Below are 57671 nucleotides of genomic sequence, written 5' to 3' on the forward strand. Positions count from 1 at the left end.
TCATCTATGTATGTTATACTAGCAATTACTCCATCATCTGAGGCAGTATAACCAGTAGTAACAAAACTATCTTTAATATCAGAAGATTCTGATAAGCTAAAAGGATATCTAGCATTAAGGCTTGTTATATCATTTTCATCACAACCTTCTATTCCTAAATTTTCGGGTACACTAATAATAGGATTTTCATTATCTATTGACACTAAAGTAGTGGAGTCTTCCTTTTGACATCCATTGGCATCAGTAACGGTAACCGTATACGTTCCTTCTATTAAGCCGCTAATATCTTCGGTAGTTGCTCCTGTATTCCACAAATAGGTATAAGGTGCTGTTCCTCCTGATACTGTTAAATCAATAGCTCCATCACTTCCTCCACAACTTAAATCACTTCCTAAAAGAGAAAGTGATAATGCTGATGGTTCGTTAATTGTCACTTCTGCTAAAGCTATACATCCATTGGCATCAGTAACTGTAACATTATGTGTTCCAATTCCTAAATTACTTACATCTTCTGTTGTGGCTCCAGTACTCCATAAATAGGTATAAGGAGCTTTACCTCCTGTTACTGTTAAATCGCCTATACCATCGTTTCCTCCATTACATTTTACATCTGTTCCTACAATAGCTGCTAAAGGTGTACTATCAATTGTAATGTTTTTTATTATTGAATTGGTATCTCCATCTTCATCTGTAACTATTAAGGTTACCGTTTTTGTTCCTGAACTGGTATAACTAACATGGTGAGGACCTTCTGTTGCTGCCACTGTGGGTGATGAGTCTGTTCCAAAACTCCACTCATAAGTAATGGTTCCATCTCCTCCTGTAGAAGTATTTGTAAAAGTTACACTTTGAAAGCCATTAACACCACAATCATATTCAAATGTAAAGTTTGGTGCTATAGGTGTTTGTACATCTATTGGTGGTAAGTTTTCACCAGAACATTTCGACTTTTGGGTAGCACAACCTGGACCTACAACACTACCTGGAGTTTGCCATGAAATATAAACATCTGTTAAGGTTAGTTCTTCACCACAAGTATAATTTACCAGTTCAAACATCTGATAAACTCCTGGACTAATTGATCCTGATATACCTATACTTATTTTGTCGGTACCAACATAAACATTTCCATCTTTATCAATCTTATCAGTACCATTCATTAAATAAAACTGTAAGTATAAATCTATTTTACTTGCAGCTTTAGAGATATCTACATATAAGTAAATATCTGCCAATGGATTTCCAACTGTACAAGTGGTTATTGGATCTCCATTAATATCTCCAATATAAACACTTCCAATTTCAACGTCTTGAGCGCCGCAACCAGAAATTTCACATGGAGCTTCCATATTAACTGTTGTCTGTGAAAATACTAGACCTCCACACAACAGCAAAACAATAAATATTAGTTTTTTTAAATGAGTCATTTTCATTCCCATACTCAAAATTTTAAGATTATTTCTTTGCTCTCTAAAATCATTTAGGTGACATCATACCAATCAAAGATTTAGTCTTTAATTAAAATCTACTTACGTACGGGGATAAACTAAAGGGATATAAACATCTGATATAGGAGAGGTAAAAGGGATAAATAAAAAGCACTATAATTTAGGGAAATATAAGTGTGCGAGGGTATTCAATAAAATTTAGTGAGGAAAAAAATAATATCTATTAGAGTGTAATATTATTTCTTGAAAGGTTAACGTTTTTGAGTATCAAAACTCATATACCAAATGTAATGCTTATTTTTAGTTTTAAAAAACGGAAATTATAAAAAGGGGGGTTTCCCTATATCCTTAAAGAAAAAAATATCTTCATTGCATTTTATAAGATTTCCTTTTAAATTAGGTAATTTTGTAGCATGATACAAAACGATACAATTATTGCATTAGCTACTCCTGCTGGGGTTGGCGCTATATCTGTAATTAGACTTTCAGGTGAAGATTCTATTAAAATAGTGAACTCTTTTTTTACTTCAATTCACAAAAATAAGTCATTGCTAAATCAAAAATCGCATACCTTACATTTAGGTCATATTGTAAATAATAATGTGATTTTAGATCAAGTTTTAGTATCTATTTTTAAAAATCCGCATTCGTATACGGGTGAAAATGTAGTTGAAATTTCGTGTCATGGTTCAAGTTTTATTCAGCAAGAAATTATACAACTATTTTTAAAGAATGGGTGTAGAATGGCTGATAATGGTGAGTTTACCATGCGTGCTTTTTTGAATGGTAAAATGGATTTATCGCAAGCGGAAGCTGTTGCAGATGTTATTGCTTCAAATTCTGCTGCTTCTCATCAAATGGCCATTCAACAGATGCGAGGTGGAATTACCAATGAACTAAAAGAGTTAAGAGCTCAACTACTAGATTTTGCTGCTTTAATAGAGCTAGAACTCGATTTTTCTGGTGAAGATGTTGAGTTTGCTGATAGAACTAGATTTAAAGAATTAGTTGCTAAAATTTCATCGGTATTAAAGCGATTAATTGATTCTTTTGCTTTTGGAAATGCCATGAAAAATGGAATTCCTGTAGCTATCATCGGAGAACCTAATGTTGGTAAATCTACACTACTAAATGCTCTGTTAAATGAAGAAAAAGCGATCGTTTCTGATATTGCAGGTACTACTCGTGATGCTATTGAAGATGAGTTAATTATTGAAGGGGTTGCTTTCCGTTTTATAGATACTGCTGGTATTCGAGAAACAGAAGATGTTGTTGAAAGTATCGGTATTAAAAAAGCTTATGAAAAGGCAGAAAATGCTCAGCTAATTATTTTCTTAATTGATTCTAACAAGTATGTACATTCTAAAGACTTATTTTTAGAAGAAATTGAAACTATAAAACAACGTTTTCCTAACAAACGTTTATTGGTTATAGCCAATAAAATAGATACGTTATCTTGTCATGACTCTTCTATTTTACAATCAGAGATTGAAAACTTAATTTTACTTTCTGCTAAGCAAAATATTGGAGTTGATGAGCTTAAAAATGAGCTTATCTCATTAGTAAACACAGGAGCTTTAAGTAATAACGAAACGATTGTTACAAATTCACGTCACTTTGAAGCGTTAAATCATGCCCTAGAAAGTATTAACTCTGTTAAAAATGGTATTGAATTAGGTATTTCTTCTGATTTATTTGCCATTGATATTCGAGAGTGCTTACGTCATTTAGGAAATATTACTGGTGAATATGATGTAGATAAAGATATTTTAGGTCACATTTTTGGAAACTTCTGTATCGGGAAGTAAAGTTTTAATTCCTAAGAAAAGATAACTATATAAAAGCAAAAAGACAGCTATAAAAGCTGTCTTTTCTTAACTAAACCCTTTCTTGTAATTAACTTCTCTTTTTTATCTATGTTTTTTTCATTGTTCTGTCTTTTATCTTAATTACTTAATGATAATTTTACTAGGGCTATTACTTTCTGTATCAGTAAATAGATTTTCTTTTCTTTAGTAATACTTTATTGTATAATACAAATTCTAAAAAACTAACACAATTAAAAATCAAAACGATAATTCAATTTAAAAGCCATACCCCAATTTTTACGAGTAAGATTTTGGTTGTAATTATCGGAAATTACTAAATAGATATAGGATAAGGGTTTGTACTCCCATTGCAAACGACTGTTTATATTAAAATTATCAAATTGAGTATTGTATTGAATATAAGTAGTCCAGTTCAATCGGTTCGAAAAGAATACTTCTCCTGTAAAACGAGCTAAATGAAAGGTTTCGCTTCCCAGTTCGTTTAAATCAATACCATTTCGTTCGTAACGCAGTTGCAAACGTGCCAATGGCATCAATTGGTATTGCGTGTTTAAACTAATACGTTTTTTTGTTCCGCTATAATAGCTTCCATAACTAACATTACCACTATATTGAAAAGTTTTGTTTTCGGCAGAAACATAACCAATTCCGGCATCAAAATATTTATAGGTATCGGCTACTATGAAGTTTCCGTTTCCTAACGGGTCAAAAGTATATTTTAAATTCACATGCTCAAAACGAACTCCACCATATAAAAACGACTGATTTTTAAAGATTAAATCGTTGTTGATTACAGTGGTAGACTGAGTAACATTTCCTTCTTCATCCCAATAAGTATTGTTCGATAAATTTAAATAACGATGATGATCAATAGATTTAGAGTTTTTATAGAATTTTGTTAAACTAATGCGTCCACTAGCCTGTGTATATCCTTCTCGAACCATAATTTCAGTAGCTGCATCAAAATTATACAACCGTGGTACAAAACCTACGTCGGTTATATAATTTCTTCCTACTTTTCTAAGACCTGCATATCCAGATACATTGATTTTGTTATACCATACTCCAGCATTGTAAAATTTATTATCACCAGAAACACCATCAGTAGCAGTGGTTGCAAAATTTGTGATTCCCGCCCAACGATTATTTTTTGATTGATAGTTCATATTAATTCCTGTGATTCTATTATAATCATCTTTAAAAGATAAACCATCAGTTTCTTGTCGGTTAATTAAAAATCCTGTTGCGGTAAAACTTTTCGATAATTTTTGTTGTACCACCAAAGCCCCATAATTCTGTGCTGGTATATCTCCTTCTTGCTTAGTAGCCACATTTAATACACCCAATCGCGTTTTTTTAGCTACATTTCCAGAGAGTTTTAATCCAAAAGATATTTCGCTATTAACTCCAATTCTTCTTGAATAAAAAGGATCTACGTTACTTACCCCTAAATTGGTAAACAAGTCGCTGTTTTCTAAAAAGAAATTACGTCGCTCAGGAAAAAATACAGAAAATCTACTTAAGTTGGTTACCTGTTGATCTACATCAATCTGTGAAAAATCAGGATTAATCGTTGCATCTAATTTTAAAGAAGAACTCACATTAAACTGTGCATCTACACTCGGTTTAAACATAGTATCATCGGTATGATTAGTAACATCTTTCGAATAATTCATCGTAATCGACGGAGTTACCGCAAATCGAGAAACACTATTTTCTTTTAAGTTTTCTACCTCAAACATTTTGGTAAAACGCAAATCGAATTGGGTATAATTTCGATCTATCGGTGTACTGGTAGTCCATTCATTTAATTTGATGTTTCTGGAATGAAACATTACCCCCCACTCAGAAGCTTCAGCTTTATATCCCAATGTTTTTAGGGGTATTTCTACTTCGTATATTTTTTGGTTTCCTTGAGTTGAAGTTCTGGCTTTCCAAATAGTATTCCAACTCGTATTCACCCGAAATCCATCACCATTTCTATACAATAATGCATCTATCAAGGCTCCGCCCATATTCACAATAAAAAAATATCCTGATTGTTGTTGATTATAAGGATCTAAAATAATGGCAAACGAATCACTTTCTGCTCCCGAAACACCAATATCATCTCGTTTTAGAGAACCTATTTGCACTTTTGGTGAAGTATCACTATACACCGCACTGATGTATAAGTTCTTTCCATTATGAAACATTTTTACCTCTGTTTGGTTAGGGGCTACTTCCCCATTATTTGGAATATAATTTAAAAAATTGTTTTCGGGAATTAGATTGTTCCAAACAGCTTCATTTAGTTGACCATCTAAGTCTATTTTGGTATTGTTAAAAACAATACGACCGCTTTCTAAATTGTTTTGTGATTTTAATGACAAAGTCGTTAATAAAACGACAGAAAGTAGTACAATTTGCTTCATATATTATTATTAAAAATTTGAATCTAGTGTTCTCTTAAACACCTCCACGAGCAAATCTATAAACAGCCTATACTCCTATTTTTAAAAGTAGACCAAGAGGTTCTTTATACCTTTATAAAATAGATTTTAAACGGATATCGTTTTTGTCGATAGTTTTTAAATATCTAGCGACAATATTTAGGATTTAAGCTACTTTTCCAACACATCTTTAGTAATATTGTATTTTAGCGTGCAGATGAGTAGTTTACAAAATACACCCGCCATTTTTAAGAATCCAATCGTCAATTACATCTTGTTTTGGCTTGGCGTATATACTTATTTTGTAGGTACTGTAAACATGAACTACTACAGTGGTTATGGCGAAGTATTGGGTCATTATATCATTTATATTGGCTGTCAGATTATTGTTGCTTATACCTGTTTGTATGTTTTAATTCCTAGATTTCTAACACCTAAAAAGAATGTACCATTCGTATTAAGCTTGTTGCTTTTATTAGCATTCGTATTTGTCATTTTTGTAGGATATCACGAATATTATCATCTACCTAAATATGCAAAACCAAGTCAACTTCCATATGATTCTCGTAGTTTTTTTTGGAAAAAAATATTAGACTTTCGCATCTTCATAGGAAAATCGACCATTATACTTACTCCAACTGCTTTACTTGTAATTGCAAAGTTTTATAAAGAAAAACAAACCTATTTACAGCTAAACGAACAGAAAAAAGCTACAGAACTTTCTGCTTTAAAACACCAATTGAATCCACATTTTTTATTCAATACCTTGAACAATTTATATGCTTTGGCAATTAATAAATCAGACGAAACTCCTGAAGTCATTGCTAAACTTTCAGAAATGTTAGATTATATGTTATATGGGTGTAACAATAAATACGTACCCTTATTCAAAGAAATTGATTTAATAGAGAATTACTTGGCGTTGGAAAAAGTACGCTATGGAAATAGAGTAGAAATTAGTTTTAACAAAGATATTCAACCCGAAGCTAAAATAGCTCCTTTAATTCTCTTAACCTTTATTGAAAATGCTTTTAAACATGGGGTTTCTCAAGAATTAAAAAGAGCATTCATTCATATTACTATTACTGTTGAAAGAAACTTAATATTATTTACCATTGAAAACTCCATTGCTAAAAACACCTCAAATGTTTCCAAAAAAGTCATCGGACTCAACAATGTAAAAAAACAGTTAGAATTACTGTATTTAGACACCTATTCTTTAAAAATAAAAGAAGAAAACCAAAGTTTTAATGTAGATTTAAAATTGCCTATAAAATGACCTACAAATGTTTAATTGTTGATGATGAAGAACTAGCAAGAGGATTGATACAAACGCATCTGTCTCAATTAGACGATTTTGAAATTGTAGCTTCTTGTGCTAGCGCTATTGATGCCAGCAAAATATTGCAAGAAGAACACATCGACTTGTTGTTTTTAGATATTGAAATGCCTGTTTTAAAAGGTACCGACTTTTTTAAACACCTTGTACACAAACCAAAAGTTATTTTTACCACAGCTTATAGAGATTACGCTATTGAAGGTTTTGAATTAAATGCTGTTGATTATATTTTAAAGCCTATTACTTTTCAACGTTTTTTTAATGCAGTGGAAAAGTTTAGAGCTCTGCAAAGAGGAAGTATGGTTCCTGCTACTGCACCAAAAAACAAAGAGACCTATATATATATTAGAAAAGATCGAAAACAAGTAAAAGTATATCTAGATACTATTTTATATGTAGAAAGTTTAAAGGATTATGTAAAAATTCATTTGGCAGAAGAAAAACATTTGACCAAATCAAGTATTTCTGCTTTTGAAGAAAAGTTAGACCTACGTTTTGTAAGAATTCACAGATCATACATTATCAATAAAGACAAAATTACTGCTTATACCAAGAATGATGTAGAAATCGGAAAAATAGAAATACCAATTGGAGAAAGCTACAAAGACATAACACTCTCTAAACTAAACCATTAACAACAAAAAAAACATCTCCCTCATTTTCTCAATCTCAATTATCTGAAGACATTGATTTTACTGAATAAATTATTTTCTGTATCGCAAATAGATTGGAAAATGTCTAACTAAAAAAAAGACAGCTTTAAAGCTGTCTTTTTCTTAAATAAACCTCATGATTTGTTTAAATCATGGATTTATTACAATAAGTAACTTTTTCAAAATCTCTAATATTTATTGAAATAACAGGCACATCGGGAAACATCATTTTTAACTCTGCTACTATCTTTTTTGATAATCTGCTTTTCTGAGTGACACTTCTACCCTCCATCATGTTAGCAAACACATGAATAAAATCGTTTGTTGTGTTTCCTACATTGTAATATTTATAAGGATTAATTCTTACTTTAATATCACCTTCATCAAAAAGTTCTGTAGTTTCTGCTGTATCATAAACTTTTTGCATAATGTCTTTTGGTGACTTGAGTGAAATAATATTTTCTGAACAGTCTATAATAAAATGTGGCATAATTGTGTGTGTATTTATATTTTATGAATGATTTATTATCACCCATTGTTTTAGAATTTTTATTTGATATGGAATGCTTATTATTAATCTACACCAAAGTTGAAGAGAATTTTTAAATTTGCAAAATGCTATTTTTCGATAACATCAATCGATAAAACCGATTAATATGGAATTAAGACAATTACGATATTTTTTAAAAGCAAAGGAACTGCTTAACTTTACAGCAGCTGCTGCTGAATTATACATTAGCCAAAGTACCTTATCGCAACAAATAAAACAATTAGAGATTGAGCTAGGAGTTCCGTTATTCAACCGTATTGGGAAGAGGGTAAAACTAACTGAAGCTGGAGAATTGTTTTATGAATACGCACTTCAAAGTGTTAATAGTGCTAATAACGGATTTGACTTATTGAAAGACTTAAAAAACTTAGATACTGGTGAGCTAAAAATTGGAGCTACTTACGGAATGAAGCATATCATAACAGGATCGATAACTCAATTTTTGTCATTATATCCAAAAATAGTAATTCATGTAATTTATGGTACATCAAAAGAATTGATAGAAAAACTTGACAACTTTGAGCTAGACTTCGTCTTATCTTTTCAGGAATTTGAAGTCAACAAAAATCATAAATACCAATTCCTATTTGACTCAGAAATGGTTTTAATTGGTGCTTCCGATTCAGAATTAAACAACCTTAAAAAAGTAAAAATGGAAAATTTAGTACAGTTTCCATTAGCTTTACCTGCTAAAGGATTTAGCACTCGACAATATATAGATTCAATAATCAAAAAGAAAAACCTAGAATTAAACATTTCACTAGAAGTTAACGATATACCTATGCTTTTAGATTTGGTTAAAACTGGTAAGTTTTTTACTGTATTAGCAAAGACTACTGTTCAGAATTTTAACTCTTTAATTTCTGTCCCTATTATTCAGCCTCAAATGGTAAGAAAAGGAATGATTATATCTATTAAAGATATTTATGAAAAAAAAGCAGCTAAAGAGTTTTATAAAATTATAAATGACTCTCTTGTTTAATCTATACTGGTTTTCTATAACTCCAAACCACCAAAGTACTTATTATTAAAACATGTACTAATATATTAATAATCAACAAACAAACATCCAGAAATCAAAACTCTTTAAGCATTAGAAATAAATAAACTAATCTGAATATCTTTTATAAGTATTTTTACAGTATGGATTCACTTACACAAATTGTTCTTGGAGCCGCTGTAGGAGAGGCTGTATTAGGAAAAAAAGTTGGTAACAAAGCAATGCTTTATGGAGCTATTGCAGGTACTATCCCTGATTTAGATGTGTATATCGGAAAATTGTTTGATACTATTACAGCTCTAGAAATACACAGAGGTTTTACACACTCTATATTTTTTGCAATTGTTTTTGGATGGATTTTTGGATGGCTCATTTCCTTATATGAAAAAAATGCCTCCACTAAAGAATGGGCATTACTCATGTTTTGGGGTTTTATAACACATCCTATTTTAGATGCACATACCACCTGGGGTACTCAACTTTTTTGGCCTCTAGATATACGATTGGCTTTCAAAAATATTTTTGTGATTGATCCTCTTTACACGCTTCCTTTTTTAGCCTTTTTATTGATGGCTATGTTTCAATCAAAAGCTTCTAAAAAAAGAAGAAAATACAATAACTTGGGACTTATCGTAAGTAGTTCTTATATGCTCCTGACTATCATAATTAAAGGAATTACCTATACTAAATTCGAACAAGCACTAGACAGTCAAGGAATTGTATACAGCGAAATTGAAACCAAACCTACTCCTCTCAATGCTATTTTATGGTCAGCTAATGTAGAAACTGAAGATGCTTACCTTATTGGTTATTATTCTCTTTTTGATACTAAGTCGATTGAATTTTATTCTTATCCAAAAAATCATCACTTACTGGGAAAATATAATAATGATAATAAAGTGAAACGGCTTATTAAGATAACTAAAGGTTGGTACACTATTTCAGAGAAAAGCAATACACTATACTTAAACGATTTACGATTTGGTTTATTAAGTGTAACTCCTAACTTTCAACAATTTGCTTTTAGTTTTAAAATAACAAAAGAACATAACATTATTACCGTAGAGGAAGTTCCTAGAAATAGAGAGAAAGCCAAACAATTACTAAAAGATCTTTGGGTTAGAATTCAAGGGAATTAATTGAGAAATCGTTGTATATGTGGTAAAACCATTTTAGTTACTATTGGAGTAAATAACCTTATTAGACATTCAAAAGCATTAACAAAGAAAAAGGTTTTACTTAAGAAAGTATCTAAAACTTCTTCTTAAACACAATTTTATTGTTTTATATAAATAAGACTAAAAAATTAACTTAAATCAATTTTTTTTTAACAGTTTATTCCCGAGTTTTGTTATCGAAAAAAAAAATAAAATCTTACCTATGAAACGTTATTTAAAACAATTAAGTTTTATTCTTCTATCATGTTGCCTTTTTATTTCATGTTCTAGTGATGAGCATACCGAAGAGCAAAACTATTTAAACATTCCCGATGCACAATTTGAGACCAAACTAATCAATCTGGATATAGATTCAGATGGTATTGTCAACCAACAACTATTAAAAAGTGACGCATTAGGAGTTACCAGTCTTAATTTAAATACATCCAATGATGATATAATTACAGACCTAACAGGTATTGAAGGATTTATTAACCTAAAAAGATTACATGCCACAGGAAACAATTTAACCACTATAGACTTGAGGTTGAATAAACAATTAGATACTTTGGTACTTGCTGGGAATTCCCTTAAAAATATTGATTTGAGTAACAATACGAAATTAATCAAGTTAGACCTTGATGTAAATGAATTGAGTATTATTACTGGGTTAAAAAATGCTACTAATCTAAAATGGTTAAGTCTATACTATAATTCATTAGAAACGTTAAGCATTGATAATCCCAATTTAGAAACCTTAAATGTTAGAGATAACTTCCTAATGTCTTTAGATGTTAAAAAAGCAATAAGCTTAAAAACCATTTTAGCACAAAATAATAAGCTTTTAGAAGTAGATTTTACCGCTAATAAAGCTTTAGAAGTTTTAGCTTTATCTGATAACAAGCTTAAAAATATCGACTTGGAATCTAACAGTAATATTGAAGTATTGTATTGTTCCAGTAACTTACTTACATCACTCGATGTAAGCGGATTGGTAAATTTGAATCGCTTAACTGTTAATGCAAACCCTAGCTTATTCTGCATTAAGATACATAATGGTCAAAATATCCCTATATTTTTTAAATCTGATTATCAAGAATTTAACACAATCTGTGATTAATAAAATTTTACTATGATAATATCATCTTAATTATTTAACCTTAATTACTTTCACTAAAAACAATAATTCCCAGATAATATCACTTAGTTTTTTTTCTTAATTTTATATCTCAAAAAGATTATATAAAAGGCATGAGCAACAAACCCAAAAAACAAACTGATAAACAACCTTCTGCTGAGCCTCCTTACAAACTATTAAGTTTAAGAACTGGTAAACCAAAAGATTGGGCTGCAGGTATTCCTGGAGTTACCAATGCTATAAAAAGCTTAATCAACGATAAGGCATTGGTTAGAGGTGGAAAAGCGTTGTTTAAAATGAATCAGTTTGATGGTTTTGATTGTCCTAGTTGTGGTTGGCCTGATCCTGATGATGACCGCTCTTCTATTGCCGAATACTGTGAAAATGGTGCAAAAGCTATCGCTGAAGAAGCTACCAGTAAAAGAATTACCGCTGATTTTTTTAAACAAAATTCTGTTTATGAGCTTTCTCAATTAACTGATTATGAAATTGGACATTTAGGTCGACTTTCTGAACCTATGTACTTACCTAAAAATGGTACACATTACGAACCTATTAGTTGGGATAACGCTTTTAGTAAAATTGCAGAACACTTAAACAAATTAGAATCTCCAGATAATGCAGCTTTTTATACTTCGGGTAGAACAAGTAATGAAGCCTCTTTCTCCTATCAACTTTTTGTTCGTGAATTTGGCACTAACAACTTTCCTGATTGTTCAAATATGTGTCATGAAACTTCAGGATTTACACTAGCTGCAACAACAGGTGTTGGTAAAGGTACAGCGACTTTAAATGACTTTTATGATACCGATATTATTATGATTATCGGACAAAATCCTGGAACCAACTCGCCAAGAATGTTGAGTGCCCTAGAAAAAGGGAAAAAGAGCGGCGCTAAAATTATAGCCGTTAACCCTCTTCCTGAAGCTGGTTTAATGGGATTTAGAGATCCTCAAAAAATAAGTGGTATTTTAGGTAAAGGGATACAACTTGCCGACTCATACCTTCCTGTAAAAATTAATGGTGATTTAGCACTATTAAAAGCAATAGAGCAGTTACTCTTACTCTTTGAAAAAGAAGCTCCAGGTAAGGTTTTTGATCAAGAATTTATCAAAAATAAAACGGTAGGTTATGACGAGTTAATCAAGCTAATAGAAAACTATGATATTGATGAACTGGCAAAAGCTTCTGGTGTTTCATTAGAAGATATCCGTAAAGCTGCTAAAATGTTAGCTTATAAAAATAGAATTATCATTTGTTGGGGAATGGGACTTACACAGCAACCCAATGGTGTAGATATTATAAAAGAGGTTTTAAATTTATTATTCCTAAAAGGAAGTATTGGTAAACCTGGAGCAGGTTCATGTCCTGTACGCGGTCATAGCAATGTTCAAGGGAATAGAACGATGCTTATCAATAATCATCCTTCAAAAGAACAATTAGATAAATTAGAGGAGGTTTTTGGATTTAATCCTCCAAGAAATAACGGGTATGATGTTGTAGGTACCATAAAAGCAATGAATGAAGGAAAAATTAAAGTTCATTTTAGTATGGGTGGTAATTTCTTATCAGCTACTCCTGACACCACCTATACCGCAAACGGAATGAGACAATTAGATTTATCTGTTTGTGTTTCTACCAAACTAAACAGAACTCACCTTATTCATGGTAAAGAAGCATTAATTTTACCAACCATTTCTCGTAGTGAAACTGATATAATAAACGGAGAATTACAATATGTGAGTACCGAAAATGCTATGGGGATTGTTGAGTGGTCAAAAGGAATGCTAAAACCAATTTCTGACAAACTTATCAACGAAACGCATATTGTTTGTCGAATGGCAAAAGCGACTTTAGGAGACAGAAGTGTAGTTGATTGGGATCGTTATATGGATAGTTATGATGCAGTAAGAGATGATATTGAAAAATGTATTCCTGGTTTTGAGAACTATAATGTTCGTGTAAAACAAAAAGGTGGATTTTACTTACCCAATGGTGCTCGTGAAGGAAACTTTCAAACAAAAGAATTTGGAGATCGTGTTCCGTTTTCTATTACATCATTGCCTCAAAATACCCTTGCTGATGATGAGTATTTAATGGCTACTGTAAGAACACACGATCAATTTAACACTACTATTTATGGCTTAAACGATCGCTATCGCGGTATTCATAATGAGCGTCGTGTAATTTTTATGAATAAAAAGGATATCAAAAAAGCCGGTTTTAAAGCTGGTGACAAAGTAGATTTATACAACTATGACAATAACACAGAGCGTGTTGCTCCTTTGTTTATTATTGTTGAATATCCTATTCCTGAGAAAAACACAGTTACTTATTTTCCTGAAACTAATGTGTTAGTTTCTATTCATAATACAGTAAAGGGAAGTAATATGCCTGCTTCAAAACATATTAAAATCAAAATCAAAAAACACAATCCGGATGCATACGATAAAATAGACGGTGTTCTTTACAAAAAGAGAACCAATTAAAAAGCTGTTTCTACTCGTATAATTTTAATTTATTTTGTAGTTGTTGAATGGTTCTGTGCATAGCATCCATTCTATCTAACATATTATTAATTACGTCAATACCTTGCATGTTGACTTCTAAATCATAATACAATCTGATTATTTTTTCTAAAGTAGGCAACTGTTCTATATATACATATCTATCTGAATCTTTTACCACAAATTCTATAAGCTGAAAAGATTCAATACTTTCAATAAATTGTTCATCCAAATTATGATGAACAATAACTTTTTGTACACTTATTAGTTCTTTATCGCTCATGTCTATTTCATTTTAGAAAGTTTTGTAAATAAATCACGCTGTTCATCTGTTAGATTCTTTGGAATATTCACTTTATAAGTCACATATAAATCACCAAACTGACCTTCTTTTTTATACTTCGGAAATCCTTTTCCTTTCAATCGAACCTTAGTTCCATTCTGAGTTCCTGATTTTACTTTAAGTTTTACCTTATCTACAAAAGTATCAATCACAGCTTCTCCACCTAAAACCGCCGTATATAAATCAATAGCTTGTTCGGTATATAAATTAGCTCCATCTCGCTTAAAGCGGGCATCAGGAATAATTTCGAAAGTGATGTATAAATCTCCTTTAGGTCCTCCATTCAACCCTTCACCTCCGTGTCCTTTTATTTTAATGGTTTGCCCATTTTCTACTCCTGCAGGAATCGTAATTCGTATCTTTTTACCGTTTATAGTAAGCACTTGTTTTTGTGAAGTATATACATCTTTTAAGTTTAATTGTAAAGAGGCATTAAAATCTTGTCCTCTAAATTGTGTTGAACGTCTACCAGTTCTTCCTCCTCCAAAAGCTGCATTAAAAAAATCAGAAAAATCAGTTCCTTCAAAACCAGAAGAAGAATATTGCTGATAAGAACCTCCGCTACCAAATCCACTTTGGTACCCTCGTTGTTTTTTGACTTCTTCATACGCTTCTGCATGTTGCCAGTTCTCTCCGTACTCATCGTATTTTTTTCGATTTTCAGGATTACTCAATACTTCATTCGCTTCGTTTATTTGCTGAAATTTTTTTTTCGCTTCCTCATCATTCGGATTTGTATCTGGGTGATACTTTCTCGCTAGTTTACGATAGGCTTTTTTTATAGCATCTTGTGAAGCTTTTTTGTCTACCCCTAAAATTTTATAATAATCTACAAACTCCATAGTACTGATAGCTAGTGTAAAACACTTGAAAATATACAAAATATTATCGTGTTAAGCTAATTATAACCTCCACTTAATTTATTCTTATTTTTGCATTTTTAATGAAGATTCATGACGATAGAAGATTTAATCGGAACCTACAACATTATTAGTAGCAACCAAGACGAAAATAGTAACACTTATAAAGGAACACTTTCTTTGACTCTTGACGAAAACAACAGAATAGTTGCCAAATGGTTAATTAACAACGAACAGGAACAATTTGGAACTGGTTTCTTTAAAAATAATATTTTAGCTATCAATTTTAACTACACTGGTGATGATAACACTATCTACAAAGGTGTAGCTGTATATTCTTGTCTTTCCAAAAATATTTTAGACGGATTTTGGTCTGAAAAATATGGAAACCCTTTATTTCTAGGAGAAGAACGTTGCTTTAGAATACAAGAACAACCCGAATTAATCAATTAACATTATGCAGTGTCCATGTAACCCTAGCAAAAAGTATTCTGATTGCTGTCAAAAAGCACATCAAAACATTCATTCAGTTACCTCAGCTGAAGCTTTAATGCGTTCAAGATACAGTGCTTTTGTACTAGCAAATATTGATTACCTACAAAAAAGTCACCATAGTAGTACCAGACCTTCTAAGCGAGAAAAGAAAGAAATTTTAGCTTGGACAAAAACTGTTAATTGGATAAAGCTAGAAGTGCTACACGCAACAGAAACTACTGTTGAATTCAAAGCTTTTTTTATGGAAAATGGGAATATCGATGTGATTCACGAAAACTCTGTTTTTTGTAAAGAAAATGACCATTGGGTATATCTTGGTCAAAAATAAGACTGTCAAAAACAATGTCATCCCGAATGAAGTATGAGGAGGAACCTCTTACAAATGAGTAACAAATATTCAAAAGATTTCTCCCTTAGGTCGAAATGACACTCTAGACAGTCTTATTAATATTACACCAAGAATTCAAATAAATTAGGTTTATCATTTAGGTATTCACCATAAAAGTTTCGCTGTTTCATTCGATGAATCAATGGTTGTAAGTCTTCTTTTTTCTCTAGTTCTATACCTACAACTGCAGGACCATTTTCTCTATTGGTTTTTTTAGAGTATTCAAAAAAAGTAATATCATCATTTTCTCCCAATACCTCAGCTACAAATTCTTTTAAAGCTCCTGCACGCTGAGGAAAACGAATGATAAAATAGTGTTTCAATTTACTGTACAACAATGCTCGTTCTTTTATTTCGGCCGTACGAGTGATATCGTTATTACTTCCGCTAATAACGCACACAACATTTTTATCTTCCAGTTCTTCTTTGTAAAAATCAAGAGCACTTATAGTCAAAGCTCCAGCAGGTTCAACCACTATTGCTTCTTTATTGTACATCTCTAAAATGGTTTGACATACTTTTCCTTCAGGAACCGTAATCATATCCGATAAATTCTCTCGACAGATTTTGTAAGTCAACTCCCCTACTTGCTGTACTGCCGCTCCATCAACAAACTTATCTATGTTTTCTAATACAACGTTCTTATTTTCTTCTAACGATTTTTTCATAGAAGGTGCTCCTGCTGGCTCTACTCCTATAATCTTTGTTTTAGGAGATAACAATTTAAAAACACTTGATAAACCAGAAGCCAATCCACCACCACCTACAGGTACAAAAACATAATCTATAGGTTGTTGTGCTTGTTCTAAAACCTCCATGCCTACTGTAGCTTGCCCTTCAATAATTTTTTCGTCATCAAACGGATGTACAAATGTTTTTTGCAAACTATCCGATAAGAGTTTTGCTGCCTTATAAGCATCATCAAACGTATCACCTATCAATCGAATGTCTACAAAATCACCCCCAAACATTTTTACTTGTTCTACCTTTTGTTTTGGTGTTGGTGCAGGCATATAAATAGTTCCATAGATTTCTTTTTTTCTGCATGCTAAGGCAACTCCTTGGGCATGATTTCCTGCACTGGCACACACAATTCCATTAACTAATTCCTCCTCTGTTAATGAGCTTATTTTATTATAAGCACCTCTAATCTTGTACGAACGGACTTGCTGTAAATCTTCCCTTTTTAAAAAGATGTTTGCGTTAAATTGTCTAGATAAATTGAAGTTTTCTTGCAGTGGAGTAACTGCCACAACCTCTTTTAAAGTTGTGGCAGCTTGTTGTATTGCTGTTAATTTAGGAAAATAAGTTTCTTTTTGAACTTCCATACGATTATGCTAAAACAGGTTCTTCTTGACTGACATTGGTTTTGATAACCTTCATAGCCGTCATTGCTTCTCGCAATTCTGCTCCTACTTTTTCAATAGGATGATTACGAATTGCTTTATTCACTTTAATTAATTCAAGATTATCTACTTCGTTGGTAGCACTGTACTCTTTTCCAATAACATCAGTATTTACCGATTTCATAAAATCAGTCAATAATGGTTTAGCAGCATGATCAAATAAGTAACATCCATATTCAGCAGTATCAGAAATAATACGGTTCATTTCAAACAACTTCTTACGTGCTACAGTATTGGCGATCAATGGTAATTCGTGTAACGATTCATAGTATGCCGATGCTGAAATAATTCCCGATTTCACCATCGTTTCAAATGCTAATTCTACCCCAGCTTTTACAAAAGCAACTAATAGAGTTCCTTTATCAAAATAGGCTTGTTCTGAAATTTCTTCAGAAGTAGCAGTTGTTTTCTCAAATTGTGTTTCTCCAGTAGCCGCTCTCCATGTTAATAGATTTACATCATCGTTTGCCCAGTCTTCCATCATGGTTTTTGAAAAATGTCCTGACATGATATCATCCATGTGTTTGTTAAATAATGGAGCTAACACTTCTTTTAATTCTTCGGAAAGTTGATAGGCTTTAACCTTTGCTGGATTTGATAAACGATCCATCATATTGGTAATCCCACCATGTTTTAATGCCTCGGTAATCGTTTCCCACCCATATTGAATTAATTTAGAAGCATACGCTGGCTCTACTCCTTCTTCAACCATTTTATTGAATGATAAAATAGATCCCGTTTGTAACACTCCACATAAGATGGTTTGCTCTCCCATTAAGTCTGATTTTACCTCAGCAACAAACGATGATTCTAACACTCCTGCTTTATGTCCTCCTGTAGCATAAGCATAGGCTTTTGCTTGTGCCAATCCTTTACTCTCTGGATCGTTTTCTGGATGTACCGCAATTAATGTAGGTACACCAAATCCTCTCAAGTATTCTTCTCTTACTTCTGTTCCTGGGCACTTTGGCGCTACCATAATTACGGTTAAATCCTTACGTACCTGCATGCCTTCTTCAACAATATTAAATCCGTGAGAATAGGATAAAGTCGCTCCTGATTTCATTAATGGCATTACTGCATTTACTACCTGTGTGTGCTGTTTATCGGGTGTTAAATTACAAACCAAATCAGCAGTTGGAATCAATTCTTCATAGGTACCTACTTCAAAACCGTGTTCTGTTGCATTTTTGTACGATTGGCGTCGCTCTTTAATAGCTGCTTCTCGTAATGCATATGAAATATCTAATCCTGAATCGCGCATGTTTAACCCTTGATTCAATCCTTGTGCTCCACATCCTACAATTACCACTTTTTTACCTTCTAATGCTGTAGTTCCTTCTGAAAATTCTTCAGCATTCATGAATCTACATTTTCCTAACTGTTCTAATTGCTCTCTAAGTGATAATTGGTTGAAATAATTTTTCATTTCTATTGTATTTGTGTTGTTTGTTTATGCTTTTATTAATTGTAATAGTTTTGATACTGGCATTTCATCTTTCGTAATAGCTATTCTACCAGACCGAACAAATTGCATGATACCATGCTTATCTAAAATGTGATATAGTTCTTCTACTTCTTCTTTGGTACCAGATTTTTCAAGAACAAAAAAGTTTTTGTTTATATTAATTACCCTTGATTTACTTTGATTGATGATGGTTTGAATTTCATCATTTTGAATCAGTAAGTCTGTACTTAATTTAAACAAGCAGGACTCTTGGTAAACTGTTGCTTCATCCGTATGATAAAAAGCTTTGATTACCTCTACTTGCTTTTCAATCTGACCAATGATTTTTTTAACTTGTTCCTCAGTAACCTTCACTAAAAGCGTAAATCTAGACACACTTTTAATTTCAGATTTTGATACGTTAACACTCTCTATATTCAAGTGTCTACGTAGGAATATTGCTGATATTCTATTTAACAATCCAACATTATTTTCTGTATAAATTGAAATTGTATAGGTGTTTTTTGTATTCATATTTTCTTATTTTAATCGAACATCAGATACCGATGCTCCTGTTGGAATCATTGGAAATACATTATCTTCCTTTTCTACACAAACTTCTAGGAAATAGGCTTCTTTAGATTGCATCATTTCTTGAACAGCTGTTGCCAATTCTTCTCTTTTGGTAACTCTATTAGCTGCCATATGATATCCTTTAGCAATTGCTACAAAATCAGGGTTTGTCATTACTGTAGAAGCATATCGTTTGTCAAAAAACAACTGCTGCCATTGTCGTACCATTCCTAAAAATTCATTGTTGAGTACCACAATTTTAACCGCTGCTTTGGTTTGTAAAATTGTTCCTAGTTCTTGTATAGTCATTTGGTAACCTCCGTCACCAATCACAGCTACTACTTCTCGCTCTGGAGCTCCCATTTTAGCACCAATCGCAGCAGGTAAGGCAAATCCCATAGTTCCTAATCCACCAGAAGTAATATTACTTTTTGTTTGGTTGAATTCCGCATAACGACTTGCTACCATTTGATGTTGACCCACGTCGGTAACTACAATGGCTTTTCCTTCAGAGGTTTCATTTATTTGCTTGATAACCTCTCCCATTGTTAAACCTTCTTTGGTTGGAAACAAATCATTTTTTATCACGTTATCAAACTCGACTGCATCGAGATTTCTAAATTCTTGTAACCACTCTTTGTGTGAATTAGCTTTTAAAAGAGATAGTGCTGCCGTTAAGGTTTCTTTTACATTTCCTAAAACAGCTACATCTGTCTTTACATTTTTGTCAACTTCCGCAGGGTCTATTTCAAAATGCACCACTTTAGCTTGTTTCGCATAACGGTTCAAATCTCCTGTAACACGATCGTCAAAACGCATTCCGATAGCGATTAATACATCACATTCATTGGTAAGTTTATTCGGACTATAATTTCCATGCATTCCAACCATACCTACATGTAGAGGGTGTTTAGTTGGTAAAGCTGATAAACCTAACAATGTACTTGCCGATGGAATTCCTGCTTTCTCTATAAATGTTTTAAATTCTTCTTCAGCTTCTCCAAGTATTACTCCTTGTCCCCAAACTACAAATGGTCTTTCCGCATTGTTAATCAGTTCAACAGCTGCTTCAACACTTTGTATGTTCATACTCGGAACAGGTTGATAACTTCGTACCGATGTACATTTTTTATATTCAAAATCAAACTCTTCAAACTGCGCATTTTTAGTAATATCAACCAAAACAGGTCCTGGTCTTCCTGAACGAGCGATATAAAATGCTTTTGCCATTACTTCGGGTATCTCACTCGCTTTCGTTATTTGATAATTCCACTTAGTTACGGGAGTTGAAATTCCCACAATATCTGTTTCTTGAAATGCATCAGAACCTAATAAATGTGCTCCTACTTGTCCTGTAATGCATACCATTGGAGTAGAATCTATTTGCGCATCGGCTATCCCTGTAATTAAGTTGGTTGCTCCTGGACCTGAAGTTGCTATCGCTACTCCTACTTTACCTGTAGCTCTAGCGTAGCCTTGTGCCGCATGTGTGGCTCCTTGTTCGTGACGTGTTAAGACATGATGCAATTTATCTTGATATTTATACAACTCATCATATACAGGCATAATAGCTCCTCCTGGATACCCATACAATAAATCGACTCCTTCTGCTAATAAACATTTTACTACAGCTTCTGCACCTGTAATGGTTACTTTCTGTTTTTTTTCTAGTTCTGTTTGTTGTTTCGTTTTTGTTTCCATAGTAAAAGTGTTAAAATTCGTCGGTTACACACCCATTAGATGCTGATGCTACTGTTTTTGCATATTTATATAGCACTCCTCTTTTTACTTTTAAAGGTGGAGCTGTCCATTCTTGTTTTCTTTTGGCTAATTCTTCTTCAGAAACTTCTAGATTAATCGTATTAGTTTCTGCATTAATGGTTATGGTATCTCCATCTTTTACCAAAGCGATTACACCACCTTCTTGGGCTTCTGGTGTAATGTGACCTACTACAAATCCGTGCGTTCCCCCAGAAAAGCGTCCATCGGTAATTAGCGCAACCTCTTTACCTAATCCTGCTCCCATAATAGCAGCTGTTGGTTTTAGCATTTCTGGCATTCCAGGACCTCCTTTAGGACCTTCATAGCGAATTACCACTACGTCCCCTTTTTCTACTTTTCCGTCTCGTATCCCGTCATTTGCCTCATATTCTCCTTCAAAAACTTTTGCCTTTCCTGAAAAATACAATCCTTCCTTTCCTGTTATTTTCGCTACAGAACCTTCTTTTGCCAAATTTCCGTAAAGCATTCGTAGATGTCCTGTAGCTTTGATAGGTTGTTCTGTCGGCTTAATTACTTCCTGCCCTTCCGTTAAACTTGGAACCGCTGCTAAATTTTCCTCCAATGTTTTTCCTGTTACAGTCAAACAATCTCCATGTAACAACCCTTTTTCTAGTAAATATTTTAAAACTGCTGGTGTACCTCCTACTTTGTGTACATCTTCCATTAAGTATTTTCCACTAGGTTTTAAATCGGCTAAAAATGGTGTTTCATCAGAAATACGTTGAAAGTCTTCTAAAGTAAACTGCACATCTGCTGCTTTTGCTATAGCTAAAAAGTGTAAAACTGCATTGGTAGAACCTCCCATAACTGTTACCAATCGTACTGCATTTTCCAACGATTTTTTAGTAACGATGTCTGATGGTTTGATGTCTTTTTCAAGTAATACCCGTAACGCTTCCCCTGCATTGACACATTCTTGCTCTTTGTCATCGCTAATCGCAGGGTTAGATGAATTGTAAGGTAAACTCATACCCAAAGCTTCAATTGCTGACGCCATAGTATTTGCGGTGTACATTCCTCCACAAGCTCCTGCCCCCGGACATGCTTTTTCTATGACACTTTGATATTCTTTTTTTGTAATCGTTCCGGCAACTTTCTCTCCCCAAGCTTCAAAAGCTGATACCACATCTAACTTTTTCCCTTCATGACACCCAGACGCAATAGTTCCCCCGTATACTAAAACTGAAGGACGGTTTAAACGCAACATCGCCATTAGTGCTCCTGGCATGTTTTTATCACATCCAACCACGGTTACCAAACCGTCATATGACATCGCTTGTACCACCGTTTCCATAGAGTCGGCAATCACATCACGAGAAGGTAAAGAATAACGCATCCCTGGTGTTCCCATAGAAATTCCGTCGGAAACGCCTATGGTATTAAATATCAACCCTACTAAATCTGCATTTTCAGTTCCTTCTTTTACCAATTTTGCTAAATCGTTTAAGTGCATGTTACACGGATTTCCTTCGTACCCCGTACTTGCAATTCCAACCAACGGTTTTTCTAAATCTGATTTAGACAACCCTATGGCATGCAACATGGCTTGTGCTGCCGGTTGCGTATCATCTTGCGTTACTTGTTTACTAAATTTGTTTAGTTCCATGTTAGCTTGCTTTTCGTTTTTGACGTAAGCCTAATACTTCGTCTTTGTATAATTTCATTAGTTTGTGTCCGTGTGATTTTTCCCATGATAGGGGAAATTGATAATCGTCTAGCGACTGTAATCCAACTACTTCGGCTGCAGTTCCTGTAAAAAAGCAAGCGTCTGCATTTTTTAATTCTTCTAGCGTAAAATGCCTTTCTTCAACAGAAATTCCTTCTTCTTTACATAAATCGATAACCGTAGCACGGGTAATTCCTGCCATAATGTGACCTCTTGGTGGCGTGTATAACTTCCCTTCTTTCTGCATAAAAACATTTGCCCCAGAACATTCAGCCACATTACCGTTCATATCTAATAACAATGCTTCGTCACAACCATTGTTCTTTGCTTCGTTAGTTGATAGTATTGAGTTAGTATAGTGACCTGTTACTTTAGCTTCTACAAAACATGATTTTGGATTCGGCCGTTGGAACGAAGACGTTTTTACACGTAGTAATTTATCTCCCATATATTTTCCCCATTCCCAGCATTGAATAACTAAGTTGGTTTCTTTAGAAGTCAACAAACTCATATCGGCTCCAGTAGTGACTAGCGGACGGATGTAAGCATCTTTCAAACCATTACGCTCTAATAATTCGTAAGTGATTTCGGTTAATTCTTCTTCTGAATAATCCAATTGAATATTCATTACTTCTGCTCCATACTTTAGCCTTTTGTAATGCTCATACGACTTAAAGACTTTAGTTCCTTCCGTTGTATTATAAGCTCTGATACCTTCGAAAACTCCGTTCCCGTAATGTAAACTTTGGCTATACAAATTAGCGCTAGCATCTTTCGCTTTGATAAACTGTCCGTTGTAAAAAATTACTGTTTCCTCGTTATAGTACATTTTTAGTTGTTTTTACTGTTCAAAATTATTTTTCGCTTTTTACTTTACTTTCTTGTTTTTTAAGGCTTCGATGATTTTCACCGACTCTTAAAAACACACAAAAACCTTAAAACCAAACACTTAAAACCAAACCATTATGATATTCACGGTATAAAAAAAGCCTGTATCTTGAGTTAGATACAGGCTTCCTTATAGGCAATAACTATCTGTATCAACTCGGTGGAGAGCTAATAATGACAATAATAATTACCACGATGTTAAAAATTTGATTCATGTTTTTTGCAACTAAAAAAGGCTTCCTAAAATTTAGGAAGCCTTCTTAATTAATTTATATGTTAAATATTAAATACCGCTTCCCTATCCTTGTGAAATAATCACAATGACAATAATAATAGAAATGATATTTAAAACTTGTTTTTTCATTTGATGTCACAAATATTTGAAATTATTTTTTAGTTATCCTAATATTTTTTTGATTTTTTGATTTCTTCTTTCAAAAACACAGCCCTTAACCTACTGTTTTACTTATGATTATATGAATTTTTATTTTTTATTTAGCATTTATCAAAATTTATTTTATAGATTTGTAGCATTATGCAAACGAATAAAATATACAACAATATACCCAGTTTATCAGTGCGGTCTTTCAACCGACGCTAGTCTTTCCTTGCACAAAACTGAGTATTGTATAATTTTATTTTCATCCTTTTGATTTCTATAATCTACATTTTTATATCGTTACTAACTCTTGTTATTGTTTTCAATAACGCAGTTATTGTACGACCTATTTTTATCCGACGTCGCCCGTAAGGGTGCTATTTCTTTTGGGAACCTAGGTGCGTCCGGTTCTTCTTTTCAAACCACCGATTTTTAACAAAATGTTTATCTAAAATCAATTTCAATGAGAGTTGTTATTGCTGATCAATCGCATAGTAAGTATGCCGAAATTATTTGTCAAACTATTGACGAAGCTGCTCTGGTTAGAGGCACAGGAATTGCCAAAAGAAAACCAGAATACATCATTACAAAACTAGAAAATGGTAACGCTGTTATTGCCTTAGATGGCGATCAATTTGCTGGTTTTTGTTATATCGAAGCCTGGAGTCATGGCAAATTTGTAGCCAATTCTGGGTTGATTGTTCACCCAAATTATAGAGGTATTGGTTTAGCCAAACAAATTAAGAAAGTAGTTTTTGGGCATTCTAAAGCTAAATTTCCTAATGCTAAAATATTTAGTATTACTACTGGTTTGGCGGTTATGAAACTGAATAGCGAACTAGGCTATAAACCTGTAACCTTTTCTGAACTCACAGAAGATCAGTCTTTTTGGAATGGATGTCAGACCTGTAAAAATTACGATGTGCTACAACGTACTCAACAAAAAATGTGTTTATGTACTGGCATGTTATACGATCCTAACAAAAAAACTCAAAACATAAAAGTTAAAGAGAAAGTCTTTCAAAGACTAAAAAGAATTAAGGAAACCATCTTCCTAAAAAAAGACAAAAAATGAAAAAATTAGTAATTGCTTATAGTGGCGGATTAGATACTTCGTACTGTGCGGTAAGCTTATCAAAACAAGGATATGAAGTTCATGCTGTTAGCGTGAATACTGGTGGATTTTCTTCCGAAGAAATTAAAAAAATTGAAGAAAATGCCTACACGATGGGTGTGGCTACCTATAAAAACATTAATGCGGTAACTGATTATTACAGCAAAGTAATTAAGTATTTAATTTTTGGTAACGTGTTAAAAAACAACACGTATCCACTTTCTGTAAGTGCTGAAAGAATTATACAAGCCATAGAAATAGTAAACTACGCTAAAAGTATTGATGCTAACTATATCGCTCATGGTAGTACAGGTGCTGGAAACGATCAGGTGAGGTTTGATATGATTTTTCAAATCATTGCTCCTGAAATTGAAATCATCACACCTATAAGAGATTTACAACTTTCAAGACAGGAAGAAATTGAGTACTTAAAAAATAACGGTATTGATTTGTCATGGGAAAAAGCTAAATATTCTGTAAACAAAGGTTTATGGGGAACCAGTGTCGGAGGTGAAGAAACGTTAACCTCAGAACATCCGTTACCAGAACACGCCTATCCTTCTCAAGTAACAAAAGCAGTACCTGAACAAGTAAAACTTTCGTTTGTAAAAGGGGAACTAGTAGCCATTAATGATGATGAAAAAGCTCCTGTACAAAATATAGAGCAATTGAATGCCCTAGCTTCAAAATTCGGAATTGGTAGAGATATTCACGTAGGCGACACTATTGTTGGAATAAAAGGAAGAGTTGGTTTTGAAGCTGCTGCTGCGTTAATCACAATTAAAGCGCATCATTTGTTAGAAAAGCACACCTTAACTAAATGGCAATTGCAACACAAAGAATACTTGGCTAGCTTTTATGGTATGCATTTACATGAAGGTCAGTATTTAGATCCTGTGATGAGAGATATGGAAACTTTTTTAGAGAGTAGTCAGTCAAAAGTTACTGGGGGTGTTTTTGTCACCCTTAAGCCATATCATTTTACACTAGATGGAATTGATTCTCCACATGATTTAATGAATGTCAAATTTGGTAGCTACGGTGAACTAAACAAAGGATGGACCGCTGAAGATGCTAAAGGTTTTATCAAAATCTTAGGAAACCAGAATAAAATATATCAACAGGTTAATCAATAGACAGTAAACAGTGAGTGATTAACAATAAACAGATTGCCACGCTCCGCTCGCAATGACAAAAACGTCATCATAAGGAGTGATAACGACGTGATGATCTAATGAATGAAAACTCATTCTACTATTTAAAACAACAAACAATATGATACAAGTAGGAATCATCGGAGGTGCTGGTTATACAGCAGGAGAACTAATCAGGCTTTTATTACAACACCCAAAAGCTGCTATTGATTTTGTGTATAGCACTTCTAATGCCGGTAATAAAATAGCGAATGTCCATCAGGATTTGGTGGGGAGTATCGATTTAACATTCACCAATAAAATCAATGCTTCAGTAGATGTATTATTCTTATGCTTAGGGCACGGAAATTCTAAACAGTTTTTAGAAACACATACCTTTTCTAATCATACAAAAATTATTGATTTAGGAAATGATTTCAGACTAAAAGCAGATAGTAATTTTCAAGGAAAAGAGTTTGTGTATGGTTTACCTGAGTTTCAAAAAGAAGCAATACAAAACGCTTCTTATATTACCAATCCAGGTTGTTTTGCTACGGCTATTCAATTAGGGCTATTACCTTTAGCTGATGCTGATTTGTTACAGAATGATATACATGTTAATGCAGTTACTGGTGCTACTGGTGCAGGAACTTCATTATCTACTACCACACATTTTACGTGGAGAGATAACAATTTTTCGTACTACAAGCCTTTTACACATCAGCATTTAGGAGAAGTCAATCAGACCTTGCATATACTTCAATCAAATTTTGAATCAGAGGTATTGTTTCTTCCTAACAGAGGAGATTTTTCCAGAGGTATTTATGCAACGCTATACACAGATTTTGAAGGAAGTTTAGAAGAAGCACAACAACTATATTCAAACTACTATAAAGATGCTGTTTTTACACACGTAGCTGATAATGAACTACACTTAAAACAGGTAGTAAACACCAATAAGTGTTTAATTCATTTGCATAAACACGGAGATAAACTTTTAATAACAAGCATTATAGATAATTTATTAAAAGGAGCTTCAGGACAAGCAGTTCAAAACATGAACCTGATGTTTGGTTTTCAGGAAGACACAGGATTACAACTAAAAGCAACTTATTTTTAAAATAAAAGATATGAAAATAGCAATTATAGGAACAGGTAACTTAGGAAAATCAATCGCTAAAGGATTGACACAAAACAATTCGTTTTCTCAACTTTTCTTAACCAAGAGAAACATTGAAGAACTTAATGAATTTAAAGAGGTACCCAACGTTTTCATTAGTTCTAATAACAAGGAAGCAATCACAGCATCTGATGTATTAATTTTTGCTGTACAACCAACACATTTAGAAGCTCTTTTAAAAGAAACTGCTCCCCTATTATCAGACAATCATATACTAATTTCCACTATTACTGGATTTTCTATTGAAAAAATGGAAAGTCTTATTGGATCTGATGCCATTATTATGAGAGCTATGCCTAATACGGCTATTGCTGTAGGTAAATCTATGACCTGTATTTGTAGTAATACTCAAGGAAAAGCACACCTGCAAACGGCTACGACTATTTTCAATCAATTAGGCACTTCAATGATTATTCCTGAAAGTCAAATGCAAGCAGCCACCGTAATATGTGCTAGTGGAATTGCTTTTTGGATGCGCTTAATACGGGCAACTACACAAGCCGCTATTCAGTTAGGTTTCGATGCAAAAGAAGCACAAGAACTCGCTATGCATACTAGTGAAGGTGCTGCCAACCTACTCATAGCTACAGGAAATCATCCTGAAGAAGAAATCGATAAAGTTACCACTCCAAAAGGCTGTACCATTGAAGGTTTGAATGAAATGGAACACAAAGGGTTAAGTGCAGCATTAATACAAGGAATGGTAGCCTCTTTTAACAAAATTAATACCATAAAAAAAGAAAACTAATGAGTTTATTTAATGTATATCCTCTATTTGATATAACCCCAGTAACCGCCAACGATGTATATGTATACGACGATAAAGGCGCAGAATATTTAGATCTATATGGCGGTCACGCTGTTATATCTATAGGCCACTCACACCCTGCCTATGTTAAAAATATTAGTGAACAAGTAAGCAAACTAGGCTTTTATAGCAACGCGATTCAGAATCCGTTACAGGTTGAATTGGCTGACCAACTAGAAAACATTTCTGGTTGTAAAGACTATCAGTTATTCTTGTGTAACTCAGGAGCTGAAGCCAATGAAAATGCTTTAAAACTAGCCTCTTTTCACACTGGTAAGCAAAAAGTAATTGCCTTTAAAAACTCTTTTCACGGACGTACTTCTGCTGCGGTAGCAGCTACAGACAATCCTAAGATTGTAGCGCCTATCAATGCACAACAAGAGGTTATCTTTTTAGAGTTTGAAGATTTGGAAGGTGTTAAAAAGGCTTTACAAAACAATGATGTTTGCGCTATTATTATTGAGACCATTCAGGGGATTGGCGGATTAGACGAAGCTTCAACAGCTTTTTATAAAGGTTTAGAAAACTTGTGCCAACAATATAACATCGTACTTATTGCTGATGAAATTCAGTGTGGTTTTGGTAGAACAGGTGATTTCTTTGCTTTTCAAAAGCATGGAATTACTCCGCATATCATTTCTATGGCAAAAGGAATGGGGAACGGATTTCCTGTGGGTGGAATTTTAATTCATCCAAGTATTGAGGCTTCTTACGGTTTACTAGGAACTACCTTTGGTGGTAATCACTTAGCTTGTGCCGCTTCCTTAGCTGTTCTTAAAACCATCCAAAAAGAACAATTGATGGGAAACGCACAGCAAATTGCTGAGTATTTTGTGGAGCAAGCAGCTTCAATTCCACAACTAAAAGCTGTAAAAGGAAGAGGTCTTATGTTAGGATTAGAATTCAGCTTTCCTATTGCTGACCTAAGAAAGAATCTAATATTTAAACATCACATTTTTACAGGAAGCGCTAAGAATCCGAACTTATTAAGAATTCTTCCACCATTAACCATTCAAAAGCAACATATCGATGTGTTTTTTGATGCTTTAAAAAAGGAACTGTCATGAAAAAATACACCAGCTTAAACGATATTGAAAACCTTTCAGAAACTATTCAAAAGGCAATTCAATTAAAAGAAAACCCCTATCAGTTTGCTGATTTAGGGCAACATAAAACCTTAGTCATGCTGTTCTTTAATGCTAGTTTACGTACAAGATTAAGTACCGAAAAAGCGGCTAAAAACTTAGGTATGGAAGTAAGTGTGTTAAACATTACCAACGCTTGGAATATGGAGTTTGAAGACGGTACGGTGATGAATTTAAATACATCTGAGCATATTAAAGAAGCTGCCATGGTAATTTCTAAGTATGCTGATATCATTGCGGTAAGAGCTTTTCCGACGTTGAAAGACAAAGAAAAAGATACCTCTGAAATTGTGCTCAACAGTTTTGTAAAATATGCTACGGTGCCTGTTATCAATATGGAAAGCGCTACTGACCACCCGTTACAAGCGTTGGCAGATGCGATTACCATCACCGAAACTAAAATAGTTAGTAAACCTAAAGTTGTGTTGTCTTGGGCTCCACACCCAAAAGCATTACCACATTCGGTTGCCAATGCTTTTGTACACCTCATGCACAACATGGAGGTAGAATTTGTTATAACGCATCCCGAAGGGTATGAGTTAGATTCTGAAATTACAAAAGAGTTTCCTATCGAATACGATCAAGAGAAAGCTTTTGAAAATGCCGACTTTATCTATGCTAAAAACTGGAGTTCTTTTAATGAGTATGGTAAAATATTGAACGAAGATCCTAACTGGATGATTACTCAGGAAAAAATAGGCGCTGCTAAATTTATGCACTGCTTACCTATTAGAAGAAATGTGGTAGCAGAAGATGCGGTTTTAGATGGTCAGAACTCTCTTGTGATTGAACAAGCCAATAACAGAACTTTTGCTACGCAAATAGTATTAAAAGAGATTTTAAATTATTTAAGTTGAATTTAAATTTTGACTTGTCAGTTCTAGTGTCGACCAGAGGGAGATGTATCGAGAGCTACTTGAAAACGTCTCGATACAATTTTTCTTCCTTACAGTACGAAAAATAACTCGACGTGACATTTAATTAAAAGATAATTAACAAAATGGTAAAAGGTAACCTTAATAAGATAACCACGTCGTCCATTTCGACTTTGCTCAATGACTTCCTCGTTATGACGTCATTGCGAGCGAAGCGTGGCAATCTCTTTGTAAATACCGATTACTAAAAACTTAAAAAATGAAAACCATAAAGATTGTTAAAATAGGCGGAAACATCATTAATGATGAAAAAGCCTTGAACAACTTCTTAGCTGATTTCGCTCAGTTAAAAGGTCCAAAAGTGTTAGTTCATGGTGGTGGAAAATTAGCTTCAGAATTGGCTAAACAGTTGAATATTCCTGTGACGATGATTGATGGCAGACGTGTAACCGATACGCAAACTTTAGATTTGATTACTATGGTATATGCAGGTAAAATCAACAAGCAAATTGTTGCGCAGTTACAAGCGCACAACGCCAACGCTATAGGCTTTACAGGAGCGGACGGAAATACTATTGTATCAACTAAACGTCCTGCTGAACCTATAGATTACGGATTTGCAGGCGATGTTATTACCGTAAATCCGCAAATACTAACCGTATTAATTAATAACGAAGTAATTCCTGTATTTTGTGCCATTACGCACGATGCTAACGGACAGTTATTGAACACAAATGCAGACACCATAGCCTCGGAAATTGCTATAGGTCTCTCTGCTCATTTTAGTACAGAACTATATTACTGTTTTGAAAAATCAGGAGTGCTAAGTGATATAGCCGATGACAACTCTATTATCGAACAAATCACTTCAGAATCCTACGCGCAATTAAAAGCTGATGGAGTCATCTTTGAAGGAATGCTTCCTAAACTAGACAATTGCTTTCACGCCCTAAAAAATAACGTTCACAAAGTTCATATAGGTAGTACAACTATGCTATTTAACTCAAAAAACAAACATACCTCGTTACAATTATGACAATACAAGAACTTACAATAAAGGCCATCAATCTATTAAAAAACCTTATAGAAACACCTTCTTTTTCTTCGGAAGAAGATGCTACTGCCCTATTGCTAGAAAACTGGTTTAAAGAGTTTGATATTCCATACACTAGAACTCAGAACAACGTGTGGTCAGTAAATAAACATTTTGATGCTAACAAACCTACGTTATTACTCAACTCCCATCACGATACGGTAAAACCTAATAACGGCTATACCAAAGATCCGTTTAAAGCTATTGTAGAAGATGGCAAACTCTACGGGTTAGGAAGTAATGATGCTGGTGGATGTTTAGTTTCGTTATTGGCGACCTACACCCATTTCTACCAAAAAGAAAACTTGACTTACAACCTTGTTTTTGCAGGAACTGCTGAAGAAGAAAGTAGTGGTCCTAACGGTTTAAACGAATTACTGAAAAACTTACCAAACATTGATGTAGCTATTGTAGGGGAACCTACTTTAATGAATTTAGCTATTACTGAAAAAGGTTTGGTCGTTTTTGATGCTGAGGTAAAAGGAACCCCAAGTCATGCGGCACATCCGAATCACGATAATGCTATTTATAACAGTATTGAAGTATTGCAGTGGTTTAAAGATGTTGAATTTGAAAAAACCTCGGAAACCTTGGGAGACGTAAAACTCACAGTAACACAAATCAATGCAGGGAAACAACACAATGCTGTTCCTTCCGAAGTAAAATTAGTGGTCGATGTTCGTGTAAACGATCAATATACCAATCAGGAAATCAGTGACTTTTTACAGGAACACGCACCTTGTAAGATACAACCAAGAAGTTTGAATTTGAATTCATCTTCAATACCAAAAGAACATCCATTAGTACAAGCAGGGTTGGCTTTAGGAAGACAAACATATGGTTCTCCTACCCTATCTGACCAAGCAGTATTGAGCTGTCCATCGTTAAAATTAGGCCCTGGAGACAGCACACGTTCACACACCGCTGATGAATTTATTTATCTTCAAGAAATTGAGGAAGGTATTAAACTATATATTAAGCTATTAGAGAAAGTATTCTAGAAGAATAAAGAGTATAGAAAAGAGATAAAGACATCTTTTTCTAAAACAACCGTCATTCCGAACGAGGTACGAGGAGGAATCTCAACAAAATGAGTTACCAATAGCTTTAAGACCTCTCACATACGTTCGAGGTGACATAAAATAAACCGTCATAACGAGGAGCGATAGCGACGTGGTTATCTTTCCAAAAGAAGTACTAATAACAAACAGATTGCCACGCTTTAGCCTGTCTTGAGCGACAGTCGAAAGGCTCGCAATGACATATTAAAAACATAAAAAAATGAAACTTTGGGACAAAGGTTTATCCATCGATAAAAAAATAGAACATTTCACTGTTGGAAACGATAGAGAAATAGATTTACACATTGCACCGCATGACTTACAAGCTTCTTTAGCACATGCTAAAATGTTAGCCTCCATCGGTATTATTACTTCGGAAGAGTTAGCACAAGTAAATGCTGGAATTGCTACGCTACAACAACAAGTTGCAAACGATACCTTTATAATTGATGCTCAATTTGAAGATGTGCATTCTAAAATTGAGTTCGAATTGACCAACATGTGCGGTGAAGTTGGTAAGAAAATTCATACAGCACGTTCAAGAAACGATCAGGTTTTAGTAGCGTTGCAATTGTATTATAAAGACAACTTACAGTTGATTTCAGATAAAACAAAAACGCTGTTTAATACATTATTACAGCTAGCAGAGCAATACAAAACCAAGCTATTACCAGGCTATACTCACTTACAAGTTGCAATGCCTTCTTCGTTTGGATTATGGTTTTCTGCTTATGCTGAATTGTTAATTGACGATTTACACATGGTTAATGCAGCGCTAAAAACAGTAGATCAAAATCCGTTAGGTTCTGCCGCAGGATATGGTAGTTCTTTTCCAATCAATAGAGAATTCACCACAAAAGAACTAGGTTTTGAAACCTTAAAATACAATGTGGTTGCTGCACAAATGAGTAGAGGAAAAAGTGAGCGTACCCTTACCATGGCGTTAGGTAGCGTGAGTAATACACTAGCTCGTTTTGCGATGGATATCTGCCTATATATGAGTCAAAACTATGACTTTATTTCTTTTCCTGATGAATTAACCACAGGTAGTAGCATTATGCCGCATAAAAAGAATCCTGATGTGTTTGAATTGATTAGGGGAAAGTGTAATAAAATTCAAGCTTTGTATACTGAAACTTTGCTAATCACTAACAATTTACCTAGTGGATATCATAGAGATTATCAGTTATTAAAAGAAAATATCATCAATGCCTTTGAAGAGTTAAAAGATGTGCTAGATATTTTTGATTACGCTATTCAGCAAGTTATTGTAAAAGATATTGACTTACAGGATGAAAAATACAAATATCTATTCACAGTAGACAATATCAATACGCTTGTTGAAAACGGAATGAGTTTTAGAGAAGCCTACCAAAAAATTGGTGGTGAAGTAAATAACGGAACGTATACACCCGATACCTCAAAAAAACACACGCATATAGGAAGTATTCATTATTTGTGCTTGGAAAAAATACGAGAAAAACTAAACAGTTTTTAAATTCATTTTTTTTTTGGGAGTAAGGTTTCATAGAATCTTACTCCTAAACAATTCCTCTACTTCTTTTTGACTAAATTTACATCAAAATAATATTTCGCTACTATCATAGAATGACACACCCTTTACGACAACACATTGAAGAAATTATTTCTCTTACCGATGAAGAATTTGAGTATATCTTAAGCTTTTTCAAGTCTATAAAAAAACGTAAACATCAATATTTAGTACAAGAAGGCGAAATTGCAAATAAAGAATATTGGGTAATTAAAGGTTGTGTAAAGAGCTATTTTATTGAAGATAGTGGTAAAGAACATATTTTACAGTTTGCAATGGAAAATTGGTGGATTACCGATTATGAATCGTTTGTAAAACAACAACCCTCTAAAACAGCTATTGATTGTATTGAGGATTGTGAGCTACTATACATTACTTACGAAAACCGTGATAAACTAACTGCCAAGATGCACAAAATGGAACGCTTTTGGGCTAAAAAGAGTAAAATGGGGAGAATAGCCCTGCAAAACAGAATTGTTTCTCTTTTACAAAATTCTGCCAAAGAGCGATATGATCAACTATTAGATCAATACCCTACCCTTTTTCAACGAGTTCCTAAAAAAATGATTGCTGCCTATTTAGGAGTATCTAGAGAAACTCTCAGCAGACTTAATTCGTAATTCTTCTCCTTTTATTTATCTCCTTTGTGTGACCTACATCACTTTAAAGAAGTGACATAGCTCCTATGTAAAATTGTACCCTCGTCGCAACTTTGTAGCATAATTTTAAAACATATTATTATGCCTTACGTAAACATTAAAGTTACTGATGAACAGGTAACTCAAGAACAAAAACGTCTACTTATTGAAGGAACTACACAGCTTTTAGTGGATGTACTTCAAAAAAATCCTGCAACTACTCATATAGTTATTGAAGAAATTCCTTTAGGTAATTGGGGACATAATGGTAAACAATATACAGGAACAAAAAAATAAAAACATGAAAAACAAAACAGTAATTATCACGGGAGCATCAACAGGAATTGGTAAAGAAATTGCGAAGCTTTTTATAGAGAAAGGTTCTAACGTAGTTATGAATTCTTCTAACCAAGAGAACTTATTAAATACTTTTCAGGAACTAGGTTCTCCTGCAAATGCAACATATCTTATTGGAGATATTAGTAAACAAGAAACTAGTCATAAACTGGTAACATTAGCTCTGGAAAAATTTGGCTCTATAGATGTATTGATTAATAATGCTGGAATATTTTCTCCTAAGCCTTTTTTAGAGGTTAAAGAAAATGATTTAGAATTGTATTGGAATGTAAACTTAAAAGGAACCTACTTTGCTTCACAGGCTGCTATTCCAAACATGGTAGCTCAAAAAAGTGGCGCGATAATAAACATAGGAACTGTTTTAGTTGATCATGCCATTGCTGGTTTTCCCGCAACAGCTCCTTTAATGAGCAAAGGTGCAATTCATACCTTGACTAGACAATTAGCCGCAGAGTTTGGTAAAGACAATATTAAAGTTAACACCATAGCTCCAGGGATTATTAGAAGTCCATTACAAGGAAAAATAGGTATTGAAAATGCCGATAGTTTAGCTGGTTTACACTTATTAAACAGAATTGGAGAAACTAATGATATTGCTGAAGCTGCTTATTATTTAGCTTTTTCAAATTTTGTCACAGGAGAAACTATTAATGTGGCTGGAGGTCATACTGTTGGTCATGCCATCTAAAACGAAAATCATGTATATAGAGAACATAACAGCAATAGAACATTTAATTACCAATTACTTTGAAGGTATTTTTTATGGAGATATTAAAAAACTTCAAGCTTGTTTTCACAACAATACTCCTATTTACGGAGATATTAAAGGAGTGGACTATTTTAAAAATGCTGATGCCTATATTGAAGGTGTTGCTAACAGACAAAGCCCAAATGATCTAAAAGAAATCTTTAACATGAAAATTGTAGGAATTGATATTATGGGAAACATTGCTATGGTAAAACTACATGTACCTATGTTAGGTTATAATTATTACGACTACTTATCTTTAACAAAAGTAGATGATGATTGGAAAATTGTAGCTAAGATTTTTACTCATGTAGCGTAATCATATACCAAAATCGGTTTAAGTTTTAACTTGAACCGTTTTTTATTTTGGTAAAAACCATTTACATTTATTTTTTTTATGAAATAAGCTAAATTCAACATACCTAATGAATAAGATACAAATCTCAATTGTAATTGGATTGATTTTTTTCTTCCAACAATCTATAGTGAGTCAAACCAAAAATGACAATCAATTTTTACAAAAAGTTGGTACCATAGATAGTATTTATTCGAAAACACTAAAAGAATACAGAAAATTTTATGTTCAACTACCAGGAGATTACAACTCTAAAAAAAAGTATCCGGTTGCTTACATTTTAGATGGTGAAGTATTTCTTCCTACTGTTAATGATGTACAAAGGTATTATAGTGGTGGTTTTACTCCTGAAATGATTCTAATTGGTATTTCAAATGCCAACAATAGAACTAGAGACTTAACCACTTCAAAAATTGATAAAAAATACGGTATGCCTTTTACTGAAGAAAATGGAGAAGCTCATAATTTTAATAAATTTATAGGTAGTGAATTAATTCCTTTTGTAGAAAGTAAATACCCAGTCACCCAATTCAGAACATTAATTGGTCATTCTTATGGAGGTTTGTTTGTTATGTACACACTACTTAAAACTCCATATCTTTTCACCAATTATCTTGCTATTGATCCTAGTCTAGATTGGGACAACCAGAAATTATTATCTGATGCTCAACAAATATTTTCTAAAAGCACTTATAAGGGTAAATCTTTATTTATGTCTTTGAATGGACAATTACATCCACAAAACCCAGATATTAATATAGATAATGTAATGCAAGATACCTCTGAATCAACATCATTTCCCAGAGCTAATATTGCTTTTTCAAATATGGTAAAAGATCATAGCAAAAATGGGCTTGCGTACAAATGGATTTTCTATCCTAATGACATACACGGTACTATACCTTTTCCATCTATTATGGATGGTTTGATTTTCAATTTTAAATGGTATCAAATGGAAAATACAGACAAATTTAACTCTCCAGATACTTCCAAGGAAGAATTATTCAAGTTTGTTAATTACCGTGCAAAAAAACTTGAAACTTATTTTGGGTATGTAGTCCCTCCATATCCAGAAGATCTTTTTGATGCCCTAGGTCATATGAGTATGGACATGGGAAACTTGAAAAAAGCTAAAATGTTTTTTGAATTTGCTATAAAGTTTTATCCTAATAATGCTAAACCTTATAATTCTATGGTTGATTTCTATGAAAAAAGTAATGATTATACTAATGCATTAAAATTTGCTGCTAAAGCATTTGAAATTAATCCTGATGATTACTATGCACAAAGAATAAACAATATAAAAGAAAAGATTAAAAAGGGTTAGACTTAATTATTAACTACTAAATTGTATTTGTTAAACTCCTAACCACTTAGTAAACTCAGCCGTTTTATTTTGACTGGTTTTTAAAAGAAAAAAGACTACTTATTTTTATAAGTAGCCTTTCTTTGCAAAAAATAACTAATTGATTAAATAATGGTACTTTGACCCATATGTACATTTTGAAAGTTGATATTACTATCTTCTTGATTATAGATGTAATCTGCAATAAAATCGCCAACTTTACTGGTTGAAAATGCGTTTTCTGGATTAATATCTTGAGTTGTGATTCCTAATTCTAGTGATTTTTCTACTGCAGCTTCTACTACTTGAGCTTCTTGTAACAAACCTAAATGTTTTAATAACATAGCAGCTGATAAAATAGAAGCTAAAGGATTCGCAATATCTTTACCTTTTGCTTGTGGAAAAGAACCGTGTATAGGTTCAAACAAAGCATTTTCTTTTCCAACAGAAGCAGACGCTAATAAACCAATAGAACCACCTATAACACTGGCTTCATCTGATAGAATATCTCCAAAAAGGTTTTCTGTTAAAATTACATCAAACTGTTTCGGATTTAAAATTAACTGCATTGCGGCATTGTCTACAAATAAAAAGTCTACTTCAACATCAGGGTAGTCACTTGCCATGGCCGTAACTGTTTTACGCCACAACCTTGAGGTTTCTAACACGTTAGCTTTATCAACCAAAGTTAGTTTTTTACGTCTTTTCTGTGCTGATTGAAATGCTAAATGTGCCATTCGTTCAATCTCTTCAACTGTATAAGAACAACCATCAAAAGCATGTTTTCCATCATCACTTAGTTCTTTAATACCAAAGTAAATTCCGCCTGTTAATTCTCTATAAATATCGATATCTGTTCCTTCAATTCTTTCTTTCTTTAAAGGTGAATTATGAATCAACGTATCATATGCTTTTACTGGACGCACATTACAAAACAAGCCTAACTCCTTTCGTAAACGCAATAAGCCTTGTTCTGGACGTACTTTTGCTGTAGGATCATTATCGTATTTTGGATCTCCAATAGCTCCAAATAATATAGCATCACTAGTTTTACATAGTTCAATAGTTTCTTCTGGTAATGGGTTTCCTGTTTGATCAATAGCGCAAGCTCCCATCAATGTTTCTTTAAATAAAAAAGTATGATCGAATACATTACCAACTGCTTTTAGCACTTTTTTTGCCTGCTCGGTTACTTCAGGTCCTATTCCATCTCCTGGAATTACGGTTATATTGTACTTCATATGATTTCTTTTTATACCATTTTTGCTTCAAAAGCTTTTATTTCATTTTGTTTACTGATTAAAAAATCAATATCGTCATAACCATTTAACAAGCATAATTTTTTATATGAATTGATTTCAAAATCTACATTTCCAATGGGAGTTTTTAATACTTGATTTTCTAAATCAATGATTATCGCTGTATCGGGTACATCGGTAACTTTTTTAAGAAGCTGTGCTAAAAAATCTTTTGGAACTTGTATTGGTAAAATACCATTATTCAAGGCGTTTCCTTTAAAAATATCAGCAAAAAAACTGCTGATAACTACCTTGAAACCATAACCTGCTAACGCCCATGCTGCATGTTCTCTACTAGAACCACAACCAAAATTATCACCAGCGATTAAGATACTTCCACTATAATTCGTATTGTTTAATACAAAATCTTCATTTATACTTCCATCCTTTTTATAACGCCAATCTCTAAACACATTATCACCAAAACCATTCTTGTCTGTCGATTTTAAAAAGCGTGCAGGTATAATTTGATCTGTATCAATATTTTCTGTAGGTAATGGTATGGCTGTATCTATCAGTTTTACAAACTTTTCCATCTTAATTTAAATGTTTAGTAATGTCTATTATTTTCCCTTCAATAGCTGTGGCTGCTGCAACTAACGGACTTGCTAAAATGGTACGTGCTCCTTGCCCTTGACGCCCTTCAAAATTTCTATTGGATGTAGAAACACAGTATTCTTTTGCTGGAATTTTATCGTCGTTCATTGCTAAACAAGCAGAACATCCTGGTTGACGTAATTGAAAACCTGCTTCTTCAAAAATGGTTTGTAATCCTTCTTGTTTAATTTGTTTTGCTACTTGTTGTGACCCAGGTACTAACCATGCATGCACATTAGGTGCTTTTTGCTTTCCTTTTACATAATTGGCAGCGACTCTAAAATCTTCAATTCGAGAATTTGTACAACTACCAATGAAAACATAATTAATCGGTTTATTTATTAAAGATGCTCCTTTTTGAAAATCCATATATTGCAATGACTTTTCAAAGGAAGCATCATTTAAAAGGGGAATATTTTCAGAAATTTTAATCCCCATTCCTGGGTTGGTTCCATAAGTTACCATCGGTTCAATATCTTCTGCATCAAACGAATATTCTTTATCAAATACTGCATTTTTATCCGTTTTCAACGTTTTCCAATAGGTTTCTTTCTTCTCAAGCTCTTCTCCTTTTGGAGCAAACTCACGTCCTTTTACGTATTCAAAAGTTGTTTCATCTGGGGCAATCATACCTCCTCTAGCTCCCATTTCAATACTCATATTACAAACGGTCATACGACCTTCCATAGACATTTCTTCAAACACATTTCCTGCATATTCACAGAAATATCCAGTCCCTGAATTTGTCCCTAATTTGGCAATAATATATAAGATTACATCTTTTGGTAATACTCCATTCTTCAGCTTTCCGTTCACATTTACTCGTAAGCTTTTAGGTTTTTCTAATAACAAGCATTGACTTGCAAATACCTGTGCTACCTGACTTGTACCAATACCAAAAGCTATCGTTCCGAAAGCTCCATGTGTTGAGGTATGACTATCTCCACAAACCATAGTCATTCCTGGTTGTGTAATTCCTAATTCTGGAGCCATTACATGTACTATTCCGTTATAACGATGTCCTAATCCGTATAAGGTGATATTGTTTTCTTCACAGTTTTTTGTCAACTGCTCTAATTGGTTTCGTGACAATTCGTCTTTTATAGGTAAATGTTGATTTACGGTTGGCGTATTGTGGTCGGCTGTCGCTACTGTTTTATCAGGTCTAGCAATTGGAATATTACGCTCTTTCAATTCATTAAATGCCTGCGGACTTGTTACTTCATGAATTAAATGCTTGTCGATATATAGAATCTGTGGGCCGTCTTTAATAGTGTCAACCACGTGTGCATCCCATACTTTGTCAAATAATGTCTTTCCCATTAGGCTATGGCTACTTTTGATATCTTATTAACTTGTTTCATAATTTGGTGAATATCTTCATCAATCACTTCTTTTTGTCTATCCGCAAACTGTAAGAAGGTTTTATAGGCAGTATCTAATTGAATTTTGGTTAATTCATATCCAATTTTTTTTGCTCGATACGCCAAAGCTGCTCTTCCGCTTCGCGCTGTTAACACGATAGCACTTTCATTAACACCAACATCAGCCGGATTGATGATTTCGTAAGTTTCACGGTTTTTAATAACTCCGTCTTGGTGAATTCCTGAACTATGTGCAAAAGCATTAGCTCCTACAATAGCTTTATTTGGTTGTACAGGCATTCCCATTTTTTCACGAACCATCATACTTGTATCGTATAACAACTTGGTATTAATATCCGTTTGAAGGTTCAAATATGGGTGCTGCTTTAAAATCATGACCACTTCTTCTAAAGCTGTGTTTCCAGCACGCTCACCTATTCCGTTAACGGTACATTCTATTTGACGCGCGCCATTTATGGCTCCTGCAATAGAATTAGCGGTAGCCAATCCTAAATCGTTATGACAGTGACAAGAAATAATCACATTTTCAATACCTTTTACGTGTTCTCTTAGGTACTTTATTTTTGCTCCGTACTCTTCTGGCAAGCAATACCCTGTAGTATCAGGAATATTCAATACTGTTGCTCCTGATTGGATAACCTCTTCGCAAACTTTTGCTAAAAAAGCATTATCGGTTCTACCTGCATCTTCTGCATAAAACTCTACATCGTCTACAAAATTCTTGGCATACGAAACGGCTTCTTTTGCTCGTCTAATTACTTCGTCTTTTGAAGCATTAAATTTATATTGAATATGAGAATCACTGGTACCAATACCTGTATGGATTCTAGGTTTCTTTGCTAATTTCAAGGCTTCAGCAGCTACCTCGATATCTTTTTTTACAGCTCTTGTCAAACCGCAAACTGAAGCGTTTTTAACCAATTTGGCTATTTCTTGTACTGAAGTAAAATCACCTGGACTCGACACAGGAAAACCTGCTTCAATTACATCAACTCCTAAAAAATCGAGCCTTTCGGCAATAATTAGTTTTTGTTGAGTATCTAATTTACATCCTGGGACTTGTTCTCCGTCTCTTAATGTAGTATCAAAAATTTGAATTTTATCGCTTTGCATAAATCTGACTATGATTATCAAAATAAAATCCAAATGTATATATTGGCTTTTCTAACGAACTCTTTTTAAAGAGGTTAGTTACGATACCAAAACAACAAGAAATAAAAATAAAATACTGAAAAACAAAAAGTTATGCGTAAACAAATTACATTCGTCAACCAACAAAATGACACATTATTTGTTTTGATAAAGTCCTTATCAAAATCAGAAAAACGTCAATTTAATTTATATGTTGGGCGTTTAGGTGGCAATGTAGATGCGAAATTTTTTGCGCTTTTTAAATTGTTAGAAAAACAAAAATGTTACAATGAAAAAGCTATCATTGATAGTGGTGTGGTAAGCAAACAGCAACTTTCAAATTTAAAGGCCCATTTATACAAGCAAATTTTAATTAGTCTTCGCATGAATCCTGCTCATAAAAATATCAGGATTCAAATACGAGAACAGTTAGATTTTGCTACGGTTTTGTATCAAAAAGGATTATACAAACAAAGTTTAAAGCTCCTTGACAAAGCAAAAAATATGGCTATTGAAAATGAAGAAAAAAACATTGCCTATGAAATTGTAGAACTGGAAAAAGTTATTGAAAGTCAATACATTACTAGAAGTATTGATACACGTTCTGATGAACTAACTGTTCAAGCAAAAGAACTGAGTCAGCAAAATGTCATTGCAAGTAAATTATCTAACCTATCACTACAATTATATGGAACTTTATTAAAAAATGGTTACGTAAAAAACGATGAGGAACTACAACGAGTAAATTCTTATTTTAACTCTAAGTTACCTGAATACACCTATGAAAATTTAGGGTTTAGAGAAAAGTTATGGTTGTACAAAGCACATTTATGGCACAGTTTTTTAACGCAAGATTTTTTACAGAGCTATAAATATGCTAACAAGTGGGTAGACTTATTTAAAAGGGATCCTAAAAATATTTATTTACACCCCGTTTTTTACTTAAAGGGGAAAAATTATTTGTTAGAAAGCTTATTTTTTATAAAACACTATGATAAATTTAAAGAGGAGCTTTCTTTATTCGAAGAGGAAATTAAGAACAAAACAATTCCTCAAAATAGCAATACTGAAATCCTTACCTTTTTATACTACTATGCCAATAAATTGCATTTACACTTCTTAGAAGGCAATTTTTCGGAAGGTGAATATTTAGTAGACATTATTAATGATAAAATTAATGAATACAAAGATCGTTTAGACACGCATCATATTGTTGTATTTTACTACAAAATAGCTTGTTTGTACTTTGGTATGGGCAAAAACAAAGAGTGTATTTTATATTTAAATAAAATCATCAAATCTAAAAATATTGACGTAGCACAAGACTTACAATGTTTTGCCAGAGTATTGTGTTTAATTGCTCATTATGAATGCGGATTGGATTACGATTTAGAACGACAATTTAAAGATACTTATCGTTTTTTACTAAAAATGGAGAATCTACAAGAAGTTCAAAAAGAGTTTATCTCTTCAATAAAAGCATTAGGTGATGTATATCCGCATCAAATAAAAAAGGAGTTTAAGAAGATATACGATCGATTAAAAGTATATGAGAATCATCCTTATGAAAAAAGAGCTTTTTTGTATTTGGATATTCTCTCTTGGCTTGAAAGTAAAATAGAAAACAAACCTGTTGCACAAATTATTCAGGAGAAGTTTGTTAGCACTCAAAAATAATATTTTGTTTACTACTTGTCATAATGAGATAACCATGTTATTATACTCTTTATTATGACGGTATACTTTGGTACGTCATTGCGAACGAAGTATGAGTGAAGTAATCTTTTTATTCCTAACTAAAAACACAAAGATTGCCTCGCTATCGCTCGCAATGACGTAAGTAAGACTGAACATAAACATGTCATTTCGACCGAAGGGAGAAATCTCTTTAAAACTAATAAATTACTTTCATAAGATTTCTCACTCTTCGTTTCACTCGGTTCGAAATGACAATTCTTTAAACACATTTTACTCTATCCACAAGTTTCCTTCTGAATATGTTTTGGCTTTACCACTAATTATGACCCTATCCTTTTTATTTTCGCATTTTAGCACTCCTACTCTTTCAGAAACTTGTATAGCATCCAAATTCTCTTTGTTTAATCTTGAACTCCAAAAAGGTACTAATGAACAATGAGAAGATCCTGTAACAGGGTCTTCTAAAATTGAGGATTGTGGTGTAAAATACCTTGACACAAAATCACATTCATCACCCTTAGCAGTAATTACTACACCACCTGGATCAAGATTTATTTGATCAAAGATTTGTCGGTCTACTTTTACATTTTTTATTTGCTCTTCTGAATCATAGACTAATACATAATCTCTCGATTTTAAAACCTCTTTAGGTGCTATATTTAAAGATTTTTGAATTATTTGAGGTAATTCTGAAACGACAGGCATTCTCGAAGGTAAATCCATAGAATAAAAGTCTTCTTGAATGGTAATAGTTAAATCACCACTCAAGGTTTCAAATATTATTTCATTATGAGGGTAATTTAAAATTGAGTGCAAACAGTGAGCAGTAGCAAGTGTTGCATGTCCACACAAATCCATTTCAATTTCTGGAGTAAACCATCTTAAGTGTATTTTCTCTCCTTTATCAACAAAAAAAGCTGTTTCTGCTACAGCATTTTCCTTAGCTATTTTTAAAAGAACCTCATCTGGCAGCCAATCTTGCAATGGTACAACACAGGCTGGATTTCCTCCAAATACTTTATCTGTAAAAGCATCTATTTGATACAATGGTAATTTCATTTCTATTTAAAAGTTTTATCTAATTTATCAGAATAATACTCAATCGCTTTTTGATATTCTTGAACTCCTTTATCTGAACTTGTACTAGCAATAACATTCAATAATAAATTCATTGCTTCCTTATACTCATTCACATTATATAAAGCCATAGCTTTAAAAACTTTATACTCATTATTTGATGGATATTCTTTAATCGCTCTATCTAAAAGAGCGATTGACTTTTCATATTCTCCTATACATCTATAGGTACTTCCAAGTCCTAGATAACAACCAATTAAATCTTCTCCTGCCAACCCTAATTCAAGCGCTTTTTCATATTTTGGTCTAGCTTCAGTTTCTCGTTCCATATTATCACAAAGCCAAGCGTAATGATAGTAAATCTTAGCTTCATTAGGAAAATCTTTAATTAACTCTTTTAATATTATTTCAGATTCAGAATATTTTTTATCACTTCTTAACGCTATTGCTTTAGCTAATTTTTCTTCCATGTTTTCTTTATTTAACATGTAAATATATTACTTTCAACTTTGCTGTATCAACTAGTTATGTTAATTAGTGTTAACGGTAATAATTCATTATTTCTTTGTAATAATGTAAGCTGAACCTCTAAGATTATTTCTTGCTCTATTGGATGAGATTCCTCTCTACCGTTCGGAATGACAAGAAGTCATTACGAGGAGGATACGACGAAGTAATCTGTTTGTCGATTTACAGATTGCTTCACTCTGTTCGCAATGACGTGAACAAGTTTTTTTTGCTTTTATATTACTTACGTCATTACGAACGCTACTGAAATCAAGATATATTTTGATTGAAAGTATGTTGCAAAGCAACTGAGGAGGAATCTTATTAAATTAAGTTACTCATTTTCATAAGATTTCTCACACTTCGTTTCACTCGGTTCGAAATGACTGTTTATATTAAAAAACTGCCTCAGCAATCTGTTGAATATTGGTTGATCTTCCCATTGAGTAGTAATGTAAAATAGGCACTCCTTTTTGTTGTAGCTCCTTACTTTGTGCAATACACCATTCTACTCCTACTTGACGCACTTCACTATTGTCTTTACAATTCACGACTTCTTTCACCAAAGTATCTGGTAAATCTACTTTAAAACGGTGCGGAATTAAATTCAATTGTTTTTTGGTTGAAATAGGTTTTAATCCTGGAATAATAGGAACTGTAATTCCTGCCTCTCTGCATTTTTCTACAAACTCAAAATACTTTTGATTGTCAAAAAACATTTGAGTTACTACATAACTAGCTCCGTTTTTAATCTTTTTCTTTAAAAAGTGAATATCTGAATCTAAACTTGGTGCTTCCATGTGTTTTTCAGGATATCCTGCAACACCTATGCAAAAATCAGTTTTTGAGGAGTTTTGCAAATCATCATCTAAATACCTTCCCTTATTTAAACTTTCTATTTGAGTTACTAGCTCACTTGCATAGGCATGACCTTCTTTTTCGGGCTTAAAATAGGTTTCACTTTTTACCGCATCTCCACGCAATGCAACTACGTTATCGATACCTAAAAAATCAAGGTCAATTAAGAAGTTCTCGGTGTCTTCTTTAGTAAATCCTCCACATAAAATATGCGGAATGGCATCTACTTGATATTTATTTTGAATTGCCGCACAAATACCTACCGTACCTGGACGCTTTTTTACCACCTGCTTTTTTAACAACCCGTTTTCTAACTCTTTATACACGTACTCTTCTCGGTGATACGTTACGTCTATAAAAGGAGGATTGAACTCCATTAACGGATCAATATTTTTAAATATTGAATCAATAGTATCTCCCTTTAAAGGTGGGAGTATTTCAAACGAAAACAACGATGTTCCGTTAGCATTTTGTATGTGTTCTGTTACCTTCATAAGTCTATCTTACAAAGGCGTATTTAACTACATAAGTGAAGCTACAAACAATGATAAAACTGCCATGATAGCTAACTGAATTGCAAACCTGATTTCTAATTGATATTTTTTCATCTGTTGATTTTTATGATTTCTCAATTGTCAGATGTAGCCTAATTATAGAAATAATATAGGTTTCATCGTACCTGATTTTTTATACAGCAATATTACTATGGCTTTTTAGCTTTTATCTTATATAACTTAAAAGTTATTGTTAATTAAATACGCTCTTTTTATTGGTTTTTTAAATTATTATTAATTGTCTGATATATTTGGATGCAACCATTTTCTGGCTTTCTCTAATGTTATGTTTTTTCGTTTTGCAAAATCTCTTACCTGATCGTCTGTTATTTTACCTAATCCGAAATATTTAGCTTCTTCATTGGCAAAATAATAACCTGAAACTGCTGCCGCTGGCCACATCGCTAAACTTTCTGTTAAGGTTACCCCTATGTTTTCCTCTACTTGTAACAATTCCCATATTGTCTCCTTCTCTAAATGATCTGGACATGCAGGATATCCTGGTGCAGGACGTATTCCTTTATAAGTTTCTTTTATCAATTCATCATTGGTTAAGTTTTCTTCGGAAGCATAGCCCCAATGCTTAGTTCTCACTCGATGATGTAGATATTCTGCAAAAGCTTCTGCAAAACGATCGGCAATAGCTTGTGTCATAATTGCATTATAATCATCATGGTTCCCTTTGTACTGCAATGCCAACTCATCGGCACCGAAAATGGCTGTACAAAAGGCTCCTATATAATCTTGTTTTTCAGTTTCTTTTGGAGCAACAAAATCAGCCAGGGCAAAACTTGGTTTACCATCTCTCTTTTTTAATTGCTGACGTAAGGTTCTGAAAATAGCAACTTCCTTTCCTTTCTTTTGTACAGAAATGTCATCGTTATTAATAGTATTCGCTTCAAATAACCCAAAGATTGCTTTAGGCTTTAACGCTTGCTTTTCGATGATGAGTTGCAACATTTTTTGAGCATCTTCATACAAGTTAGTTGCTTCTGTACCTACCACTTCATCTTCTAAAATATCTGGAAACTTTCCATGTAAATCCCACGAACGGAAAAAAGGACTCCAATCAAAATAAGGCACAAGTTCTTTTAAACTTACCTGTTCTAATTTTTGCACTCCTAATTCTTTAGGTTTAATAATATTAGTGGTGTTCCAATCTATTATAAACTTTCGTTCTCTTGCTTCTGTAATAGAAATGTAGTGCTTCTGTTTTCCTCGTTTCAAAAACTTATCACGAAACTCCTCATAATCTTTCTTCATTTTAGCTACATATTCATTAGATGTTTCTTTGTTCAATAAATCTCCTACTACGGTTACTGCTCTTGAAGCATCATTTACATGTACCACCGCATTTTTATACTGTGTATCTATTTTTACAGCGGTGTGAGCTTTAGAGGTCGTTGCACCTCCTATTAATAAAGGAATCTCCAGATTTTGACGTTCCATTTCTTTGGCTAAATACACCATTTCATCTAACGAAGGTGTTATCAGTCCACTTAAACCGATGGCATCTACGTTCTCTTTTTTAGCGGTTTCTATGATTTTTTCTGGCGGAACCATCACCCCTAAATCGACAATCTCATAATTGTTACAGCCTAATACTACTGATACGATATTTTTACCAATATCATGCACATCTCCTTTTACGGTTGCCATTAATATTTTTCCGATGGCTTTCTGTTCCTCACTTTTTTCTGCTTCAATAAACGGATTTAAATACGCCACGGCTTTTTTCATTACTCGGGCAGATTTTACCACTTGCGGTAAAAACATTTTTCCTTCACCAAACAAATCTCCTACTACGTTCATTCCAGTCATTAAATGTCCTTCAATTACATGTAGCGGTTTTGCAACACTTAAGCGTGCTTCTTCAGCATCTTCTTCTATAAAAGCATCTATTCCTTTTACTAAAGAATGTGTTATACGGTCTTGTAACGGAAGTGTTCTCCATTCTAAAACCTGCTCGTTACTTTCTTTTTTATTTCCTTTTACCGTTTCGGCAAACTCTAATAAGCGTTCAGTAGCATCGTCTCTTCTATCTAAAACAACATCTTCAATATGTTCTAATAAATCCTTCGGAATATCATCGTAGACTTCTAACATTGTCGGATTCACTATTCCCATATTCATCCCTGCTTTGATGGCATAGTATAAGAATACCGAGTGCATCGCTTCACGTACCACATTGTTTCCTCTAAAAGAAAACGACACGTTACTTACACCACCACTCACACTTACATGCGGTAAGTTTTCGCGTACCCATCTGGTAGCTTCTATAAAATCTAACGCATTTTTTCTGTGCTCTTCCATTCCCGTAGCTACAGGAAAAATGTTTAAATCGAAAATGATATCTTCTGGTGGAAAGTGAACGATGTCCACTAATATTTTATAGGAACGTTCTGCAATTTCGATTCTACGTTCATAAGTATCTGCTTGTCCTACTTCATCAAAAGCCATGATAATTACTGCAGCTCCGTATCGTTTTATCTGGGTAGCTTCCCAAATAAATTTTTCTTCTCCTTCTTTTAAAGAAATAGAGTTTACAACCGATTTTCCTTGTACTACTTGCAATCCAGCTTCAATGATTTCCCATTTAGAACTATCAATCATGATAGGAACTCTAGAAATATCGGGTTCGGAAGCAATTAAGTTTAAAAAACGCACCATCGCTTCTTTTCCTTCAATCAAACCATCATCCATGTTAATATCGATGATTTGTGCGCCTCCATCTACCTGATGGCGTGCTATCGCTAAGGCCTCATCAAACTTTTCTTCTTTTATCAATCGAAGAAACTTACGAGATCCTGCTACGTTTGTACGCTCACCTACGTTGATAAAATTACTTTCGGGTGTAATAATTAACGGTTCTAACCCCGATAATTTCATGTATCTTCTTTCCTCACTCATTTACTAACTATTTTGTGATACCGAAATAAATTCAGCGTGACGTGGTTTGTACTTCGCTGCTACCTCTGCAATGGCTTTAATATGTTTAGGCGTGGTACCGCAACAACCACCTATGATATTGATTAAATTTTTCTTCAAATATTCTTCTATCTGATTGGCGGTTTCTTCTGGTGTTTCATCATACTCACCAAAGGCATTAGGCAATCCTGCATTGGGATGTGCAGAAATAGCAAACTCTGTTTTAGAAGCAATGGCTTCTAAGTGAGGTTGTAATAAATTGGCTCCTAAAGCGCAATTAAATCCTACTGAAAGTAATGGAATATGTGATATTGAAATTAGAAAAGCTTCGGCTGTTTGCCCTGATAACGTTCTTCCAGAAGCATCGGTAATTGTTCCTGAAACCATAATAGGAATATCTATATTTCGTTCTGCTTTCACTTCTTCAATAGCAAACAAAGCGGCTTTCGCATTTAGAGTATCAAATACAGTTTCTACTAACAATATATCAGATCCACCATCTATTAAGGCTTCTACTTGTTGTTTATACGCAATACGTAATTCGTCAAAAGTTACCGCTCTATACCCCGGGTCGTTTACGTCGGGAGACATGCTTGCCGTACGGTTTGTAGGTCCAATAGAACCTGCTACAAAACGAGGTTTGTGCGGTTCTTTTGCCGTAAACTCTTCAGCGACTTCTTTGGCTATTTTGGCAGATTGGTAATTTAACTCGTATACCAAATCTTCCATTTGGTAATCTGCCATGGCAATAGTAGTTCCTGAAAAAGTGTTGGTTTCCACAATGTCTGCTCCTGCCGCAAAGTACTTTCTGTGTACTTCTTTTACGGCTTCGGGTTGTGTAATGGACAACAAATCGTTGTTTCCTTGCAACGGTGTTGGGTACTCTTTAAAGCGCTCTCCACGAAAATCTTCTTCAGTAAACTTATATTCCTGAAGCATGGTTCCCATAGCGCCATCGAGCACGAGAATTCGTTTTTGTATTTCTTGATAAATGTTTGACATTCCTGATATTTACTATATAATGTTATCAGGAAAAGAGGAAGTAAAAATTCTTTTCGTTATCTCTCTGCTAAAAGCAGTAGAATGTAGCACCTTCTTTGTTTCCACAAAGGGTTGCTAAGGTTTCAAAGGGTCTATTCCCTCCACCTTTCTTGATAACATCAATACGTTAATGAACGGGGCAAAGTTATAGTATTATTTTTTATTTACCCAATTTTTATTTTGGAATTAAGTAAAAAGAAAAAACACTTTACTATTAGGTATATAAAGTAATTTTGTTTTATATTTGGCGTCAGAAACAAGAAAAATAAAATTGCTACCATTTCCTTTTCTGATTATTCCAACAAGGAACTTAGCTACAAAAATAAAAAGATAACAAAGTTACTCTATGTATATCCATTCTTATTTATATAAGAGCAATAAAAGTGCTTATATAAACAAGCTTGTAACAAAGCTTATCACTCAAACGATTGAGGTAAAGAATAAAATTATCTTGTTATTTAATATTATTCTTTGATAACTGTAACTTAAAAAGCATATAGAAATTGGCCAACGTCATTCACAATTTCTATAATTACAATAAAATTGAATGGCATAACTTAAAAATTATTTTTATGAAAAATTTAAACTTAAATCAAATGGAAGAAATTAGTGGTTCTGGACACTGTAGTGCTGCTAAATATTTATTAAAAGAAATTACTGCAGGACAAATGGCACTTAGTGGATTGTACGTTTATGAGGCTGCAATGTGTAAATGGTATGGTGATTCGGATACTTTTAATCCAGCATAAACTGAAATCACATTAAATATAAACCACCAACTTAAATAAACTTAAGTTGGTGGTTTTTTAAATATAATTATGAATAATTTAAAACTCGTAACTCTTCTTTTACTTACAATTACTTTTAATTACCTATTTAAAGAAATTCTTAATTTAGATAGTTTAATTATTTCCTCAATTACAGAAGAGTTAACAAATGACCAGATACAGGGTTTTATAAATTTTCAAAGACAATGGGAATGGTTAAGTTATATTATTACACCTACATTAGTATTAATTAAAATTATTATTATTGCTGGGATATTAGATATCGGTTGCTTTTTTTTTGACATAAAAATAAAATACAAAAAACTATTTAGGATTGTTGTTAATGGAGAATATATATTTCTATTAGTAGCTATATTTAAAACTATTTGGTTTTTAACTTTCCAAACAGACTATACATTAGAAGATATACAAAACTTTTATCCATTGTCAGCATTAAATATTGTTGACTATCGTGGTTTAGAAACCTGGTTCATTTATCCTTTTCAGGTGTTAAATTTATTTGAAGTCGCTTATTGGTTTATTTTGGCTTACTTAATTGGTAAAGAAATTAATGACACAACCGAAAAAGGTTTATTGATCGTGGCAAGTAGTTATGGTACTGGCTTATTAATTTGGGTAATTGGCACTATGTTTTTAATCTTAAATATGAGTTAATTATGGACAAGAAAAAAGTACTCTTTATTGTCATTTTTGGTATTGTAAGCATACTTTTCTATTTCAGTTACAGTGTTATCACCAAATCAAAAGAAAAAGATGAGATAGCAAAACAAATACAAACCATTCCAAAGTTTAAACTACAAACTTTAGATAACAACTCCTTTACAAATTCAAAAATAAAACCAAGTTTACCAACTATTTTTATTTATTTCAATAGTGATTGTGATTTTTGCCACCACGAAGCAAAAAATATTAGTCAAAACCTAAATAAATTTAAAGATGTTCAATTTATTTTTGTTTCCTCAGAAAGAATAAAAGTTATCAAACAATTTTCAGAAAAATATAATTTAAATAATAAATCTAATATTACTTTTTTATATGATAGCGATTACCTTTTTTCTCGTCAATTTAATGCTAATTCTATTCCGTATATTTTAATCTACAATAAAAATAAAGAATTGATTAAAAAACAAAATGGTCAACTAAATGCTAAAGGAATTTTAAAAGTATTAAATCAAAATGATTAAACCAATAAATTTATCTAAAAAATATTTAAAACAAACTTTCACATTACAACACGACCAGTCAGACTGTGGTGTGACCTGTTTATTATCACTTATTAAATATTATAAAGGTTCAAATTCTTTAGAAAAACTAAGAGAATTAAGTGGTACAACAAAACAAGGTACAACACTCTTAGGTCTATATCAAGCATCCAGTCAACTAGGTTTTTCTGCACAAGGGAATAAAGCAGATATACAAGCAATCATAGACCATAAAAAACCATTAATACTACACGTTGTTATTGATGAACATTTGCAACACTATGTAATATGTTATGGGTTTGAAGACAATAAGTTCATAATTGGCGACCCATCGAAAGGTATCATCTATCTAGCAAAAGAAGAATTAGAAAAAATTTGGAAATCCAAAACCTGTTTAACATTAAGTCCAAATGATAATTTTATAAAATCTAAAACAAAAAGAAATAATAAAAAAAAATGGTTTATAAAATTAGTAAAAGAAGATTCTAAATTAATCGGTTTTAGTATCATTTTAGGTTTAGGTATTGCTATTTTAGGTATGGCAATGGCTATATTTTCACAAAAACTAATAGATGATATCCTACCTTCAAAAGATTTTAATAAACTTATTACAGGCATTACTCTATTAGCTTTCTTATTATTGGTTAGAATATTGCTTACAGCTTTAAGAGATTATTTTCTTATTCACCAAACGAAAGACTTTAACAATCGTATTATAGATAGTTTTTATTCCTCGTTACTTAATTTGCCAAAACCCTTTTTTGATACGCGTAAAATTGGAGAATTGGTTGCTAGGTTAAATGACACTCAACGTGTTCAAAGAGTTATAAGTCAAATTATTGGTAACGTTGTAATAAACGTATTAGTTACTATTGTTTCTTTAGGTTTCTTATTTTATTATTCTTGGCTAATAGGTTTAATTGCTTCTTTAAGTTTACCTTTTTACTTTTTATTAATTTTTAGTTTTAATAAACGAATCATCAATGCACAAAAGGAAGTAATGCAAAGTTACGCTTATAGTGAAAGTAATTATATCAGTTCTATTCAAGGTGTTGCCACAATAAAAAATAATAATAGACAATCTATTTTTCAAAAAATCAATCAATTAATTTATGGTAACTTTCAAGAAAAAGTGTTTATTCTTGGTAAAATAAATGTTCGTTTATCAATATTCTCAGGTATTTTTAATGTATTATTTTTAATAGGCATTTTAATTTATACATCCTTACAAGTATACAATGAAACAATGCAGTTAGGGGTGTTAATGGCTATATTAGGTACTGCAGGCTCACTATTGCCTTCTGTTGCAAGTTTAGCACTAATTACAATTCCAATTAATGAAGCCAAAGTTGCATTTAATAGAATGCATGAATTTACTTCAATAAAAACAGAAAATAAAGGAAGTATAGCATTATCAAAATTTAATTCTTTAGAAATCAAAAAACTTTCGTTTCGTTTTGCTGGTAGAAAAGAACTTTTTAAAGATATTAATATATCCATTCATAAAAATCAATGTGTTGCAATTGTCGGTGAAAGCGGAAGTGGTAAAAGCACATTAGGCCAAATACTTCAAAAGTTTTATTCATTTGAAAACGGATCAATAATTATCAATAATCAAGATGAACTCACTCAAATAAACACAGAAGATTGGCGTAATATTATAGGGGTTATTCCACAAGAAATTACCATATTTAGCGGTGATGTAATATCTAACCTATTATTAGGTAAAGAAGACACAAATGAAAATATTCAAAAATTTTGTGAGGAATATGGATTTACTGAATTTATCAATAGCTTACCCCAAAGTTTTGCAACAATTTTAGGAGAAGAAGGTATTAATTTATCTGGTGGTCAAAAACAAATCATTGCCTTAATGAGAGTTTTATATAAGAAGCCTCAATTAGTCCTACTAGATGAATTTACATCTGCAATGGATAGAAAAACAGAAAAGTTTGTTTTAAACTTATTAAGGAAACTAAAATCTAAATTGACTATTATTTTCATTTCTCACAGATTACATTCCTTACCGAAAATTGCTGACCATATTTATATATTGGAAAATGGGATTATAGCTGACTTTGGAAACCATGAAAAGTTAATGGAATCAAAGAATTTTTATAGCGACTTTTGGACTGAATTGGAATTTGAAACAAGTACTGAACCCTCTGTTGCCAACAATGTATAAAAATAATAGCAATATAATCTCTAAAATGAAAATAAATTTGATGCATAAGAAGCAAAATTTGATGGAATAGTAATACAATTAAAAGAATAAAAACTATGCCCAACAATAGCTATAAATATTACTTGTTCTCGCTTACTTTAGAAATCCCAACTAGGTAGTTACTTATTTAGATAAGTGATACTTACTATAACTATACATAGTAGAAACCTTTACATACTAAATAAAAAACTCACTGAAATTGAAAAAAAGATAATATTTGGATTTATTGCATTTATAATTGGAATTGGAGTTCGCATACTATTCTGAATCTTTTTTTCGTGGAATAATTCAAGACATTTTTAAATCGTCGACTTCTAACAAAATTCATTTTGTTGGAAATATTTTTTTAGTTGTCTCTAACAAACTTTATTTCTTGACATTTGGAATTAGACTTCTGATATTGACTCTTGAAAATTTGAATCAAAAACTCGCTCAAGTATTAAAAAACGGAATTATAAGCTTTCTGATTTTTTGGAGTTTAATTATCGGAATTTCTGCTATTGAAGCAAATATAAAAATTGTTGATTGCACAGCTTGTAATGACGGAAATAGAAAATTAAATTGGAATGAAATAAATTACGGATTGATTTTAGGAACTAGTGCAATTATTTCAATCATTCCAAACCTAATAAGAATAATTAAACCGACGAAAAAGCCATTGTACAATAATATATAACCGCAATTACGGCGGATTCGACTACGTCCGAATCCACTCGGAATTGCTAACGTAAGTTCTAAACCGAAAATTATTTACTTTAAAACCGTAGCTGACGGTTATATGTAACTGTTGTGCTTAATAAAAAAACACCTTGCTTTATTTAAACTTTATAAGAGAAATTTGTAATTTTGTACGCTAATTATATTTTATGTCTATTACATCTGTATCATATTCGGATATTGTAAAATAGATAGTCAATTTTCTTAAGACTATCACCACTTTTTACTTCAGACAATCATCTGGAGCATTCCTATTTATTTACATTTTACATATAAACACATTAATTGTGAACGCTTATATATTTAAATTCATTTCATTAATGAAGAATTTAAGTGTTTGCAATATTTTAAAATACTTAAAATATGAAACTAGAAGATTTCGGATATAACGATAACATAGATAAACTAAAGATTGAACATAACTTAGAAGGTTTTGAAATAGGAAGAATTATTTCGGAGCATAAGGAACGATATGTTGTTAAAACAGAAAAAGGAGAATTTGATGCAGAAATTACAGGAAACTTAAGATATACTGCAAATACTCGTGAAGATTTCCCTGCTGTGGGAGATTGGGTTGCACTCGTAATTTACGATTCATATAGTTCAATAATCCATAAGGTACTACCTCGAAATTCAATTATTTCAAGAAAAGCAGTTGGTCAATTTGGCGATTTACAAATAATTGCGACAAATATAGATTACGCCTTTATTATGCAGGCAGTTGATAGAGATTTCAGTATTAATAGAATTGAAAGATATCTTACAATTTGTAACACCTCTAACGTTCAACCAATTATTATTCTGAATAAAATTGATTTGATAAGCGAAGTACTGTTAAATGAATTGATAGCTACCCTAAAAAAAAGAATCAACAATGTACCCATATTTGCCATCAGTAATGCCTCAAAACAAGGTTATGAAACACTAAAAGAGGTAATATTAAAAGGCAAAACCTATTGTCTTTTAGGTTCCTCTGGGGTTGGTAAATCAACACTTGTAAACACACTGGCAAACAAACAATTCATGATTACTAAAAACGTGAGTCATTTTTCTAAAAAAGGCCAACACACCACCACTCATCGCGAACTCATAATTCTTGATAACGGTGGAATTTTAATTGACAATCCTGGAATGAGAGAAGTTGGAATAACAGATACATCGTATGGTTTAGAAAAAACATTCGAAATAATTTTTGAACATTCTAAACATTGCAAGTTTAAAGATTGTACGCATACTATAGAAATTGACTGTGCGGTTATTAAAGCCATTGAAAATGGAGAGATTGATGCACTGTCTTACCAAAACTATTTAAAAATGGAAAAAGAAAAAGAGTATTTTGAGGCTACTGTAGCTGAAAAAAGGAAAAAGGAAAAAGATTTTGGAAAAATGGTGAAGCATTTTAAAAAATTAAAAAAGTCTCGTAAATACTAAATAGCAACATGTATAAATAATAGCGGTTTGGATTCCATTTCAAGCCGCTATTTTATGTAAAAAATTGCTGAATCAACATAGGTAAAGGCATTGTAGCTACTCCCCTTTTACATTTGTCGTATTCATAAACAATATTAGTATGACTTTAATAGACAACCTTGAGTGGCGATATGCTACTAAAAAATTTGATCCTTCTAAAAAAGTTTCAGCACAGCATATAGAACTCTTAAAAAGAGCAATTCAGTTATCACCTTCTTCTTATGGTCTTCAATTGTATAAAATTTTGATTATAGAAGACAGTACCATAAAAGAACAACTAAAGTCTGTTTCTTTCGGACAAAGCCAAGTAACAGATGCTTCTCATGTATTTGTGTTTTGTAACTATGTAAAAGTTACCGATGAAGATATAGATGCTTATTTTTCTTTAAAATCTCAAATAGAACAGGTTAATATTTCAGATTTTAAAGGGTATTCTGATTTTATTAAAGCCGATGTTAACAGTAGAACTTTGGCTGAGAAAAACCAATGGACTTCTAACCAAACTTACCTTG

Annotated in this window: 51 protein-coding genes and 1 riboswitch (1 of these 52 running past the window's edge); of the genes, 31 read left to right on the forward strand and 20 right to left on the reverse strand. The window is 32.8% G+C overall.

What is annotated here, in order from left to right; all coding sequences use genetic code 11:
- Positions 1–1439, reverse strand: a 1439-nt coding sequence (locus DFQ07_RS06370) for a PKD domain-containing protein (protein ID WP_243743945.1), incomplete at its 3' end; no start/stop codon positions are given.
- Positions 1440–1861: 422 nt separating this feature from the next.
- On the opposite strand from DFQ07_RS06370, the gene mnmE reads away from it, so the two are divergent.
- Positions 1862–3256 carry a tRNA uridine-5-carboxymethylaminomethyl(34) synthesis GTPase MnmE gene (mnmE, locus tag DFQ07_RS06375; protein WP_133535457.1) on the forward strand — a complete coding sequence of 465 codons (1395 nt, stop codon included), beginning with the start codon at positions 1862–1864 and terminating at the stop codon, positions 3254–3256.
- A 251-nt stretch (positions 3257–3507) separates the two neighbouring features.
- On the opposite strand, the gene DFQ07_RS06380 is transcribed toward mnmE, so the two are convergent.
- Entirely contained in the window at positions 3508–5691 is a 2184-nt protein-coding gene (locus DFQ07_RS06380; protein ID WP_133535458.1) for a DUF5916 domain-containing protein, read from the reverse strand.
- Positions 5692–5926: 235 nt separating this feature from the next.
- Here DFQ07_RS06380 and DFQ07_RS06385 point away from each other — a divergent pair, with 235 nt between their 5' ends.
- On the forward strand, positions 5927–6988 hold the full coding sequence (locus DFQ07_RS06385; protein WP_133535459.1) for a sensor histidine kinase: 1062 nt from the start codon (positions 5927–5929) through the stop codon (positions 6986–6988).
- Positions 6985–7683, forward strand: coding sequence for a LytR/AlgR family response regulator transcription factor (locus DFQ07_RS06390; RefSeq protein WP_133535460.1), 699 nt, complete (start codon positions 6985–6987; stop codon positions 7681–7683). Before DFQ07_RS06385 ends, DFQ07_RS06390 begins: the two co-directional genes overlap by 4 nt.
- 163 nt (positions 7684–7846) lie before the next feature.
- Here DFQ07_RS06390 and DFQ07_RS06395 read toward each other — a convergent pair whose 3' ends face one another.
- A complete protein-coding gene (locus DFQ07_RS06395) occupies positions 7847–8191 on the reverse strand; it encodes a 5-carboxymethyl-2-hydroxymuconate Delta-isomerase (protein ID WP_133535461.1) in 345 nt (114 codons plus the stop codon).
- Between the two features lie 166 nt (positions 8192–8357).
- Here DFQ07_RS06395 and DFQ07_RS06400 point away from each other — a divergent pair, with 166 nt between their 5' ends.
- From DFQ07_RS06400 to DFQ07_RS06415, 4 genes are all read left to right on the forward strand, one after another.
- Entirely contained in the window at positions 8358–9233 is an 876-nt protein-coding gene (locus tag DFQ07_RS06400; protein ID WP_133535462.1) for a LysR family transcriptional regulator, read from the forward strand.
- A gap of 161 nt (positions 9234–9394) precedes the next feature.
- Entirely contained in the window at positions 9395–10390 is a 996-nt protein-coding gene (locus DFQ07_RS06405; protein WP_133535463.1) for a metal-dependent hydrolase, read from the forward strand.
- Between the two features lie 241 nt (positions 10391–10631).
- A complete protein-coding gene (locus tag DFQ07_RS06410) occupies positions 10632–11528 on the forward strand; it encodes a leucine-rich repeat domain-containing protein (protein ID WP_133535464.1) in 897 nt (298 codons plus the stop codon).
- A gap of 131 nt (positions 11529–11659) precedes the next feature.
- A complete protein-coding gene (locus DFQ07_RS06415; RefSeq protein ID WP_208107679.1) occupies positions 11660–14035 on the forward strand; it encodes an FdhF/YdeP family oxidoreductase in 2376 nt (791 codons plus the stop codon).
- Positions 14036–14045: 10 nt separating this feature from the next.
- Here the strand turns inward: DFQ07_RS06415 and DFQ07_RS06420 are convergent, their stop codons facing one another.
- Both DFQ07_RS06420 and DFQ07_RS06425 read right to left on the reverse strand, forming a co-directional pair.
- Positions 14046–14336 (reverse strand): chaperone modulator CbpM, encoded by a 291-nt coding sequence (locus tag DFQ07_RS06420; protein WP_133535466.1) that lies wholly within the window; start codon positions 14334–14336, stop codon positions 14046–14048.
- Between the two features lie 2 nt (positions 14337–14338).
- Positions 14339–15238, reverse strand: coding sequence for a DnaJ C-terminal domain-containing protein (locus DFQ07_RS06425; protein WP_133535467.1), 900 nt, complete (start codon positions 15236–15238; stop codon positions 14339–14341).
- A 111-nt stretch (positions 15239–15349) separates the two neighbouring features.
- Between DFQ07_RS06425 and DFQ07_RS06430 the strand changes: the two genes are divergently transcribed.
- Both DFQ07_RS06430 and DFQ07_RS06435 read left to right on the forward strand, forming a co-directional pair.
- On the forward strand, positions 15350–15709 hold the full coding sequence (locus DFQ07_RS06430) for a hypothetical protein (protein WP_133535468.1): 360 nt from the start codon (positions 15350–15352) through the stop codon (positions 15707–15709).
- 4 nt (positions 15710–15713) lie between these two features.
- Positions 15714–16079 (forward strand): YchJ family protein, encoded by a 366-nt coding sequence (locus DFQ07_RS06435; RefSeq protein ID WP_133535469.1) that lies wholly within the window; start codon positions 15714–15716, stop codon positions 16077–16079.
- 122 nt (positions 16080–16201) lie between these two features.
- On the opposite strand, the gene ilvA is transcribed toward DFQ07_RS06435, so the two are convergent.
- The 6 genes from ilvA to DFQ07_RS06465 are packed head-to-tail and all read right to left on the reverse strand — an operon-like array spanning position 16202 to position 23842.
- The gene (ilvA, locus tag DFQ07_RS06440) at positions 16202–17467 is read right to left on the reverse strand and encodes a threonine ammonia-lyase IlvA (protein WP_133535470.1); all 1266 of its coding nucleotides are present in this window, start codon (positions 17465–17467) and stop codon (positions 16202–16204) included.
- A 4-nt stretch (positions 17468–17471) separates the two neighbouring features.
- Complete coding sequence (ilvC, locus tag DFQ07_RS06445; protein WP_133535471.1) at positions 17472–18974, reverse strand: ketol-acid reductoisomerase; 1503 nt, start codon at positions 18972–18974, stop codon at positions 17472–17474.
- A gap of 24 nt (positions 18975–18998) precedes the next feature.
- Positions 18999–19526, reverse strand: coding sequence for an acetolactate synthase small subunit (gene ilvN, locus DFQ07_RS06450; protein WP_133535472.1), 528 nt, complete (start codon positions 19524–19526; stop codon positions 18999–19001).
- Positions 19527–19532: 6 nt separating this feature from the next.
- Positions 19533–21266 carry a biosynthetic-type acetolactate synthase large subunit gene (gene ilvB / locus DFQ07_RS06455; RefSeq protein WP_133535473.1) on the reverse strand — a complete coding sequence of 578 codons (1734 nt, stop codon included), beginning with the start codon at positions 21264–21266 and terminating at the stop codon, positions 19533–19535.
- 10 nt (positions 21267–21276) lie between these two features.
- Positions 21277–22953, reverse strand: coding sequence for a dihydroxy-acid dehydratase (gene ilvD / locus DFQ07_RS06460; RefSeq protein ID WP_133535474.1), 1677 nt, complete (start codon positions 22951–22953; stop codon positions 21277–21279).
- 1 nt (position 22954) lies between these two features.
- On the reverse strand, positions 22955–23842 hold the full coding sequence (locus DFQ07_RS06465) for a branched-chain amino acid transaminase (protein ID WP_133535475.1): 888 nt from the start codon (positions 23840–23842) through the stop codon (positions 22955–22957).
- Between the two features lie 901 nt (positions 23843–24743).
- Here DFQ07_RS06465 and DFQ07_RS06470 point away from each other — a divergent pair.
- The 14 genes from DFQ07_RS06470 (at position 24744) to DFQ07_RS06535 (ending at position 37666) form a co-directional block, all read left to right on the forward strand.
- The gene (locus DFQ07_RS06470; protein WP_133535476.1) at positions 24744–25355 is read left to right on the forward strand and encodes a GNAT family N-acetyltransferase; all 612 of its coding nucleotides are present in this window, start codon (positions 24744–24746) and stop codon (positions 25353–25355) included.
- Positions 25352–26530, forward strand: a complete 1179-nt coding sequence (argG, locus tag DFQ07_RS06475) for an argininosuccinate synthase (protein WP_133535477.1) — start codon at positions 25352–25354, stop codon at positions 26528–26530. Before DFQ07_RS06470 ends, argG begins: the two co-directional genes overlap by 4 nt.
- 139 nt (positions 26531–26669) lie before the next feature.
- Positions 26670–27647 (forward strand): N-acetyl-gamma-glutamyl-phosphate reductase, encoded by a 978-nt coding sequence (gene argC / locus DFQ07_RS06480; protein ID WP_133535478.1) that lies wholly within the window; start codon positions 26670–26672, stop codon positions 27645–27647.
- Positions 27648–27657: 10 nt separating this feature from the next.
- The gene (gene proC / locus DFQ07_RS06485) at positions 27658–28455 is read left to right on the forward strand and encodes a pyrroline-5-carboxylate reductase (protein ID WP_133535479.1); all 798 of its coding nucleotides are present in this window, start codon (positions 27658–27660) and stop codon (positions 28453–28455) included.
- Positions 28455–29582: an aspartate aminotransferase family protein gene (locus tag DFQ07_RS06490; protein WP_133535480.1), complete on the forward strand. Its 1128-nt coding sequence runs from the start codon at positions 28455–28457 to the stop codon at positions 29580–29582. The genes proC and DFQ07_RS06490 overlap by 1 nt, the downstream gene beginning before the upstream one ends.
- Positions 29579–30517: a Rossmann-fold NAD(P)-binding domain-containing protein gene (locus tag DFQ07_RS06495; protein WP_133535481.1), complete on the forward strand. Its 939-nt coding sequence runs from the start codon at positions 29579–29581 to the stop codon at positions 30515–30517. Before DFQ07_RS06490 ends, DFQ07_RS06495 begins: the two co-directional genes overlap by 4 nt.
- 277 nt (positions 30518–30794) lie before the next feature.
- Positions 30795–31571 (forward strand): acetylglutamate kinase, encoded by a 777-nt coding sequence (argB, locus tag DFQ07_RS06500; RefSeq protein ID WP_133535482.1) that lies wholly within the window; start codon positions 30795–30797, stop codon positions 31569–31571.
- On the forward strand, positions 31568–32629 hold the full coding sequence (locus tag DFQ07_RS06505; RefSeq protein ID WP_133535483.1) for a M20 family metallo-hydrolase: 1062 nt from the start codon (positions 31568–31570) through the stop codon (positions 32627–32629). The genes argB and DFQ07_RS06505 overlap by 4 nt, the downstream gene beginning before the upstream one ends.
- A 280-nt stretch (positions 32630–32909) precedes the next feature.
- Entirely contained in the window at positions 32910–34187 is a 1278-nt protein-coding gene (argH, locus tag DFQ07_RS06510) for an argininosuccinate lyase (RefSeq protein WP_133535484.1), read from the forward strand.
- Positions 34188–34297: 110 nt separating this feature from the next.
- Entirely contained in the window at positions 34298–34861 is a 564-nt protein-coding gene (locus DFQ07_RS06515) for a Crp/Fnr family transcriptional regulator (RefSeq protein WP_133535485.1), read from the forward strand.
- Positions 34862–34981: 120 nt separating this feature from the next.
- Complete coding sequence (locus tag DFQ07_RS06520; RefSeq protein ID WP_133535486.1) at positions 34982–35176, forward strand: tautomerase family protein; 195 nt, start codon at positions 34982–34984, stop codon at positions 35174–35176.
- A gap of 4 nt (positions 35177–35180) precedes the next feature.
- A complete protein-coding gene (locus tag DFQ07_RS06525; RefSeq protein ID WP_133535487.1) occupies positions 35181–35924 on the forward strand; it encodes an SDR family NAD(P)-dependent oxidoreductase in 744 nt (247 codons plus the stop codon).
- Positions 35925–35934: 10 nt separating this feature from the next.
- The gene (locus tag DFQ07_RS06530; RefSeq protein ID WP_133535488.1) at positions 35935–36303 is read left to right on the forward strand and encodes a nuclear transport factor 2 family protein; all 369 of its coding nucleotides are present in this window, start codon (positions 35935–35937) and stop codon (positions 36301–36303) included.
- Positions 36304–36409: 106 nt separating this feature from the next.
- Positions 36410–37666 (forward strand): alpha/beta hydrolase-fold protein, encoded by a 1257-nt coding sequence (locus DFQ07_RS06535; RefSeq protein WP_133535489.1) that lies wholly within the window; start codon positions 36410–36412, stop codon positions 37664–37666.
- Positions 37667–37809: 143 nt separating this feature from the next.
- Here DFQ07_RS06535 and leuB read toward each other — a convergent pair whose 3' ends face one another.
- Genes leuB through DFQ07_RS06555 form a run of 4 tightly spaced genes read right to left on the reverse strand, consistent with a single transcriptional unit; the run spans position 37810 to position 42077 of the window.
- Positions 37810–38925 carry a 3-isopropylmalate dehydrogenase gene (gene leuB / locus DFQ07_RS06540; RefSeq protein WP_133535490.1) on the reverse strand — a complete coding sequence of 372 codons (1116 nt, stop codon included), beginning with the start codon at positions 38923–38925 and terminating at the stop codon, positions 37810–37812.
- A gap of 11 nt (positions 38926–38936) precedes the next feature.
- Positions 38937–39518: a 3-isopropylmalate dehydratase small subunit gene (gene leuD / locus DFQ07_RS06545; RefSeq protein WP_133535491.1), complete on the reverse strand. Its 582-nt coding sequence runs from the start codon at positions 39516–39518 to the stop codon at positions 38937–38939.
- A 1-nt stretch (position 39519) separates the two neighbouring features.
- The gene (gene leuC, locus DFQ07_RS06550; protein WP_133535492.1) at positions 39520–40902 is read right to left on the reverse strand and encodes a 3-isopropylmalate dehydratase large subunit; all 1383 of its coding nucleotides are present in this window, start codon (positions 40900–40902) and stop codon (positions 39520–39522) included.
- The gene (locus tag DFQ07_RS06555; protein WP_133535493.1) at positions 40902–42077 is read right to left on the reverse strand and encodes a 2-isopropylmalate synthase; all 1176 of its coding nucleotides are present in this window, start codon (positions 42075–42077) and stop codon (positions 40902–40904) included. Before DFQ07_RS06555 ends, leuC begins: the two co-directional genes overlap by 1 nt.
- Positions 42078–42209: 132 nt before the next feature.
- Here DFQ07_RS06555 and DFQ07_RS06560 point away from each other — a divergent pair, with 132 nt between their 5' ends.
- Complete coding sequence (locus DFQ07_RS06560; protein ID WP_133535494.1) at positions 42210–43772, forward strand: hypothetical protein; 1563 nt, start codon at positions 42210–42212, stop codon at positions 43770–43772.
- A 291-nt stretch (positions 43773–44063) separates the two neighbouring features.
- On the opposite strand, the gene DFQ07_RS06565 is transcribed toward DFQ07_RS06560, so the two are convergent.
- The 5 genes from DFQ07_RS06565 to DFQ07_RS06585 all read right to left on the reverse strand — a co-directional run bounded on the left by DFQ07_RS06565 (position 44064) and on the right by DFQ07_RS06585 (position 50719).
- A complete protein-coding gene (locus tag DFQ07_RS06565) occupies positions 44064–44852 on the reverse strand; it encodes a PhzF family phenazine biosynthesis protein (protein ID WP_133535495.1) in 789 nt (262 codons plus the stop codon).
- A 2-nt stretch (positions 44853–44854) separates the two neighbouring features.
- Positions 44855–45340 carry a tetratricopeptide repeat protein gene (locus tag DFQ07_RS06570; RefSeq protein WP_133535496.1) on the reverse strand — a complete coding sequence of 162 codons (486 nt, stop codon included), beginning with the start codon at positions 45338–45340 and terminating at the stop codon, positions 44855–44857.
- A 432-nt stretch (positions 45341–45772) separates the two neighbouring features.
- Complete coding sequence (metF, locus tag DFQ07_RS06575; RefSeq protein WP_133535497.1) at positions 45773–46729, reverse strand: methylenetetrahydrofolate reductase [NAD(P)H]; 957 nt, start codon at positions 46727–46729, stop codon at positions 45773–45775.
- Between the two features lie 294 nt (positions 46730–47023).
- Positions 47024–49699 (reverse strand): methionine synthase, encoded by a 2676-nt coding sequence (gene metH, locus DFQ07_RS06580; RefSeq protein WP_133535498.1) that lies wholly within the window; start codon positions 49697–49699, stop codon positions 47024–47026.
- A 3-nt stretch (positions 49700–49702) separates the two neighbouring features.
- Positions 49703–50719, reverse strand: coding sequence for a homocysteine S-methyltransferase family protein (locus DFQ07_RS06585; protein ID WP_133535499.1), 1017 nt, complete (start codon positions 50717–50719; stop codon positions 49703–49705).
- 53 nt (positions 50720–50772) lie between these two features.
- A riboswitch (SAM riboswitch) is annotated at positions 50773–50878 on the reverse strand.
- A gap of 452 nt (positions 50879–51330) precedes the next feature.
- Here DFQ07_RS06585 and DFQ07_RS15515 point away from each other — a divergent pair.
- The 7 genes from DFQ07_RS15515 to DFQ07_RS06615 form a co-directional block, all read left to right on the forward strand.
- A complete protein-coding gene (locus DFQ07_RS15515; RefSeq protein WP_166627733.1) occupies positions 51331–51507 on the forward strand; it encodes a hypothetical protein in 177 nt (58 codons plus the stop codon).
- A gap of 69 nt (positions 51508–51576) precedes the next feature.
- A complete protein-coding gene (locus tag DFQ07_RS06590) occupies positions 51577–52200 on the forward strand; it encodes a hypothetical protein (RefSeq protein WP_133535500.1) in 624 nt (207 codons plus the stop codon).
- Between the two features lie 2 nt (positions 52201–52202).
- Positions 52203–52730, forward strand: a complete 528-nt coding sequence (locus DFQ07_RS06595) for a peroxiredoxin family protein (RefSeq protein ID WP_133535501.1) — start codon at positions 52203–52205, stop codon at positions 52728–52730.
- A complete protein-coding gene (locus tag DFQ07_RS06600; protein WP_133535502.1) occupies positions 52723–54933 on the forward strand; it encodes a peptidase domain-containing ABC transporter in 2211 nt (736 codons plus the stop codon). Before DFQ07_RS06595 ends, DFQ07_RS06600 begins: the two co-directional genes overlap by 8 nt.
- Before the next feature lie 454 nt (positions 54934–55387).
- Entirely contained in the window at positions 55388–55648 is a 261-nt protein-coding gene (locus tag DFQ07_RS06605) for a hypothetical protein (protein ID WP_133535503.1), read from the forward strand.
- 404 nt (positions 55649–56052) lie between these two features.
- Positions 56053–57120: a ribosome small subunit-dependent GTPase A gene (rsgA, locus tag DFQ07_RS06610; RefSeq protein ID WP_133535504.1), complete on the forward strand. Its 1068-nt coding sequence runs from the start codon at positions 56053–56055 to the stop codon at positions 57118–57120.
- A 139-nt stretch (positions 57121–57259) separates the two neighbouring features.
- Positions 57260–57671 carry the 5' portion of an NAD(P)H-dependent oxidoreductase gene (locus DFQ07_RS06615; protein ID WP_133535505.1) on the forward strand. It continues 221 nt past the right edge of the window, so only the first 412 of its 633 coding nucleotides appear in the window; it begins with the start codon at positions 57260–57262; the stop codon falls past the right edge of the window.

The sequence above is a fragment of the Tenacibaculum caenipelagi genome (genome assembly GCF_004363005.1).
Classification (GTDB): Bacteria; Bacteroidota; Bacteroidia; order Flavobacteriales; family Flavobacteriaceae; genus Polaribacter; species Polaribacter caenipelagi.

Bases quoted from the DNA above. Each gene is read 5' to 3' on its own strand.
- mnmE (WP_133535457.1), top strand. From the start codon at position 1,862: ATGATACAAAACGATACAATTATTGCATTAGCTACTCCTGCTGGGGTT.
- DFQ07_RS06380 (WP_133535458.1), bottom strand. From the start codon at position 5,691: ATGAAGCAAATTGTACTACTTTCTGTCGTTTTATTAACGACTTTGTCA.
- DFQ07_RS06385 (WP_133535459.1), top strand. From the start codon at position 5,927: ATGAGTAGTTTACAAAATACACCCGCCATTTTTAAGAATCCAATCGTC.
- DFQ07_RS06390 (WP_133535460.1), top strand. From the start codon at position 6,985: ATGACCTACAAATGTTTAATTGTTGATGATGAAGAACTAGCAAGAGGA.
- DFQ07_RS06395 (WP_133535461.1), bottom strand. From the start codon at position 8,191: ATGCCACATTTTATTATAGACTGTTCAGAAAATATTATTTCACTCAAG.
- DFQ07_RS06400 (WP_133535462.1), top strand. From the start codon at position 8,358: ATGGAATTAAGACAATTACGATATTTTTTAAAAGCAAAGGAACTGCTT.
- DFQ07_RS06405 (WP_133535463.1), top strand. From the start codon at position 9,395: ATGGATTCACTTACACAAATTGTTCTTGGAGCCGCTGTAGGAGAGGCT.
- DFQ07_RS06410 (WP_133535464.1), top strand. From the start codon at position 10,632: ATGAAACGTTATTTAAAACAATTAAGTTTTATTCTTCTATCATGTTGC.
- DFQ07_RS06415 (WP_208107679.1), top strand. From the start codon at position 11,660: ATGAGCAACAAACCCAAAAAACAAACTGATAAACAACCTTCTGCTGAG.
- DFQ07_RS06420 (WP_133535466.1), bottom strand. From the start codon at position 14,336: ATGAGCGATAAAGAACTAATAAGTGTACAAAAAGTTATTGTTCATCAT.
- DFQ07_RS06425 (WP_133535467.1), bottom strand. From the start codon at position 15,238: ATGGAGTTTGTAGATTATTATAAAATTTTAGGGGTAGACAAAAAAGCT.
- DFQ07_RS06430 (WP_133535468.1), top strand. From the start codon at position 15,350: ATGACGATAGAAGATTTAATCGGAACCTACAACATTATTAGTAGCAAC.
- DFQ07_RS06435 (WP_133535469.1), top strand. From the start codon at position 15,714: ATGCAGTGTCCATGTAACCCTAGCAAAAAGTATTCTGATTGCTGTCAA.
- ilvA (WP_133535470.1), bottom strand. From the start codon at position 17,467: ATGGAAGTTCAAAAAGAAACTTATTTTCCTAAATTAACAGCAATACAA.
- ilvC (WP_133535471.1), bottom strand. From the start codon at position 18,974: ATGAAAAATTATTTCAACCAATTATCACTTAGAGAGCAATTAGAACAG.
- ilvN (WP_133535472.1), bottom strand. From the start codon at position 19,526: ATGAATACAAAAAACACCTATACAATTTCAATTTATACAGAAAATAAT.
- ilvB (WP_133535473.1), bottom strand. From the start codon at position 21,266: ATGGAAACAAAAACGAAACAACAAACAGAACTAGAAAAAAAACAGAAA.
- ilvD (WP_133535474.1), bottom strand. From the start codon at position 22,953: ATGGAACTAAACAAATTTAGTAAACAAGTAACGCAAGATGATACGCAA.
- DFQ07_RS06465 (WP_133535475.1), bottom strand. From the start codon at position 23,842: ATGTACTATAACGAGGAAACAGTAATTTTTTACAACGGACAGTTTATC.
- DFQ07_RS06470 (WP_133535476.1), top strand. From the start codon at position 24,744: ATGAGAGTTGTTATTGCTGATCAATCGCATAGTAAGTATGCCGAAATT.
- argG (WP_133535477.1), top strand. From the start codon at position 25,352: ATGAAAAAATTAGTAATTGCTTATAGTGGCGGATTAGATACTTCGTAC.
- argC (WP_133535478.1), top strand. From the start codon at position 26,670: ATGATACAAGTAGGAATCATCGGAGGTGCTGGTTATACAGCAGGAGAA.
- proC (WP_133535479.1), top strand. From the start codon at position 27,658: ATGAAAATAGCAATTATAGGAACAGGTAACTTAGGAAAATCAATCGCT.
- DFQ07_RS06490 (WP_133535480.1), top strand. From the start codon at position 28,455: ATGAGTTTATTTAATGTATATCCTCTATTTGATATAACCCCAGTAACC.
- DFQ07_RS06495 (WP_133535481.1), top strand. From the start codon at position 29,579: ATGAAAAAATACACCAGCTTAAACGATATTGAAAACCTTTCAGAAACT.
- argB (WP_133535482.1), top strand. From the start codon at position 30,795: ATGAAAACCATAAAGATTGTTAAAATAGGCGGAAACATCATTAATGAT.
- DFQ07_RS06505 (WP_133535483.1), top strand. From the start codon at position 31,568: ATGACAATACAAGAACTTACAATAAAGGCCATCAATCTATTAAAAAAC.
- argH (WP_133535484.1), top strand. From the start codon at position 32,910: ATGAAACTTTGGGACAAAGGTTTATCCATCGATAAAAAAATAGAACAT.
- DFQ07_RS06515 (WP_133535485.1), top strand. From the start codon at position 34,298: ATGACACACCCTTTACGACAACACATTGAAGAAATTATTTCTCTTACC.
- DFQ07_RS06520 (WP_133535486.1), top strand. From the start codon at position 34,982: ATGCCTTACGTAAACATTAAAGTTACTGATGAACAGGTAACTCAAGAA.
- DFQ07_RS06525 (WP_133535487.1), top strand. From the start codon at position 35,181: ATGAAAAACAAAACAGTAATTATCACGGGAGCATCAACAGGAATTGGT.
- DFQ07_RS06530 (WP_133535488.1), top strand. From the start codon at position 35,935: ATGTATATAGAGAACATAACAGCAATAGAACATTTAATTACCAATTAC.
- DFQ07_RS06535 (WP_133535489.1), top strand. From the start codon at position 36,410: ATGAATAAGATACAAATCTCAATTGTAATTGGATTGATTTTTTTCTTC.
- leuB (WP_133535490.1), bottom strand. From the start codon at position 38,925: ATGAAGTACAATATAACCGTAATTCCAGGAGATGGAATAGGACCTGAA.
- leuD (WP_133535491.1), bottom strand. From the start codon at position 39,518: ATGGAAAAGTTTGTAAAACTGATAGATACAGCCATACCATTACCTACA.
- leuC (WP_133535492.1), bottom strand. From the start codon at position 40,902: ATGGGAAAGACATTATTTGACAAAGTATGGGATGCACACGTGGTTGAC.
- DFQ07_RS06555 (WP_133535493.1), bottom strand. From the start codon at position 42,077: ATGCAAAGCGATAAAATTCAAATTTTTGATACTACATTAAGAGACGGA.
- DFQ07_RS06560 (WP_133535494.1), top strand. From the start codon at position 42,210: ATGCGTAAACAAATTACATTCGTCAACCAACAAAATGACACATTATTT.
- DFQ07_RS06565 (WP_133535495.1), bottom strand. From the start codon at position 44,852: ATGAAATTACCATTGTATCAAATAGATGCTTTTACAGATAAAGTATTT.
- DFQ07_RS06570 (WP_133535496.1), bottom strand. From the start codon at position 45,340: ATGGAAGAAAAATTAGCTAAAGCAATAGCGTTAAGAAGTGATAAAAAA.
- metF (WP_133535497.1), bottom strand. From the start codon at position 46,729: ATGAAGGTAACAGAACACATACAAAATGCTAACGGAACATCGTTGTTT.
- metH (WP_133535498.1), bottom strand. From the start codon at position 49,699: ATGAGTGAGGAAAGAAGATACATGAAATTATCGGGGTTAGAACCGTTA.
- DFQ07_RS06585 (WP_133535499.1), bottom strand. From the start codon at position 50,719: ATGTCAAACATTTATCAAGAAATACAAAAACGAATTCTCGTGCTCGAT.
- DFQ07_RS15515 (WP_166627733.1), top strand. From the start codon at position 51,331: ATGAAAAATTTAAACTTAAATCAAATGGAAGAAATTAGTGGTTCTGGA.
- DFQ07_RS06590 (WP_133535500.1), top strand. From the start codon at position 51,577: ATGAATAATTTAAAACTCGTAACTCTTCTTTTACTTACAATTACTTTT.
- DFQ07_RS06595 (WP_133535501.1), top strand. From the start codon at position 52,203: ATGGACAAGAAAAAAGTACTCTTTATTGTCATTTTTGGTATTGTAAGC.
- DFQ07_RS06600 (WP_133535502.1), top strand. From the start codon at position 52,723: ATGATTAAACCAATAAATTTATCTAAAAAATATTTAAAACAAACTTTC.
- rsgA (WP_133535504.1), top strand. From the start codon at position 56,053: ATGAAACTAGAAGATTTCGGATATAACGATAACATAGATAAACTAAAG.